Raw genomic sequence first — 57,226 nt, 5'->3', positions numbered from 1 at the left:
AGCCGCGATCATCAGGATCGCGCCGATCAGGGCGGCCCCCGTCACGTGATCGCGCGGTCGGGCAAATCCGATCCGGCGCGCCAGGTGCGGGGCCATCAGGCCGACGAAGCTGACCGGGCCAACCAGCACCGTCGCCGCCCCGGTGCCAAGTCCCGCAAGCACGATTAGTGCGGTCCGCGCCAGTTGCAGCGGCAGCCCCAGTCCGATCGCCACTTCGGCACCAAGCGGCAGTGCGCCAAGCCATCGATGCGCCATCATCGCCGCCGCAAGCAGGCCCACGGCCAGAATTCCCAGCACCGCGGCCTGCCCCGGCCCGACGGTGCTGGAGGAACCGCTGAGCCAGGCGAGCACCTGCCAGGATTCGGCGGATCCGGTGGCCATGACCGCCGACAGGACGGCCGCCGCCATCGCCGAGACCGAGATCCCGGCCAGCAGTACCCGCTCTGCCGGCATGTCGCGGCGGCGCGCATAGGTTCCGACAAGGGCCAGCGCCAACGCTCCACCAATCATGGTGCCAAGGGTGCGAATGCCCGTTCCCGGCATGGCGAATAAAAACAGCGTCGCCGCATAACCGATTGCCGCGCCACCCGACACGCCAAGCACCTCGGGCGAGGCGAGCGGGTTCGCGGTCAATCGCTGCAGGATCGCTCCGGCCATGGCGAGAAGCGCCCCTGCGGCGGCGGCGGCAACCAGCCTTGGCAGGCGCAGCGGCAAGAAGGCGCGGAAGCTTGCCCAATCGAGAACCGCCCAGCCATGCGGCAAGCGCCCGATCCAGACGAGTACAAGCGCAAGCACAACGGCCATGGACAGAAGGCCCCACAGCAGGGGTGCGGGGCAGAACAGCCGCGGCACGGGCCCTTCGGCTGTCTCGGTTCCCGGTGGGGTCGAGCCGCGCAACCGGGGAAGCAGCCAGATCAGCAGCGGCCCTCCGATCAGGCCGGTCAGGGCACCGGTCGGGAACATTTCACCGGTCGCGCCCGCCACCAGCAGAACAATCCCATCGCTGACGGACAGGATCAGCGCTCCGACCAGCGGAGCCAGGGCCAGCACCTGCCCCATGCTTCGCGCGCCCATGCTGCGTGCCAGCGCGGGCGCAGCCAGGCCCACAAATCCGACCAGGCCCAGTTCGGCCGAAACCGCCCCAGCCAGCAGCACCGCAAGCGCAAGGACGGCAAAGCGCACCAGCGCCACGTTCATGCCCAGTCCGCTTGCCCCCGCCGCGCCCAGCGACAGCACGCGCAGAGGGCGAACCAGGCAGGCAGCCCCTGCCCCGGCAACAGCCAGGACCATCGCAAGGGCGCGCACCCCGCTCCAATCCTGCTGGACGAGCGAGCCTCCGTTCCAAATGACCAGCGACAGCAGATATTCCCCACGCGACAGCGTGATCGCCGTCGCGATGGAGGATGCGGTCAGCGAGATCAGCATGCCCGCAATTACCATCGTCACGGGAGCAAACGCGCGCCGCGCGCCAATCGCCATGACCAAAGCGGCGGCCCCCGCCGCCCCGACCAATGCGGCGGGCCATCGGCCGTGATCGAGCAGGCCGGGTGCGTAGATGGTCGCGATCACGAGGCAAAGCTGCGCCCCGGACGAGATGCCCAAGGTTGTCGGATCGGCGACGGGGTTTCGCAGGACCGCTTGAAGCAGCGCCCCGGACAGGCCGAGCGCCGCACCCGCGATCAAGGCGATGACCCCGCGCGGCATCAGCCCGAAAGCCAGCAATATCTGGTCAAGCGACATTGCCTGCGGATCGAAGGGCCAGGCGGGCCAGCCAGTGGGCATCAGCCGAAACGCGACAAGGCCCCAGAGTGCCAGTGCCGCCAGCGCGGCTAGGCTCAGCGGAATTATGGGGCGTTTCATACTTGGCTTGGTCCCGTCTCAAACGCTTCGGCCAGCAACTCGGCAAAGCGCAGCGCCGCCGGCAGGCCACCGAAGGGGGTGACGCTTGGCAATTGATACACCCGCTCGCCCCGGACCTGAGGCAGTGCCCGCCACAGGACGCTGCGCCTGAGCGACTGGCGTGCCTCGACCGCGACATCCCCGACGATGACAAGCCGCGCCTCGGGCAGATCGACCAGACGTTCGAGTGGGATCGGCGCCCGGAAACTGAACCTTGTTCGACCTTCCCAGCCATTCTGAAGTCCAAGGCGCACAAGCACATCCCCGAACATGCTGTCAAAACCGAATGCTCGCAGGTGCCGCGCGTCACCGATATCCACCAAGCCGACGGGGCGATCCGCCATTCCGGCAAGGCGCGCCGCAGCGCGCTCAAATCCCACCTCGGCATCAGAGGCTGCCCGATATGCAGCTTCTGGCCGGTCAGTGGCGGCAGCCAACGCTTCAAGGGCCGCGAAGGCCTTCTGCAAGGGACGCTCGCCCGGAACATAGAATGGCAGCGACAGAACCGGGGCGATGCCTTCCAGCCGAGGCCGATGCTGTTCGTAAAATGGAGAGCTGAGGATCAGATCGGGCCGGGTCAGCTGGAGCAGTTCGAAATTCGGCGCACCGCGCAGGCCCAGGTCGACGACATCCGGGGGGATGACCGGTGTGACCGCTTGCGCCCGGTAGCCGATCAGCTCGCAGGCAGCGACCGGCATTTGCCCGAGCGCGACCGCAGTTTCCAGCATGGCCCAGTCGATCGCCGCAAGCCGCGGCCCCTGCCCCGCCCGCACCAAGGTCGGCGCGAAAAGCGAGCCCGTCGCCGCGAAAGCGGCGACGGAGCGAAGAAAGGCGCGCCGGCCCGTCTGGAAGGGGCCTGTCACCACTTGTAGGTCAACCACGCCTGAACCTCGCGCACCTCTGCGTAGTGGCAACCGAAGCTGCCGTAGCTTGCGATGTACTCCTCTTCGGTGATGCCGAAGCGGTTCACCGACGCCTCAAACGTGCCGCGCGTATAGCGGGCCGCCAGATCACCCAAGGTCACGGCATCAACCTTGAACAAAATGTTCAGGTCACCGTAACGCTCACCGATATAGCGCAGACCAGCACCCACGCGGAAACCGCTACCGAAGTCATCATTCGGCCACAGACTTACCTCGTTGTAGGACATGCGCAGGCCTTCCACGGCCTCGCCCTTCTGGCAGGCATCCGTGTAGGCACAGGCCGCGAGCATGTCCCAACCTTCGGACAGTTCCGCGGTCGCTTCAAGTTCGACGCCTTTCGAATGACCTTCGCCCACCTGCTCGGGGAAACCGTCGATGGTGCAAGCGACGTTGCTTGGCCTCGTGTAATAGACCGCGTCGGTGAACAGCGCATCGAAGGCGGGCGGCCGACACTCCTCGCCAGCTTCCCACTGCTTGCTCGCGGTCGGCCCGAAGATGCTACCAACCCAGTCGGTTCCGATTTCCGGCTCGGATGAGGCAGAATAGCTGATATAGGGCGCCACGCCGCTATTGAAGGCATACGACAGGCCGACACGCCCGGTGGTCGCCTCATCCCGCTGGTAGGCGTCGTTTGCGTTGCCTACCCTCAGGAATTTGGTGAGGACGTCTCTCGTCTGGCTGGACCAGTCATGGCGCAAGGCAAACGTCGCGCGCCAGCTGTTCCATGCGATTTCGTCCTGACCATAGATCCCGGTCTGTTCGATCGTCAGATTCTCAATTTTGGTATACCAAATGTTCCACGGAACGGCGACATAGTCCCAGTCAAATTCCTGGTAACACACGCCCTGCCGGAACTGCCGGCCATTGTCCGGGTCGCGTTTGCACCCGACCCCTTGGTTGAGCATCTTGCGGTCGCGGTTATCCGTATCAGGATAACCCGCATGGAGTTCACGCAGGTCGTCGGCATTCCCGATCTTGGTCAGCGCAAAGGGACTTCCTGCGGGCGAGAGCTGTGGATCCTTCGAGACCGGACCGCGAAGAACCTCGATCCGCTTGCGGCCATAGAGTTCATAGGCTGGCGCGCCGAATTTGCGGATCAGATCCAGGCCGTTCAGATATTGAGAGTCGGACGCATTGAACCCGTGCAGGATCGACAGATCAAAGCGAAGTTTGGCCCCGAACGGCTCGGCCGTGACGCCCGCCATATAGCGCAGAGCCTGAGACATGCTTTAAGCGCCCTGGTCACGGATCTGCTGGTTTGTGAGGACCGAAACCGATTGCTGTGTTTCAAGCACCTTTGCCTCGGTCTTGGTGGCAATCGGGGCGGTTGGAGCCACATAGACGTGTGTCGACGCTGTCGCGTTAAGCACGACTCCATCCAGAACGACGGTAGCCCCGGCCGCTGTCGCATCGGCTGCTGCGCCATTGCCCTGGGCCATCACCGGCAACGAGAGAGAAATGAGGCTCGTCCAGGTCAGCAACGAGAGTCGAAACGGTTTCATGGGCTCGCCTCTCTTTTGCGCGGCTTGGATCAAGGGCGTGGATGATCCGCCCCCAATCCTGATGCTTTTTGTTAATTTTCCAATTGCGACATTTGGGACGCGAGCGCAAGTGTTACTTGGACCAGTGCGCCCGGGCTTGGCGGGTCTGACCACACCTTGGGTCACCATCCGAAACAAACCCGGCAGAACCCGGCATCAGCAACGTAATCTGCCTGGAACGCGATTCTTCGGGTCAGCCAATCCCGTCGCCTTGTTCGCGCGAGACCTACAGCGACAAGAAGACGCGAACATGCGCTCCTGTATTCAGGTACCTTTCATCAGAGCTATTTCGACAGCTTGCATGATTGCCTCGAGCACCTCGTCATCAAGTGGCATACCTTCAATGCGGATGAAGTGTCCTTGAACATCGTGATCCAGCCGCAGGCGCACACCGTCGGAAAGGTATTTCACCTTCTGCGAAGGCGACGGAGCGGCAACACGGCGGGGACGTCCGCCCCGGCTGGTGTCGCGCGGAGCGTCTTCCCCTCTCTGGACCACCGGCTCCAGAAGCGCCCATTCCGCATCGCCGTCGCTTGGCTGGCCAGTGGCGAGTACGCGACGCAACTCGTCAGTCATCCCCGCGCGTAAAGCCCCCGCGAGGCGCAGACCTTGCCGTTCAGTAAGCACCTGCGGATAAATCAGCAGATCCCCTAATTCTTCATGGATCTGGGCGAATGACCGAAGCTTGGAACGCTTGGCCTTGGATCCCGAAGAGAAGAGTTGCTCGATCGCTTCCTCGACGGTTTCGAAGGCCCCGTTGTCAGATGCGACGACTGCCACCCTGCCCCGCTCGTATTGGCTGAGCCCCGCGCGGATCTCATTCTCCTCAACCATGGCGACGAAAGCAGCTGCCGCACCCTCGGGTTTTCGGATCAGTGCGCGGATCGTGGTGTATTCGCCGCGCCCTGTTTCACCCAGAAGCGTCTTGATGGCAGTCAAACGGCGGTAGCCGGAAATAAGACCATAGAGCTTGCCGCCCTCGGGTACGGCAAGCTCGTATAGCTCGATCGGTAGCCGCAACCCATGGCTCAGGATCGAGGATTTCAGCTCGGCCATTTCTTCGGGGTCAAGCGCCATCCTGTCCCGCATCATCTGATCGGTGACAATTTCGGACAAGGCAACGTCCCGAGCAATCATTCCGCGGGCTTCAGCTTCGCGAAACCGCTCGGCATCCTTGCGGTTGCGTGCAGCCTCTGTCCGTTCCTCGGTCGATTGAAGCGGGGCAAGGGCCGCCGCTTCTGCCGCGACAGTCGCAATCGGCACCGATATCCCGAACGGATCCAAGCGAGTTTCGCGCGCGAAACCATCCTCGATTTCCTTCAATTGTTCGCGGGTGGGTGCCTCGAGTTGCCTGCGCTTAGCCATGTTCCGCCTCTTTGTTCATTGCCATGTCCCGCCACCAGGACCCGATCAGGATCTCCTTTACCTCGGCATAGGTACGATCGAAGGTTTCGCGCCCCCGGACATAGGTTTCCCGATTGAAGTCGCGATAATCGGCCTCATAGATCCCGTTCACCTGTTCGCCCGCCTGACCGACCAGCGCCGTGAAATCCTGACGGTAGGTGGTCATGAAATCACCGAAGTAGGCTTGAATGACATTGGCCAGGTTTGTTTGCTGAGCAGCATCAAAACGGGTGATAATGGCACGGACGACATCCCATTCGAACTTCATCTCAGGCAAACCCTGGCGTCGCCTGACAGAGTTCTCGCCGTCCTCGATGCTCGCAAATGTCGAGTAGAGCATGTCAAAAAACCGACCCGTCGAGTCAAATTCCAGGAATGATGCCCCAAGCGGGACAAGCAAGATATCCGCCGCTGCCAGCGCATTGATCGTCAGGTACCCAAGTGCAGGAGGCGTATCGAGAAGGACAACATCATAGTTGGACAGCACCCCTTCCCGGTCCAGAAAACCTGTCAGCGCGTCCCAGAGCGGCCATCCACGCAATCCCATCCGCCAAACGGGAATCTGGAACTCGGCCCAATAAAGGTTCAGCTGCGCGCCGATCAGATCGATGTTCGGCCAATGCGTCTTCTGGATGACGTCGCTCGCCGAAATCTTCAGCGCTTCGGATAGAGTTTCATCAAAGGGCAGGGGGTCTTCGCCCTGTGCCGCCCGAACCTCGTTTTCCGCTTGCAACGCGAGTGCATAATCCTTGGCGAGCAATGGGAAGATGGTTTTCCATTCGTCCTCAACCTTCCCACCCATGATCGATGTCATCGAACCTTGGCTATCCAGATCGATCACCAGGACCCGGTATCCATCCAGCGCCGCAGACATTGCAAGATGTGCGGCGGTCGATGTCTTTCCGACGCCGCCTTTGAAATTCGCGACCGCAATGACCTTGGCGGGCAGGCCCTCTGGCCGGAAGGGTCGATATTCCTTGCTGCTCGCGCCTTCGACTGCGAAGTGGTCACGCAACTGGATTACCTCCTCCAGGGTGAACCACTTCGTCCCGCCTTCCCCGATACCTTGCGGCAGATCCGTGTTCTGCTTGAGCACCCGGCGCAAATGTGCGGGTGCCACCGGAATCAGGTACCTGCAGATTTCCCAGATCGAGAACTTGCGAAGGCGCTTCGCACCATCAGGCGCATAGCCTCGCTTGGCCAGATCTGAACGGCCTCGCGCTGCGAAAGCTGCCGCTTTCGCGAATCGTGCCGTATCGATAGGCTCCCCCAATCGGGCTGCGGCCTGCTGTGGATCAAGGCTCAGATACGGCGGAGTCGCTGATTCATTCTTCTTCGACATGTTGCTTCTGCCTGCATGATGTGTCGAGTTTTCTTGGTTATGAGAGGGAATATCGCACATACGCTACGGTATGGGAATCTCGAAGTGAGCAGGGCGCAGTTTCGCCGCGAAACCTTCCTTTTACGGCCAGGAACTCGCCTTGAAGGCACCATCAAGTTGAGAATCTTTAGAAGAACTTTAAGAGTCTTTGCTTCCATTAAGTATCTGTAGATAACACATAATTTTGGCGCGATGAACCTATTCACGGGAGCAATGGGACCCAAAGACAGGCTATAGAGCACCAGCTTTCAGGAACTCAGGTGCAGATTCGCGGTTTTTTGGGTCTCCGGAACCGGGATGGCCCGAATTTCCCATTGATTGTAAGGCTCCCACCCGCTGCCAGACCACGCCGTCCCGTAAACAGGCGCCTGAATACACCATAGGGTCAGCCTACGGCACCTGTTTACGGGATAGAAATGTCTCTTCCTTAAGGCACCTCCCGTGCACTTGCTGGAGGGTACTTTCTCTGCGATGATGAAATTAAGAATCTGGCAAACGGATCAAGGGCAGGAGATTGACGGGATGACGGATCAGGTCATTACCCTGACAGGGGCATTGCGGCGGGGCTCGGTCAAAAAGAACGTCGCTGCGATCCATGTATCGGGAAAGCTGACGCTACTGCAGCGGAAGTTGTCGAACGTGCTTTTGCTGAACGCATATGACCACCTGATGACGCGTCCCAGCCATCGCATCGATGCGCGCACGCTTTGCACCATGATCGGGTATAATTCGAACGACATGGACACGCTGAAGCAGGCATTGCGCAGTCTGGCCGAGACCCTGGCGGAATGGGACATGCTTGACGACAAGGGCCGCCAGGAATGGGGCGTGTCTGCGCTTCTGTCTTATGCCCGGTTGCGGGGCGGGGTCTGCGAATATGCCTATTCGCCCGCACTTGCGGAAAAGCTGCATGATCCCAAGGTCTTTGCGCTTATCAATCTGAACATCCAGAAGCGTTTCTCCAGCGGACATGCGCTGGCGCTTTATGAAAACTGCTATCGCTTCGTCAGGACCGGCAGCACGGGTTGGTGGCCGCTTGACCTTTTCCGCAGGTTGATGGGAGTTGACGGCAGCTCTTACTACGAAAACTACAAGCACCTGAATGCAAAGATCATCAAGCCCGCGGTGGCCGAGGTGAACAAGAACTCGAACATCATCATCACGCCCGAAAATCGGAAAGAGGGCAGGGTGGTCGCGCAGATCCGCTTTCGGATCAAGGATAATCCGCAATTGCCGATGTTCGAGATCGACGACCAAGAGGGTGTGCGCAAGTCCGGTACCTACGCACGCCTGATCGGACTTGGGGCAAGTGATCGCCTGGCACGGCAATGGATCGCGGATCACGGCGAGGATCATGTCGATCAGAAGCTTGCTTACGTCGCGGGGCAGAAAGGGGTCGAAAGCCCGGTCCGTTATCTGTCCGCCGCGCTCCGCGACGGGTTCGGTGCGAAACTGCCCGAGCCCGACCCGGCCACCGTCCTGATGTTGCGCCAGCGCGAGGAAGCCTTGGCATCCGAGCAGGCCCGCCTTCGCGCTGAACGCGATGCGGTGTCCGAGGAGCGTCGGGTCCGTACCGCCAGGATAGACCGGGTGCGAGAGATTGCGGATGCCCGCAACCCGACCCAAAGGGATGCGGATCGAAGGATGTTCCTGTCACGATTGGACGACGAACTCGATCGTGGCGATTTCGTGCGGCACGGCTGGAGCTCGGCCCTGAATCTTCGGGCTATCCTGGGGTTCTGGGAAGACATGGTCCCGGGGATTTTCGAAGACGTGGCCTGAGGCGCTCGTCAGGACTCGCATCGCGGGACCGGCGTCCATATGATGTCGTCGATGCGGGGCGCACCCGTGGCCAGCATCACCAGCCGGTCAAAACCAAGCGCGCAGCCCGATGCAGGTGGCATCAGGGCAAGGGCGGCTAGAAAGTCCTCATCCAGCGGATAGCACTCGCCATAGATGCGGTGCTTTTCTTCCATTTCCAGCACAAAGCGGTGGCGCTGTTCCTGGGGGTCTGTCAACTCGCCAAAGCCGTTGGCCAGTTCAACGCCGCAGGCATAGAATTCGAAGCGTTCGGCCTCGCTTGGGTTATCCGCAGAACGCCGCGCAAGCGCGGCTTCTGCAGTGGGATAGCGGTCCAGGATCAGCGGCCGTGATCTCCCCAGATGAGGCTCGACCTTCTCGACAAGCACGCGGGACATGATGTCGGACCAGGTATCGTCCCGTGCCAGCCGGATGCCTTTGGCCTCGGCCATCGCGCGCAACGCGCGGGTATCGGTTTCCGGTCCGTCGCAGGTCGCAAGCAGATCGATGTCGGCATATTCCAGAAACGCCTCCGCGACGGTCATGATGTCGGGCGGCGCATAGGGGTCGCAGGTCTGACCCCTATAATGTAGCTGGTCAGCGCCAGCGGCTTCTGCCGCCAGCCGCAGAAATGCCACGCAATCCTTGAACAGCTGACGATAGTCTTCTTCCACGCGATACCATTCCAGCATCGTGAATTCGGGGCTGTGCCGGTCCGTCCGTTCGCGATTGCGCCAGACATGTCCAAGCGAAAAGATGCGGCGCTCGCCCGCGGCCAGCAGTTTCTTCATCGCGAATTCGGGGCTGGTATGCAGATACATCCGGTGTGGTACACCGTCGTTCCCGATCAGATCGGTGGCAAAGCCGTGCAGATGCGCCTCGTTTCCGGGGCTGGTCGCCAGCGCGCAGGGATCGATCTCAAGAAAATCGGCCGAAGCCAGCCAGTCGCGGATGGCGGCCTGCGTGCGGTTCCGGGCAAGCAGTAGGGGGCGTCGTCCGGCATGGTATTCGGGTTGCCACCAGGATTGGGGGAGGGGCGCTTTCATCTGCCGGAATCCTTCATGAGCGCAAGGTGCCGCTTGCGACTGGCAATGCGACGCGGAAAACGCTAAGGGAAGCGTCATCTTTTGCCGGCCTTGTCTTGCCGGCTTCCCGGTATCTGAAATACACGCAAGGAACCAGCCTTGAAAGTCATCGCTTCAAGCCTTCGCAAAGGCAATGTCGTCGAAATCGACGGCCGTCTGCACGTCGTTCTGACGGCAACCAACTTCCACCCCGGCAAGGGCACGCCCACGACGCAGGTTGATCTGCGCCGCATTTCGGACGGCAACAAGGTGTCGGAACGCTGGAAGACCACCGAACAGGTCGAGCGCGCCCATGTCGATGAGCGCGCCTACAACTTCCTCTATGAGGACGCCGAGGGCTTCCACTTCATGGAGCCGGAAAGCTACGAACAAGTCACCGTTTCGCCCGACGTGGTGGGGGATGACAAGGTCTTCCTCGAGGATGGCATCAGCGTCTTCCTGCAGGTCCATAACGGCGTCGCCATCGCGATCGAGCTGCCGCAGAAGGTCACCGTCGAGGTCACCGAGACCGAGCCGGTGGTGAAGGGCCAGACGGCCTCGTCCAGCTACAAGCCAGCGATCGCCCATAATGGTGTACGCATCATGGTTCCTCCGCATATCGGGGTCGGGACGAAGGTGATCATCAACACCGCTGACCTCACCTATGTCGAGCGGGCGAAGTCCTGAACGGGATCAAGGGGCGCTTCGGCGCCCCTTTTCATTTCACGCGACACGGCGACCGGCGGACCAGACCCCGGTAACTCGCGCGGTCCGGTCCATGTCGTTAAGCCGGATCACGTCCGCCCGCAGGCCGACTTGCAGCCGTCCACGATCCTTCAGTCCGGTTGCCCGGGCAGGGGCGTCGGTCACGGTGCGAAACGCGCGCGGCAGATCCTGCCACAGCCGCGACAGGTGACAGGCCCCCAGCAGCAGGCTTGAAGGAATGTAATCGGACGAGATGATGTCGAGCAGGCCAGCCTGCGCCAGAGCCTCGGCCGCGACATTGCCTGAATGCGATCCCCCCCGGATCAGGTTCGGGCCGCCCATGATCGTGGCAATGCCGTGGTCATGGCAAGCCGCGGCGGCCTCTTCGGTGGTGGGGAATTCGGCCAGCCGGATGCCATGACCGGCGCTGGTCGTGACCTGCTCGGTCGTGGTGTCGTCGTGGCTGGCAAGGGTTGCGCCAAGCCTGCGGGCTGCGTCAACCGCACCGCGCTCATGCGCGTCGCCGAAGCGATCCCGCAGGTCCTTCAGCCGAGCGACATGGGCGGCGAATTCGTCATCGCTCAGCCCCTTCTTGCCCTGAACATATTGAGCCAGCTTTGCGATGTCGCGAAACTGGCGCTGGCCCGGCGTATGGTCCATCAGACTGACCAGCCCGACGCGGTCCTCGGCCCCGAATTCGGCCAGTTCGTCCAGCAGCGTCGCGCTGCAGATCTCGGCCCGGAGATGGATGAAGTGGCTGATCCGCATCCGGTTTGCAGCACTCAGTGCGTTGATCTCGGTGACGAGTGGGCGGGCGTATTTGGCGTAACCGGCGCCGTCATCGGGAATCGACCCGACGCGTACCGCATCGAACACGGTCGTGATGCCGGTCGCAGCCAGTTCGCCGTCATGGGCAAAGATCGCGGCAGAGTGGGGCCAGTCCACACCCGGTCGCGGCTGGATGTGTCGCTCCAGGTTGTCCGTGTGCAACTCGATCAGGCCGGGCGCAAGATGCGTTCCTCCACAATCCTCGGCCCCGGCCGGAACAGCATCGCCTTCGGTAATCGCGGCGATAAGCCCGTCTTCGATATGCAGCGCGCCCCGCATCACGCGGTCTTCCAGGATCAGTTGCGCATTCGCCAGAATCATGAATTCACCTTGTCCAGCGCCGCCAGAAACTGGTCAAGCGCAGCCTCGATCGTTGTGGAATTGTCGACAGGAAACACCCGCAGGCCATCGGGCAGGGGGCCGGTTTCGCGCGCGATACGCCTGGCAACCTCGGCCGCATCCTCGCGTCCCCGCGCGGCGAGCCGGCGGGCAAGGACATCGGGCCGGGCCGTGACGTGGATCACCTGCAGGTCGGGCAGGATCCGCTGCGCCTCGGCCAGCATTCGCCGGGACAGGTTGATCAGCCGGGGTCCCTCGCCAAAACCCTCCCGCGGCAGACCGTAGCGCAGGCCATGAGCATCCCAGTGCAGCAGGAACCGGCCTTCGGCCAGCATCCTGGCGAAAACCTCGGGGGTGACGCCCTCGAAGTCCTCGCCCCCCGCGTCCGAAGGGCGGGTGATGACGCGGCGGACGATGCCCAGTTCCGGGCGTCGGGCAAGCGCCGCCGCCATCAGCGTGTCTTTGCCCGCGCCCGAGGGACCGATGACCGCGAAATGTGTCATCGCCTGGTTTCCGGGGTGAAGCCCGAGACATCGACCACCCGGTCGCATAGTCGATTTCGCGCCAGCTCGTCATGGAAAATCCCCAGGATCGCGGCGCCGCGGGCCTTGGCTTCCTCGATCAGGTGGATCACCGTTTCGCGGTTGGCGGCATCAAGGCTTGCCGTCGGCTCGTCCAGCAGCATGGCCGGATAATCGTGAACGAAGCCCCGCGCGATGTTGACGCGCTGCTGCTCTCCACCCGAGAAGGTCGTGGGCGACAGGCTCCACAAATTCTCGCCAATCCGAAGGCGGGTCAGCAATGCGGCGGCGCGATCCTCTGCCTCGGCCATGTCGACGCCCAGCGACAGAAGCGGTTCGGCGACGACCCGCAATGTCGGGACACGCGGAACCACCCGCAGGAACTGACTGACATAGCCCAGCGTCCTGCGGCGCAAGGCGATGATCTCTCGCGGTTCGGCTGATGAAACTTCAAGCGATCCGACCGCGATGCGACCCGCGTCTGCGCGGTAATTGCCCCAGATCATCCGCATCAGGGTCGATTTTCCGGCGCCTGATGCCCCGGTCAGCGCAACGCATTCGCCCGGCGCGACGGCAAGGCTTGCGCCCTCCATCACCCGCAGGACCGTCCCGCCCTGATTGTGCAGGATGAATTCCTTGGCGACATTTTCGGCTTGGATCATGGGGTCACACCTGCAGGACGGAAGAGACGAGAAGTTGGGTGTATTCGTGCTGGGGATCGTCCAGCACCTGGTCGGTCAGACCGCTTTCGATGACGTGGCCGCCCTTCATGACCATCAGCCGGTCGGCCAGAAGACGCACGACGGCAAGGTCATGGGTGACCAGCACCACGGACAAGCCGATGTCGCGCACCAGTCCGCGAAGCAGGTCCAGAAGCCGGGCTTGTACGCTGACATCCAGCCCCCCGGTCGGCTCATCCATGAAGACCAGCCGTGGACCCGACACCAGGTTGCGCGCGATCTGCAACCGCTGCTGCATCCCGCCAGAGAACTGGCCGGGCCGGTCGTCGATGCGAGTGGGATCAATCTCGACCCGGGCCAGCCAATCCTGCGCGCGTGCTCGAATGTCGCCATAATGGCGCGCGCCGTTGGCCATCAGCCTTTCGCCGACATTGCCGCCGGCGCTGACGCCGGGCCGCAGTCCGTCGCGCGGGTTCTGGTGAACAAAGGCCCAATCCGTTCGGCCAAGATGGCGCCGTTCTGCCTCGGACATGTTCAGCGTGTCCTGCGGTCCCTGATCGCGCGTGTCGAACAGAACCTCGCCAGCATCGGGTCGCAATTGTCCGGACAGGCAGCCCAGAAGGGTCGACTTGCCCGAACCGCTTTCCCCGACGATGCCCAGAACTTCGCCCGGCCAAAGGTCGAAGCAGACCCCGGTGCAACCGATCCGCGTACCATAGCGCTTGCCGACATTGCGCACGGAAAGCAGCGGTCCGGGCGCAGTGTCCGCTTGTGCTTGCGTCATGTCGGCGACTGCCAGTTGCGTCATCATGCACCCCCTTCTGCACGCTGGGCGCAGTAATCCGTGTCCGAGCAGACGAACATCCGCCCGCCGCTGTCATCCGTAATCACTTCGTCCAGATAGCTCGCCTCTGATCCGCAGATGGCGCAGGCATGTTCCGCCTTCGACGCGACAAAGGGATAATCGTCGAAATCCAGGCTGCGCACCCGCGTATGGGGCGGCAGCGCATAGATCCGCTGTTCGCGCCCCGCGCCGAACAGTTGGATCGCCGGACAGTCGTCCAATTTCGGGTTGTCGAACTTCGGGATGGGCGAGGGGTCCATGACATAGCGCCCCGCAACCTCGACGGGATACGCATAGGAGGTGGCGATCTCGCCATGGCGCGCGATGTCTTCGTAAAGACGGACCTGCATCAACCCGTAATCCGCCAACGCGTGGATGCGTCGCGTCTCGGTCTCGCGCGGCTCCAGAAAGCGCATCGGTTCCGGGATCGGCACCTGATAGACTAGGATCTGGTTCTCGGTCAGGGGCATTTCAGGTATTCTGTGGCGGGTCTGGATGATCGTCGCATCGGTCGTGCGCTCGGTCACCTCGACCCCAGCAGTGCGCTGGAAGAACTTGCGGATGCTGACCGCGTTGGTGGTGTCGTCGGCACCTTGGTCGATCACTTTCAGCACATCCTCGGGGATCAGAGTCGCGGCCGTGACCTGGACCCCGCCCGTTCCCCAACCATAGGGCATCGGCATCTCGCGACTGGCGAAAGGTACCTGATAGCCGGGCACCGCGATCCCCTTCAGGATGGCGCGGCGGATCATGCGCTTGGTGTCCTCGTCCAGATAGGCGAAATTGTACTCGCTCATGCCGCGTCCTCCGCTCCGGCGCGCAGGCGTCGGACCAGTTCCAGCTCGGCCTGGAAATCGACGTAATGCGGCAGCTTGATATGTTCCAGGAACCCGGTCGCCTGGATATTGTCGCAATGGGACAGGACGAATTCCTGATCCTGCGCGGGTGCGCCCTGATTGTCCTCGCCCAATTCCTCCCAGCGCAGCGCACGGTCGACAAGGGCCATGCTCAGCGCCTTGCGCTCGGTCTGGCCAAATGTCAGGCCATAGCCGCGGGTGAATTGCGCGGGTTCGGATTTCGAGCCCTTGAACTGGTTCACCGTCTCGCATTCCGTCAGTTCGATCTCGGCGATCTCGATCGCGAAGCCAAGCTCGGGGATCTCCAGTTCGACCGGGACCATGCCGATGCGAAGCTCGCCCACGAAGGCGTGATTGCGGGCATATCCGCGTTGGGTCGAATAGGCCATTCCCAGCAGGAAACCTTCGTCTCCGCGCGCCAGAGCCTGCAGGCGCAAGGCGCGGTCGGCGGGCAGCTCCATCGGTTCACGGGTCAGGTCGGGCGGTGCGGCTCCGTCATCCTCGGCATCCTCGATCAGGCCGTCGCGGTTCAGGAAGCCCAGCACATGCGGAGCGTTCAGTGCGGCGCCTGTATCACGGGCTGCGGGTCCGACGGGCAATTCCCCGTCCGCGGCAAGCCGAAAATCCAGAAGCCGGTGTGTATAGTCAAAGGTCGGACCCAGGATCTGCCCGCCGGGAATATCCTTGAAGGTCGCAGAAACCCGGCGCTTCACCCGCATCTGCTCGGTATCGACGGGCTCCGATGCCCCCAGACGCGGCAGCGTGGTGCGATAGGCGCGGATCAGGAAAATCGCCTCGATCAGGTCGCCATGTGCCTGCTTGATCGCCAGTGCGGCCAGGTCTGGATCATAAAGCGAGCCTTCGGCCATCACCCGCGCCACGGCCAGTGCCATCTGATCGCGGATCTGCGCGGTGTCCAGCGCCGGCTGTTCCTGGGGGCCACGATGCGCGCGGCCCAGCCAGTCATGGGCGGCGTCGATGGCCCGCTCGCCTCCTTTGACGGCGACATACATCAGAAGACCTCCGTTGAGCGGGGCAGGGCGGCGACCCGGTTGCCTGAGGTCAGGATGGCGTCCCATCCCAAGGGGAAACACGCATGGTTGCGCGCGAAGGCCTCCGGATCGGGCAGGGCCAGTGCGGCCGTGTCGCGGATGCCGGGCCCTCGCAAGTTGGACTGGGGGCCTTGGAAGTCATGGTGATCGACGATCAAGGTCGCCGCGCGGTCCGGAAATTCAGCCGTCCCGATCTGGAACCGCGCGACCGGCAGCAGCGAGTACCAGTCGCCAAGCGCGAATTGCGCCTCTTCTGCCGCGACCAGCGGCGCCGCGCAGTGAAAGGCGATCCAGTCGCGCAGTTCGGGAGTATCGTGGGATACGGCCAGATGCAGCGGAGTCGTGCGGTCGCACAGCACCAGCAGCACCGTCGCCGCGGCGGCCGAGATCGGCGCAGGCCCGTGTCCGGCCTGAAGGTCAAGAACTGTTCCGGGGCGAGCCATTGCGTTCAGGATGGCGCGAAACCCGTGGGCACTGTCACGCGAGGGTTCGGCAAACCCACCGGAAAGCCGGGGCAGGGGGGCGCTCATTCGTCCTCTCCGCGAACAAGGGTGAAGAATTCGACGCGCGTCGCCGCAGCCTCGGCCGCAGTTTGCGCGCGGCGCTGCTGCTCTTCGCACCGCAGGGTTTCGAGGATCGACTGGGTTGCGCGGGGTTCTGCCTGGCCAAGGGCATCGATCGCCGCTGCACGCAGGGCATGACCCTTGTCCCGTCCTTGGACATAGCCGTGGCCAACGTGCCCCGAACCCAGCCGGATACTTGCCCGGGTCACGGTAATCTCGCCCAGGTTGAAGGCGCTGCCGGTTCCGCCAGCGCGTCCCCGGACCATGACGGTGCCGATTTCGGGCGCGCGCAGCGTTTCATGTGGGGGCAGGTCCGGCAGCAGTTGGACCAGACGCGCGGCGGGGGCGCGGGCGAGCAGGCCCAATGCCTCGCGCCGATCCTCGGGGACGGAAATCTCGGACATCTCATTTCACCGGTTGTCTATACAACTAGACTTCTTGTAGAGTGATCGTGAGCGGGCGACAACCCGAAAAGCATGAAATTTTGGTGACGGCATGAGTTTGTGGCAAAGCATCGCGGATCAGTTGCGCGGAGAGATCGCGCGGGGAAAATGGCCCCCCGGTACCCGTCTGCCGCCGGAAAGCGATCTGGCCGCGCGCTTTGGGGTCAATCGACACACGGTGCGGCATGCGACGCGCGTGCTTGCCGATGAAGGGCTGCTTTACTCGCGGCGCGGCGCAGGTGTCTTTGTCGCGGCCAGTCCCGTCGACTATCCGCTGAGCGAACGCGTGCGGTTTCACCGCAACATCGCACTGTCCGGCAAGGTGCCGGGCCGCATCATCGATACGGTCGTGACCCGTCCCAGCGGCGATGCCGAGGCTGCGGCGCTGAGGTTGGAGCCCGGTGCGCTGGTCCATGTCTGCGAAGGCGTCTCGCTGGTGGATTTCAAGCCGGTCGCGCTGTTCCGCTCGATCTATCCCGCCGACCTGCTGCCGGACCTGCCCGTGATGCTGCGGCGCGAAGAATCCGTGACCCGCGCCCTGGCCGCATCCGGGGTCGAGGATTATCAACGCCTGTCGACCCGGATCACCGCGCGGATCGCCGATGCCGTGCAGGCTGCAAAGCTTCAGATCGAGCCAGGCGACGCGCTTTTGCGGACCGAAGGGCTGAGCCGTTGGCAGGACCGGATGGTTGAACGCGCCTTGACCTGGTGGGCGGCCGAGCGCGTGACCCTGACCCTGCCTCATCCCGAGGTGTAGCGCTCCAGAAACTTTTCTGCGGACAGGCTGCGGAAATCGGGCAGGGCTTGGCGCAGACGGGCATGATCCCAATCCCACCACGCCAATTGTTCCAGCCGCCGCGCGATATCCGGGGCGAAGCGCCGTCTTAGCGGTCGCGCGGGACAGCCCGCGACAATCGTCCAGTCGGGCACGTCCTTGGTCACGACCGCACCCGCAGCGACGATGGCACCATGCCCGATCGTCACTTCGGGCTTGATGATCGCTCCATGCCCAACCCAGGTGTCATGCCCGATTACCGTGCGGCGCGCCGAACGCGCGGCGAAGAAGTCCGGATCGGGTTCAGCATCGTCCCAATAATATTCCGAGCGATACAGGAAGTGATGCAGGCTTGCCGTTGTCATCGGGTGATCGGTCGGCCCGATCCGGACCATGGCAGCGATGTTGGCGAACTTGCCGATGGTGGTATTGGCGATGTCGCAAAGCCGCTCGCAATAGCTGTAATCCCCGAACTCGGAATTCAGCACGCGGGCATCGTCCCCGACCTCGCAATAGCGGCCAAAGGTCGAGTTTGCGCAGTCCGCGCCCGGATGCAGCAGCGGTTGGTCGGGGGAAAGTTTCGGCATGGTCAACCTCGGATCAGGCGCGCGCGCAGGCGGCCGGACAGCCAGTCCATCGCCATGACCATCACGACGATTAGCAGAATGTAATAGGCGACATGTTCCCAGTCCTTCTGGGTCTGCATCGCCTGCATCAGCAATAGACCGATCCCGCCGCCAGTGATCGCCCCGATCACGGTCGCGCTGCGCGTGTTCGATTCGAAGTAATAAAGCAGTTGCGACAGGATCACCGGTGAAACCTGCGGCATCACCGCCCATCGGATGCGCTGGACCGGCCCCGCCCCGGTTGAACGCAGACCCTCGACCGGCTTTTCGTCGATATTCTCCAGCGCTTCCGAGAACAGCTTGCCGAAGGTTCCGGTCTCGGTCAGCAGGATCGCAAGGCTGCCGGTCAGCGGCCCCGGACCGAAGGCGCGCGACAGGATGATAGTCCAGATCAGGGCGTCGACGCCGCGAAGCAGGTCGAAGAAGCGCCGCGCCGCCTGCCGCATCAGCACGAGCGGCGCGAAGTTCGATGCCGCCATGAACGCCAGCGGCAAGGCCACCAACCCCGCGCCGAACGTGCCCAGAAAGGCCATCAGGATGGTTTCGAAGATGGCCCAGGCCACGTCGCCATGGTGCCAGATGCCGTTGTTCCAGAAATCGCGCCCCATCCCGGCAAGGTTCGAGTGTTCGGGATCCACGCGGTCGCCACTGACCGCCATGGCAGCCAGCTCCGCCCAGGACTTGCCGTAAAACGGGCTGGAAAGATCAAAGAAGAAAAGTTCCCACCCGGCCTGGCGGCGAAACACCTCGGACCGGGCCCGGGTGACCGTCAGGCGTGCGCCTTCGGGCAGATCGGCACTGAAGCGATTGTCCGAAACGCTGAAATTCGGTGGCGCGTCGGTGAAATCCGTCTGGATGCCGGATCCGGTCGGGCGGATGCGATAGCGTCCGTCGGGTGTGATAAGCGTCACCAGCCCGTCCGGGGCGAAATCGACCACATGGCCCTGTGGCAGCTCGACCCGCGCGAAGTTCTGGTTCCCCGAAATCCAATCCGGGCGGTTCCCGGCCGAGAATGTGGCGTTCCGCATCCCCTCGATCGCGCTGGAAATCTCGCCGCTGCGATTGTCGCGGGTGACATGGATCTTGTAGGACCAGAAGTCCCGCATCAGCAGCGCGCCATTGTCCAGCCGCGCCCGCCCCGCCAACCCGCCCAGGTCAAATGCGACCGCGACATAGACCAGATAGGCCAGGACGACGACTGGCAGCCCCAGCGAGATCATGCGCTTGCGCGACATCATCGCGTGGACGGGATGATTTGTGGTGTTGACGGCCATCAAATGCGCCCTCCCTTTTCGCCATGCTCTTGACCGCGCACCAGACGGTTGCGCGCGACCGAGGTCAGCTGATCGAACAGCACGATGGTCACGAACAGCATCAGGAAGATCGCCATCGCGGCGTCATAGCGGCCCTGGCCCCAGCTGATCGCGTTGCGCAGCTCATAACCGATACCGCCCGCGCCGACGAAGCCCAGGATGGCGCTGGCGCGGATGTTGATTTCAAAGCGCAGCATCATGTAGCTGGCCCAGTTCGGCGCGACCTGTGGGATTACCCCGAACCAGATCCGCTGTGGCCAGCTTGCGCCCACGGATTCAAGCCCTTCGACCGGCTTCAGGCTGGCATTCTCGGCCACTTCAGAGAACAGCTTGCCAAGCGCGCCGACCGTATGGAACGAGATCGCGATGACCGCGGGCACCGGTCCGCCGCCCAGGACAAAGATCAGGACCAGCGCAATGACCAGTTCCGGAATGGCCCGGGCGATGTCCAGCAGGCGGCGGAACAGCGGCACCAGCCGCGGCCAGGGCGCCAGTCCCGGCGTCGCCAACAGCGCCATGATCCCACCACCGATCGCGCCCAGCAGGGTCGATGCGGCGGCGATGTTCAGTGTCTCGACCAGCGAAGGCAGCGCCCGCCACATGTGACCGGGCAACGCACCAGCTTTTTGCCACGCCTCCGAGATCAGCGCATCCGGATAGTCAAGGACACTTGGCAACCCCTGCAGGAAGCCGCCGGCATTACGGCGGTTCGCCATGTCGAACCCGGCGACCAGAAGCGCCGCGAAGATTGCCCAAAGGACGGTGCCATAGGCGCGCCTGCGCGCGAGCTGCGCGTGATAGGTGGCAGCGATACGGTCGGCGGTCATGTCGGCCTCGTCGGAAAATGAAATGGCGCGGGCCGGGGGGCCCGCGCACAGGAGCGGCAGCGAAAATCAGCTGCCCTTGGCTTCTTCCAGCTTCCGGGCCTCGATGATGCTCAGATAGTTGTCGTGCTTCACCGGCGAGAAGCCCGCGGTTTCTCCGCCCGCTACGCCGTAGGTGCATTCCTTGTCGGTGTTGATCATGTTCGCCATCATTTCGGTGAACTTGGCCTTGGTCTCGGCGGGCAGGGCCTTGCGGACGACCAGCGGGCCTTCGGGGATCGGCTTCGAGCGCCAGATTTCCACCATGTCGTTCATGTCGACGATGCCCGCGTCCACGGCCTTGCGCAATGCGCCCGAATTGTAGCCGTCTTCCCAGTTGCCCAGCCCGTCGGCCCAGGTCACGCCGGCATCGACGTCGCCATTGTTGACGGCGACGATGGTCTGTTCATGCCCGCCCGTGAACTTCACGTCCTTGAAGAACTGGCCCGGCTCCATCGAATAGCCCGCGGCGGGCATCTCGACGGCGGGGATCAGATATCCGGAGGTCGAGTTCGGGTCGCCGAAGCCCAGCACCTTGCCCTTCAGATCGTCCATCGAGCGGACGCCGCTGTCCTTGCGGGCAAAGCCAACCGAAAAATAGTCCGAGGCCCCGTCAAGGTTCGTCTTGACCAGCACCGGCTCGACCGCCTCGGGATCGGTCAGATAGGCCTTGGCATAGCCCGAGGCGCCAAGGATCGCCGCATCCAGCGTCCCGCCCAGCAGGCCCTGGATCACGCCGTCATAATCGGCGGGGGTGAAGATGCGGACCGGAACGCCAAGCAGCTCCTCGGTGTGCTTGCGCAGGCATTCATTGTTGGTCATGCGCTCTTGGGCGTTCTCACCGCCCAGGACACCGATGCGGAATTCCTTGATCTCTTGCGCGGCGGCAAGCTGGGGCAGGGCCAGTGCGGTCGACAGCACCAGAAGGCTGAGGGTCTTGGTCATGGTTCTCTCCAAGGTCGGGGATCAATCCGCCAGCAGCCGGTCCGCATAGGCGCGATCGGCAGGGGCGGGGATTTCAATAGCGGTCGAGGTGGTGGCTTCGCTGAACCCGGCCCCTGCGCCATAGATGTCGCGGGCGACGCCAGTGGTCAGTTGTTCGGGCGTGCCGTCAAAGACGATGCGCCCCTTGCGCATCCCGATCACGCGGTCGCAATAGCGTCGCGCGGTATCCAGCGTATGCAGGTTCGCGATGACGGTGCGCCCATCTTCTTCGTGGATCCGGCGCAAAGCATCCATCACGATCTGGGCGTTCATCGGGTCCAGGCTGGCGATCGGTTCATCAGCCAGGATGATGCGCGGATCCTGCATCAGCGCGCGAGCAATGGCCGTGCGCTGTTGCTGGCCGCCAGACAGCGCCTCGGCCCGTTTGGTCGCCTGTTCGGCGATACCCAGCCGGTCAAGGATATGGACCGCGCGGTCGACGTCCTCGCGCGACCAGACGTTGAACAGCGTCGGCAGCAGGCCGCGCTTGTTCAGCAGTCCGTGCAGCACGTTGGAGGCCACGTCGAGGCGCGGCACCAGGTTGAACTGCTGGAAGATCATCGCGCAATCGGCCTGCCAGGCGCGCTTGTCGCGTCCGGTCAGGGCCAACACGTCGCGCCCGTCGACCAGCAGCCGTCCCGCGCTGGCATCCGTCAGGCGGTTCACCATGCGCAGCAGCGTGGATTTCCCGGCACCAGAACTGCCGATGATCCCAAGGACCATGGGCCGGTCGATGACGAAGCTGGCCGCATCCACCGCCTTGGCCGGGCCGAAAATCCGGGTGATCTGCTCTGCCTCGATACGCATGCTGGCCCCTGCCTTCAAATCTGGGCGCAGAAATGACGGCGGAAGGTGACGTTCTCTTGACGGTTAATGCGACAGTTTGTGAAGCTTTCGTTGGCGTCGCAGATTTCGATCTGGATCTGTGCACGTTGCGGATGCAGAGCGAAAAACCGCGCCGCGGGAATGCTCCCCGGCGCGGTCTGATCGCTGGCATGCGCCGCCCTTGGCGCGAAGATCCCCTTAGAACGGGCTGTCGGGGTAATAGAATTGCTTGGCGTTCTCGGGCGTGATCAGCTGCGAACCGATGATGAAGCGTCCCGTCATCGGCGCGTTCGAGACGAAATGCAGTGCCGTCATCTCGATCGCGGAGGAGATCAGCGCCGGCGGATAGGTGACGTTCACGGGCAGCTGCTTGTCGCCGTCCATGATGCGCTTGACGATCTCTTTCATCCCGGCGCCGCCGATGACCCACATCTCGTCATTGCGGTTCGCGGCGGAAATCGCTTCAAGGACGCCGATCGCCATGTCGTCATCCGCCGCCCAGACCGCGTCGATCTTGGGGTATTTCGACAGGTAATCCTGCATCACCGCGAATGCGTCGTCGCGGTTCCAGTTGCCGTGCTGCATGTCGAGAATTTCGACATCCGAGCCCTCAAGCGCCTTCTGGAAGGCCTCGACCCGTTCATTGTCCAGGGTCGTCGGGATGCCGCGCAGCACAACGATCTTGGAACCGGGTTTCAGATTGGCCTTGAAATACTCGCCCGCAACGCGGCCGAAGGCGGTATTGTCGCCCGCGACGTAAAGATCCTCGATCCCTTCCTCGCTAAGTCCGCGGTCGACGACAGTGACGAATTTACCCGCATCCTTCACTGCCTTGACCGGCGCGGTCAGGGGTTCGGATTCGAAGGGCAGGACCACAAGCCCGTCGATATTCCGGGTCGCCATCATGTCCTCGATATCGTTTACCTGCTTGGCGGCATCGCCCGCCGTCGCAAGAACGAATTCGAGATTGGGATAGGCCTTGCCCAGCCGTGCGATGGTGTCCTGCGCGTGCCAGTTCAGCCCGCCCATGAAGCCGTGCGTCGCCGACGGGATCGAGACGCCGATGATCTTCTTTTCCGCCTCCTGCGCGGTGGCCGCCCCTGCCGTCATGCCGAGGGTCGCGGCAAGGACCGCGCCCTTCATCAGGTTTCTGCGTTTCATTTCCTCTCCTCCCCTTACCGCTCGTCGGCGGTGCTTTTCTCCCGCTGCAAGACGACAGCAAGAACGATGATGACGCCCTGGATCGCCCCGTTCAGATAGGGGCTGACCAGATCGGCCAAATTCAGGATATTGTCGATCAATGACAGGATCAGCACGCCGACCACGGTGCCCCAGACCCGTCCGGTGCCGCCTTTCAACGCGGTGCCGCCGATGATGACCGCGGCGATCGCCTCAAGCTCCCACAGCACCCCGGTGGAGCCAGAAGCGGAACCAAGACGCGGCACGTAAAGCACGACCGCCAGCCCGACCAGAAGTCCAAGCAGGACATAGGTCATCAGCTTCACCCGGTTCACGTCGATGGCGGAATAGCGCGCCACGCGTTCGTTCGAGCCGATGGCCTCGACATGGCGTCCGAAGCGGGAATTCCGCATCATCCACTCACCCACGATGGCGACGATGGCAAAGGTGATGATCGGCCAGGTGATCCAGCCAAGGCCCCCGTAATAGACCGGGCGATACAATGTGCGCAGGCCGGACTGCAGGCTCAGCGTGCCGCCATCCGCCAGCCAGGTCACCAGCGAACGGAAGATGCCCATCGTCCCCAGAGTGACGATGAAGGGCTCGATCCGGGCCTTGGTGACAAGCGCGCCATTCAGATAGCCCGCGGCAACCCCGCCCAGCAGGGCAACCCCCATGCCCAGCAGGATCGTGCCCCAGTTCGCCCCCAGCGCGGGCAGTGCGGCATTCATGGCAATGATCGCGATTCCGGCCAGGAAAGCGGCCATCGAACCGACGGACAGGTCCAGTCCGCCCGCCGTGATCACGAAGGTCATGCCCACGGCGATCATTCCGATGAAGGCCGAACGCGCCAGCACGTTGGTGATGTTCGCTGGCGCCAGAAAGGACGAGTTCAGCATCGCGCCCAGCACGATCAGTGCGACCAGCGCGACGATGGGGCCAAGCGTATGCAGGTTCAGGCGTTTCATGCGGCCTCGCTGGTGACGCCCATTGCAAGGCGCACGATGTTTTCCTCGGTCATGGCAGCGCCGGACAACTCGCCCGCGATCCGTCCTTCGCGCATGACGAGAACGCGATCGGACAGGCCGATCACCTCGGTCATCTCGCTGCTGATGACGATGATGCTGCGGCCTTCATCCGCCAGCTTGCGGATGAAGGCATAGATCTGTCGCTTGGTCCCCACATCGATGCCGCGGGTCGGTTCGTCGATGATGATGATGCTGGGGTCGGGCAGCATGGTCTTGGCCAGCAGCAGCTTTTGCTGGTTGCCGCCCGACAGCTTGCCTGCCACGATGTCCCGGCGCGGGGCGCGGATGTCGAAATCCTGACGCGCCTGTTCAAATGCGGCTTCCTCGGCCGGTTTGTCCAGCCGCCAGCCGCCAAAGCGTTCCAGCACCGCCAGCGTCAGGTTTTCGGTCAGGCCCTTCTCCAGCAGCAGGCCGGCCTCCTTGCGATCCTCGGTCAGGTAAGCCAGTCCGGCGGCGAAGGCATCCCGCAGGCTGCCGATGTGCGTGGCCTTGCCCGCGATGCGGATCTCGGCGCGGGCCGGGCGCAGACCGACCAGTCCTTCGGCCAGTTCGGTTCGGCCCGATCCGACCAGACCGGCGATGCCCAACACTTCGCCCTTGTGCAGGGTCAGGCTGGCGTCGTGAACCGCGCCCGGAACGGTCAGGCCCCGAACCTCCAGCGCGGCTTCACCGATCGCGTGGCCCTTGGGCGGATAGAAGTCCTGCAACTCGCGCCCGACCATCGCCGCGGCCATGCCGTGTTCATCCAGCTCGCCCCGCAGGGCCTGCCGCACGACGCGGCCGTCGCGCAGGACGGTGATGCGGTCGGCAAGGTGGTCGACCTCTTCCAGCCGGTGCGAGCAGTAAAGCACAGCGACGCCACTGGCGCGCAGCCGGTCGATCTGTTCGTATAGCGCCCCGACCTCGCGATGGGTCAGGACGGCGCTGGGTTCGTCCATGATCAGGACGCGAGCATTGCGGGACAGCGCCTTCGCGATTTCGACCATCTGGCGGTCAGGGACCGAAAGGTCGCGGATCAGGGCATCCGGCTCGATGGGGCTGTGCAGGCGCTCCAGCAGGCTGGCAGTCTGGGCCCGCATGGCGCTGTGATCAAGCCGCCAGCCGCCGGGTTCGCGGCCCAGAAACACGTTGGCCGCGACGCTGAGGTCCGGGGCAAGGTTGAATTCCTGATGGATGACGACGATCCCCGCGGCTTCGGCATCCGGCCCGCTGGCGAAACGGCGCGGCGAGCCGTCCAGGACGACCTCTCCGCCGGTCGGGTCCAGGAATCCCCCAAGGATCTTCATGATGGTCGACTTGCCTGCGCCATTCTCGCCGATCAGGGCATGGACCTCGCCCGGCTCAAGCGCCAGATCGACCCCATGCAGGACCTGGATCGGTCCGAAGCTTTTCGAGACGTTGCGCAGGGCCAGCACGGTCATGTCGCGACCTCGACCCAGGCGCCGTCATGCGCGGACGAGGCCTGCGCAGCCGCGATGAAGGCCATGCCCGACAGCCCGGCGGCCAGCCCCGGCACCCGGTCGCGGCGCGAACTGTCCCCGCGGATGATGGCGGCGATGTCGTCATAGAGGTTCGCAAACCCCTCCAGATACCCTTCGGGATGCCCAGGCGGTGTGCGGAACGAAGCCGAGCGATCCTGCGCACGGGTCAGGATCTGGGCGGGTGCGTCCTTGGGTGACAGGATCAGCCGCTCGCTGTCCTGAAGACGCCATTCCAGCGCCCCTTTTTCACCGAAAACCCGCAAGGACAGGCCGTTTTCCTGGCCTACGGCGACCTGGCTGGCCCAGATCCCGCCCTTGGCGCCCGAAGAATAGCGCAATGCAATCCGTGCATCGTCGTCGATGGGTCGCCCCGGCACCATGCTGGACAGGTCGGCAGACAGATGACTTGGGGTCTGGCCCGTCACAAATTGCGCCAGTTGCCAGGCATGGGTGCCGATGTCACCCAAAGCACCGGCCCCGGCGCGGGCGGGATCGGTGCGCCAGTCCGCCTGCTTGCTATGGGCTTCTTCGGACAGCCAGCCCTGAAGATACTCGGCCTGAACCATTCGGATCGCGCCAAGAGCGCCCTCGGCGACCAGCGCCCGCGCCTCTCGCACCATCGGCAGGGCGGAATAGTTGTGGGTCAGGAAGAAATCGGCCTTGCTGCTCGCCGCAGCCGCAGCGATCTCGCCCGCCTGTTCGGCCGTCGCGGCAAGAGGTTTGTCGCAGATGACATGGATGCCCGCGTTCAGGAAGGCAACGGCAGGGGCCGCATGCATGTGGTTCGGAGTCACGATGGCGACGGCCTGAATCCCGTCTTCGCGTGCGGACTCGGCCTGGGCCATCTGGTGGAAGTCGTCATAGCTGCGCAGACCCAGCTCCGCCGCGCTGGCCGCAGCACGGGCGGGATCGCTGCTCAGCGCGCCCGCGACCAGCTGGAAGCCCCCGTCCATGCGGGCGGCGATGCGGTGGATCGCGCCGATGAAGGCGCCGCTGCCGCCCCCAACCATGCCCAGCCGGATTGGAGTCGTCTTCATAGTCCAAGCGCCCTTTCGATTGCGCCACGATCGATGGCGCTGGCGGCAAAATCGTCGAAGGCATGGGGTGTGACGCGGATAATGTGGTCCCGCACGAAGCGCGCGCCTTCGCGGGCCCCGTCCTCGGGGTGTTTCAACGCGCATTCCCATTCGACGACCGCCCAGCCGTCAAAGCCGTATTGCGTCAGCTTCGAGAATACCGCGCCGAAATCAACCTGCCCGTCGCCAAGGCTGCGGAAGCGCCCCGCACGATCGACCCAAGGTTGATACCCGCCATAGACGCCTTGCCGCCCGTTCGGCCGGAACTCGGCATCCTTGACATGGAACATGCGGATGCGGTCGTGATAGATGTCGATATTCTGCAGGTAGTCCAGCTGCTGCAGGACATAATGCGACGGGTCATACAGCATGTTGGCACGCGCATGACCGCCCACCCGGTCCAGGAACATCTCGAAGGTGACGCCGTCATGCAGATCCTCACCGGGATGGATCTCATAGCAGATGTCGATGCCTTGATCCTCGGCCAGGTCCAGCAGGGGCCGCCAGCGGTCCGCCAGCGCGTCAAAGGCGGCTTCGACCAGTCCCGGCGCGCGCTGCGGCCAAGGATAAAGATAGGGCCAGGCCAGCGCGCCCGAAAAGGTCGCCATAGCATTCAGGCCCAGAAGTCGGCTGGCGTGAATGGCCTTGCCGACCTGCTCGACCGCCCATTCCTGCCGCGCCTTGGGATTGCCGCGCAGCGGCGCGGGCGCGAAGGCGTCGAAGCCCGTATCGTAAGCCGGGTGCACGGCGACAAGCTGCCCCTGAAGATGGGTCGAAAGCTCTGTCACCTCGATCCCACTGGCGGCGGCGATCCCGAGAAATTCGTCCCGGTAGTCCTGCGATTCGACCGCGCGGTCCAGATCCAGGATCCGCGGATCGTTCGTTGGAACCTGTACGCCCGCATAGCCGCAATCGGCGGCCCAGCGGGTGATGCCCTGCCAGCTGTCGAAGGGCGCGCCGTCCCCGATGAACTGCGCCAGAAACAGCGCAGGTCCCTTGATTGTCCGCATGGTGTTCCTCTCTCCGCATCCTCAGGCTGCACTGGCCTGAAATCGATTGCAAGAATTTCTTTGCTCTCTTGCGGCAGGGGGCTGCGCTACCCTATCGTGCGGGGATGGAGAAACTCCCTCCCCGTATTAAACTGGCAGATGTGGCGCGGCTGGCAGGGGTCTCGGCCTCGACGGTCAGTCGTGTCCTGTCCAACCCCGGACTGGTGGCCGAGGCGACCCGGTCCGCAGTGATCGAGGCTGTCGAGGCCAGCGGCTACCGCATGAACCATGCCGCGCGAAACCTACGCAAGCAGCGCACGGGCAGCGTGGTGGCGCTGGTCCCGAACCTTGGGAACCCGTTCTTCGCCAAGATCCTTGACGGCATGGGGCGGGAACTGGCTTCGGCGGGATATGACCTTCTTGTTGCCGATACGATGGACGGGCAGGGGCGGCATATTGCGTTGCAGCGTTTCCTGGACCCGTCGCGGGCGGACGGGATCATCCTGCTGGACGGGCTTGTACCCGCGGGAGACCTGCTTGGCGGAATCGATATCCCCCCCGTCGTGACCGCCTGCGAATGGATCGAGGATGCGGATCTGCCCCGTGTCATGTTCGACAATCACAAAGGTGGCCGGATGGCCGTGCGGCACCTGCGGGATCTGGGTCACCGCCATGTTGGCCTGATCGGCGGCCCCGAGGAGAATGTCCTGCACAAGGCCCGGCTTGCGGGCGCGGGTGCCGCCGCCCCGGATGTCCGGCTGACCGTGTTTTCCGGCGACTTCACGCTTCAGGCGGGCCATGCCGCGGCCATGCAGTGGCAAGCCTTGCCGCCTGCAGAGCGTCCGGGCGCGATCTTTGCGTTTTCGGACGAGATGGCTTGCGCCTTCGTCGCGACGCTGCAACGGCACGGGTTCAGCGTGCCGCGCGATGTCTCGGTGGTCGGCTTCGACGATATCGAGCTTGTCTCGCATCTCAGCCCGGCGCTGACCACGATCCGCCAACCCAAGCGCGAGATCGGGCGGCAGGCGGCGCGCATCATCCTTGAGCGGATCGAAGGGCGCGACGTGCCGCCGATGACCCTGCTTGAGCCCCGGCTGATGCTGCGCGAGACGACGGCCCCGGCCTAAGCCTCGTCCGGTTCGCGAATGGCGCTGCCGGTGCCGGGCTGGCGGGCGATCAGGCGTGCCGCGTCAGCCAGTGGAAGCAGCGGCGGCAACGATGTCGGCGTCGCAAGATAATGCGGCGTCCAGATCGGGTCGAACTTGTCCTTGAAGGCGCGCAGGCCCTCGAACCGATAGAAGCTGCCGCCGTGCCGGAAGATCAGCGACCCGAAGCGGTCCCAGACCCGGCGCGAGCGGTTGGGGTCCAGCCCCGACAGCGGCGCAAGCCCCAACGAGAAGGCGCCATAGCCCTGCTGCTTCAACGCAAGCATCAGCGCGATGAACATGAACTCCATCGTACCGGCAGGGGCATCGCTGCAGTGGCGCATCAGATCGATCGTCGCGACCTCGTGCCGGTCGGTGGTCATGACATTTCCGAAGGCCACGATCTCGCCATTGACGCGCACCAGCGCAAGCGTCCAGTGCTCCAGCCATTCGGGGTCGAAGCGGCCGATCGAATAGCCCTTTTCACGGGACTTTTTGGCCGAAAGCCATTCGTCCGAGATCCCGCGCAGCTGCGCGATCAGGGCCGGGTCATGGGGTGGCGCGCTTAGATCCAGGGTCAAACCGTCGCGCCCTGCACGGGCATAGGTGGTGCGCAGGCGTTTGCGATCCGGACCGGACAGGTCGAAATTGCGCAGGTCGACGACCGCCTCCTCGCCCATCTTGTGGAGCGTCATCCCCAGGTCCAGCATCAGCGGCACATCGGCCGGCCCGACCTCATAGAAGATGGGGCGGGCGCCCGCGCGCCGCGCCGCGTCGACAAAGCTGTAGGCGACTTCCTCGCAGGCCTCTTCCTCTCCGACCGGGGGCCCATAGGCAAGCCAGGACGACCCCGCGACCCCGAACATCAAAAAGGCCGCGCCATTGTCCGAGAACATGATCGCCTTGTCGCCCGTCAGCACGAAACCCGCATCGGGATTGACCCCCTCCATCGCGATGTGGCCGGCGGCGGCCAGCGCGCGCGCATCGGGTGGCATCGGGCGAAAGCGCGGGATGCGCAGCAGCAGGAAAAGCGCCCCCAGCCCCACGGTCAGCCCGCCCAGCAGGGCCGAACGCAGGGCGCGCGGCGCGCGTTCATCGGTTGCGAACTGCCACCACAATTCGTTGGAATAGGGGGTTTCCTTATGCGCGAAGAACAGCACGAAACCAAAGCCCGCGATGGCCGCGACCATCAGTGCGATCCAGCCCGGCGTCAGCGCGGAATGTGTCAGCAACGAGCGGCGGTGGAACGCGCGGCGGAAGGGCATCAGGATCAGGACGCCGACGACCAGCGCCGAGGCCTGCTGCAGCTCGACCCCCTCGATCAGCGCGAAGACGGCGCCGATCAGCATCGCCGCCACGGTCAGCCAGAACGCCCCCAGGCTGCGGCGGACGACGCCCAGCGACAGCACGATCAGGCCCGCGCCAAGCGCGCTGGTCAGCAGGATCGACCCTTCGAGGAAGGCCAGCGGAAAGATCGATTCCGCGAACTCCGAGGTCTCGGTCATCGGAGGCAGCAGGGCCGAGACGCTCATCCACAGGCCGGAACCGAAAACCATCACCGCCAGCAGCAGCGGTGCCAGCGGGGACATGGCCCGCAGCGCCGGCTCGATGGCGGTCAGGGCGCGACCCAGCCCGGTGCGCGGATGGCTGCGGCCCAGAAGCCGCCACCCTTCGTAGACCGCAAGCAGGATCAGGGCGAGCGCGAAGGGGAAGAGATAATAGATCAGCCGGTACAGCAGCAGCGCAGCGGCCACGTTGTCGATCGGGACGCCATTGGGCATCGCGGCGATGATGACGCTTTCAAAAACTCCGACCCCGCCCGGAACGTGACTGACGACGCCCGCCATCAGCGCCGCGGCAAAGACCGCGAGGAAGGTCGGGAAGCTGACCCCGGCATCGGGCAGCAGGATATACAGCGTCAGGGCGGAAAAGACGATGTCGCCCATGCAGATGACAAGCTGCGCGCCCAGCACCGGCAGGCTGGGCGCGTGCAGGACAAAGCGGCCCAGCCGCAATTCCCGCCGCGTGATCGCCGCCCACAGCAGGGGCGCGGCCACCGCGCAGACGGCAGCGATGGCCAGCAGGCGAATGGTCGGCTCGGGCAAGGGCAGGATCGGACCCAGCGCCGACGGGTGGATCGCCAGCGCCGAAAACCCGATCAGCGAAGCCGCGATGCCGAAGGAGGCCGCGGTAAAGGTCGAGATCGCGGCGATGTCATAGCCGTCCAGCCCAAGCCCCGAATAGACGCGCCAGCGCACGGCGGCGCCGGAAATCGCCGAAAGTCCGATGGTATTGCCGAAGGCATAAGCCATCAGGCCCCCGGTCATCGCGACGGGCAAAGGCAATGGCTTGCCGATATGGCGCAGCGCCGACCAGTCATAGGCCGCAAGGAACAGATAGCCCGCGACGGTCGTCATCAGGGCGAGACCGGTCACATGCCAGGGCGTGCCGCGAATCTGGGCGGCGACCTCGCGGATGTCGACGGGTGCCAGCAGCTTGTTCAACGCGTAAAGCCCCGCCCCGAACAGCAGGAAAGCCGCGACATAGGGCAGGAATTGCCGCCACAAAGCGGGCGGCGCAAGGTCGTCGTCGGTCTGGGATGGCCCAGTTCGCATCAAGAAACTGCTCACCTAAGATCGTGCACAATCGGATTCGCCGGGCCTGACGGCCCAGGTCGGCGGGACTTTGATGCTGCATAGTGCAGCGTGAGGCCGTGCGAAAGATGCAGCCTCGCGTCACCTGCCGCGAGATTGCCCACCTGTGCCCACCGCCGGGACGTGCGCGAAATTCGTTGTCATCGCAAGACCCGGCACTACTGTGGTGCCGAATGGCATGGGGAAGGCCAAGGGGGGAACATGCAGATCGAAGGCCGGGTGTTCGTGATTTCCGGCGCGGGATCAGGCCTTGGGGCCGCCGTCGCGCGCATGGCTGCGGCTGGCGGGGCCAGAGTCGCGATCCTGGACGTGAATGCCGATGCGGGCGCGGCGATGGTCGCCGAGCTTGGGTCTTCGGCGCAGTTCTTTCGTGCCGATGTCACCGACGCAGCCGGGGGAGAGGTGGCGATCGCAGATGCCGTCCGCGCCTTCGGGCGGATCGACGTCGCGGTCAATTGCGCCGGTATCGCCCCCGGTGAACGCATTGTCGGTCGCGACGGCCCGCATGCGCTGGACAGTTTCGCGCGGGCCATCGGCATCAACCTGATCGGCACCTTCAACATCCTGCGCCTTGCCGCCGCCGCGATGACCCTGAACGATCCGGATGAGGGCGGGGAGCGGGGCGTGATCGTCAACACGGCCTCGGTCGCGGCCTTTGATGGACAGATCGGGCAGGCGGCCTATGCCGCGTCCAAGGGGGGTGTCGCCGCCCTGACCTTGCCCGCCGCGCGAGAATTGGCCCGACACGGGATCCGGGTCATGACCATTGCCCCCGGCATTTTCGCCACGCCGATGATGGCGGGCCTGCCGCAAGAGGTGCAGGACAGCCTTGGCGCGAACGTGCCTTTCCCGCCTCGGCTTGGCCAGCCTGCGGAATATGCCGCGCTGGTGCGCCACATTGTCGAGAACCAGATGCTGAATGGCGAGGTGATCCGTCTGGACGGCGCGCTTCGCATGGCCCCGAAATAGGACGGGACGGAAAGGACGGACATGGACCCGATCGTCATCATCGGCAGCGCCCGGACCGCGATGGGCGCCTTTCAGGGCGAACTTGCGGGGGCGGATGCCCCGACCCTTGGCGCGACCGCGATCGCCGGTGCGCTTAACCGCGCGGGGCTTGCGCCAGAGGCCATGCAGGAAATCATCATGGGCTGTGTCCTGCCAGCGGGGCAGGGGCAGGCCCCGGCGCGACAGGCGGCGATCCGGGCCGGGTTGCCGCTGGGCGCGGGGGCGACGACCGTCAACAAGATGTGCGGCTCGGGCATGAAGGCCGCGATGCTGGCCCATGACCTGATCCTTGCCGGTTCGGCTGGGATCGTCGTTGCGGGCGGCATGGAAAGCATGACGAATGCCCCCTATCTGCTGCCGAAGGCGCGGGACGGCTATCGCATGGGTCACGGGCAGGTCATCGACCACATGTTCCTGGACGGGCTTGAGGATGCCTATGACAAGGGCCGCCTGATGGGCACCTTTGCCGAGGATTGCGCCGAGGCCTATCAGTTCACGCGCGAGGCGCAGGATGCCTATGCCATCGCCTCGCTTTCGCGCGCGCAGCGGGCCATTGCCGGGGGACGCTTCGCGGCCGAAATCGTGCCGGTTCACCTTGCGTCCCGCGAGGGCGCGGTGGTTGTCGATACCGACGAACAGCCCGGCAAGGCGCGGCCGGAGAAGATCCCGACACTGCGGCCCGCCTTCCGCGAGGGCGGGACCGTGACCGCGGCGAACAGTTCCTCGATCTCGGACGGTGCCGCCGCGCTGGTCCTGATGCGCGCGTCCGAGGCGGAAAGGCGCGGGCTGAGGTCGCTGGCGCGCATCCTTGGTCATGCGACCCATGCCGACAAACCCAGCCTGTTCCCGACCGCGCCGGTGGGCGCGATCCGCCGCCTGATGGAACGCACCGGCCTGGCCCTGACCGATATCGACCTGTTCGAAGTGAACGAGGCCTTTGCCGTCGTCGCCATGGCCGCGATGCGCGACCTGGGCCTGTCCCATGACGTCGTGAATGTCGATGGGGGCGCCTGTGCCCTGGGACATCCGATCGGCGCGTCGGGAGCGCGGGTGATGGTGACGCTGCTGGCGGCGCTGGAGCATCGTGGGCTGCGCCGTGGCGTTGCCTCGCTTTGCATTGGCGGAGGAGAGGCGACCGCCATCGCCCTTGAGCGGATGGACTAGGGGCGCGCAGGGCGGGCTTTCCCGCCCACATGGAACATGGCGCGAACATCTGTTTGTGGTTCCGCGACACAGGCACTATCCCTGTGTCAACGAATCCAGAGATTTCCTGACTGAACTTCATGCAAGACCATCTGATGCCCCCGACCGTCGCCGCGCCCGTCAACCCCGAGGATGCGCCGACGCCCTGGCCGGTTGTGACACCAGAGGTGAGGGGAAAGGTCAATTTTGCCTGCTCGCAGAACGGGGTCTCGGTCCTGCGCAGCCTGCGCATTGCCAATCCGGGCAAAACCAGTTTGCGCGACGTGGTGCTGACACTGGGCGCGACGCCCGCCTTCCTGCGCGAAAAGCAGTGGCGCATCGACGAGATCTCGCCGGGCGCCGAAATCGAGTTGGGCGGCCTGGACACCACGCTTGATACCGCCTTCCTGGGCGGGCTGGACGAGGCCGAGATTGGCCAGCTTGAATTTCGCGTAACCGTTGGCGACGCTCCGGCAGGTGACAGCCGGGTTCAGGTCGAGCTTCTGGCCCGCGACGAATGGGGCGGACTGGGCGAGATGGACAACATCCTTGCCGCCTTCGTCTCGCCCAACCATCCGCAGGTGGCGCGGCTTCTGAAACAGGCGGCCGCCCTGCTTGAGGCAGCCGGACATTCCGCGGCGCTGGATGGCTATCAATCCGGCGATCCGCGCAAGGTCTGGATGGTGGCGGGCGCGATCTGGTCCGCGGCCACCGGTCTTGGGCTCAGCTATGCCGTACCACCCGCCTCGTTCGAAGAACGCGGACAGCGGATCCGCGACCCCGAGCGGATCGTTTCGGCTGGCCTTGCAACCTGCCTCGATTCGACGCTCCTGCTGGCCGCGGCTTATGAGGCGGCGGGGCTGAACGCTTCCGTCCTGTTTTCTCGCGGCCATGCCTGGCTTGGGGTCTGGCTTGTTCCGAAGGACTTCGGCCAGCTGGTCGAACCGGACGTGGTGGCAGTCCGCAAAGCCTCGGTCTCGCGCGAATTCGTCCCGGTCGAGACGACCCTGCTGACGCATCGTCCCGGCATCGGCTTCGAAGAAGCCGTGACTGCAGGCCGTGACCGCCTGGCCGAAGAGATGGAAACCGAATTCGTCCAGGCGGTGGACATCAACCGTGCCCGCGCTGCGCGCATCCGTCCGCTGGCCAGCCATCGCGACTTGCCCGCAGAGGAGGGCGAGCAGGATCCGACGGCGCCCGCCGCCCTGCCGCGCCCGCTGGATGCGGGTCTTTTGCCGGGCGAACTGGCCGAAGAGATCCCCTCGACCGCATTGGGCCGCATCGAAAGGTGGCAGCGCAAGCTGCTGGACCTGTCGCTTTCGAACAAGCTGCTGAACTATCGCGAGACGCGGACCAGCGTGCCCATGGTCTGCCCCGACCTTGCCGCGCTTGAGGATCAGCTGTCGCGCGGGCGGGCTTATCGCCTGCTTGCGCTCAAGGACGAAAAGGCGGGGTCAGGTCGCGAACTGCCCGCCGACGAATTGCGCCGGATCGAGGATGAACTGGCCCGCGACGCGCTGGACAAGGGCCAGATTGCCGTGCCCTTGGGCGCGACCGAGATGGCGGCGCGTCTGACCGAGCTGTTCCGCCGCGCCCGCAGCGACGTGCAGGAAGGGGGCACGAACACCCTGTTTCTTGCGGCGGGGTTCCTGCGCTGGCGTCGCGGAGACAGCGACACCCGCCATTTCCGCGCGCCGCTGGTCCTCATGCCCGTCCGGCTTGAGCGGCGCTCGGCCCAGTCAGAATTCCGGCTTGCCCAGATCGAGGACGAGGTGCGCATCAACGCGACCCTGCTCGAGATGCTCAAGCGGGATTTCGAGTTGCGCATCCCCGAGCTTGAGGAGGACTTGCCGCGTGACGAAAGTGGGCTGGACCTGTCCCGCATCTTCGCAATCGTGCGCCAGCGCGTCCGCGACGTGGCCGGTTTCGAACTGGTCGAGGAATGCGCGCTATCGACCTTCTCCTTTGCCAAGTATCTGATGTGGAAGGATCTTGTCGACCGTGCCGACAGCCTGCGCGAAAGCCCTCTGGTCCGGCATCTGCTTGACAGCCCGACCGAGGCCTTTGCCGGCGCGGCCGAGCCGATGCCGCATCCCTCGCGCATCGACAGCCAGCTTGCCCCCGCGGATCTGCTGGCGCCGCTGCCCGCCGACAGCTCGCAGCTTGCGGCCGTGCTTGCCGCGGCCGAAGGGCGGGATTTCGTCCTGATCGGCCCGCCCGGCACCGGAAAAAGCCAGACCATCGCGAATATCATCGCGGACCAGCTTGGCCGGGGCCGGACGGTGCTGTTTGTCGCCGAAAAGGCCGCGGCTCTGGACGTGGTGCAGCGCCGGCTGGAACGTCTGGGACTGGGCAGCGCCGTTCTGGAGCTGCATTCGAACAAGGCCGACCGCAAGGCGGTGCTGGGCCAGCTTGGCCGGTCCTGGGACCGAGCAAGCGAACCGGACGGCGGCCAGTGGGTCCGCGTGACCGACGATCTGCGCCTGTCCCGTGACCAGCTGAACGCCTATGTCACGGCGCTGCATCGGCCGGGAACCCAGGGTTTCAGCGTATTTCAGGCGATCGGGCGAGTCGTGGGCGGTCCAAAGCCGCTGCCGCTGCGCTTTGCGGGCAAGGATTGCCACGACGCCGACAGCTTTGCACGCCTGTCCGCGCTGGCCCGCGATCTGGGTACGCGCCATGCGGTTGTCGCCGATCTTGACCCGACCGGACCGCTGGCGCTGTTGCGGGCGACCGAATGGTCGTTCGGCTGGCAGGACGGGTTCATCGACGCTGCGCGGAACCTGCGGCTTGCGCTTGATGAACTGGGCGCCTCGCGCGTCGCTCTGGCGCGGGCGCTGGGTCATGCAGCACCGATTGCGGATGCGCCGGTGCTGATTTCCGCGCTTGACGCTCTACCCGCTGCCCGGCTGGGGCAAAAAGCGGTTGAACCCGCAGCGCTGTCCGGTCCCGCCGCGCTGCGACGGGCGGCGGCCATGCTGCGTGACACCATCGCCGCCTGTCGGCGGGCGCGTGGCGCACTGTCCGCAAGCTATGGCGATGACACCATCGCCCGCCTGCCGCTGGATGCGCTGGAGCTGCAGTGGCGCGAGGCGCAGACCAAGTTCTGGCCATTGGGCGCACTGGCGCAGTCGAAGTCGCGCAAGCTGCTTCAGACCTATGCCTCCGGCGGAATCGCCGATCCTGCGACCGACCTGCCTGCACTGCGCGACCTTCAGCCGCTGCTGGCGCAGATCGCGGCCTCGGACCTTGCCGGACTTTCGGGCTTCGCAGGCGAGGCGAGCGATCTTGCGGCAATCGATGCCGCGCTGGATGCCGCCGAGGCCCATCTCGCGCTTGAGGAGCGCCTGATCACAGCGGGCATCGCCGCGCCCCAAATGGTGCAGCATCGCCGCGAATTGAGCGGCGCTGATGGCGGCTCCCTTGCGCCGTTTCTGCGCCGCCTTGCCGCCGCATTGGATGACGTCCGGGCCGGTGTCGCGGCCTTCGCCGTTGCGGGCGGACAGGCCGATGCCGACCATCCGCAGATCCTGGCCCTGCTGGCCGAGGTCGAGGCGCTGGCTCCCCGGTTCGCGGACTGGATGAAATGGCTGGCCGCGCGCCGGCAGGCCGAAGCGGCGGGACTTGCCCCGCTGGTCGATGCGGTCCTGTCCGGAACGTGCCTTGAGGATAGCGCCACTGCGTTCGAACGTGGTTACATGGCTTGGTGGCTACGGTTGGCCATCGATGCCTCTGCCGAACTTCGCGGCTTTGCGCATTGGGAGCATGACGCGCTGATCGGGCATTTCCGCGCCCTTGACCAGTCGATGACCGACCTTGCCTCGGCCGAGGTGATGCGACGCCTGTCCAACGACCTTCCCGCGCGCGACAGCGTGCCGCGACGCTCTGAACTTGGGGTGCTGCGCCATCAGCTGGGCCTGCAGCGGCCCACCGCCAGCATCCGGGGCCTGATCGGGCAGATGCCGGACAGCTTCCCGAAGCTGGCGCCTTGCGTGCTGATGTCGCCCTTGTCGGTGGCGCAATACCTGCCCGCCGGTCAGGCGCAATTCGATCTGGTGATCTTCGACGAGGCCTCGCAGATCTCGACCTGGGACGCGATCGGGGCCGTGGCGCGCGGGCGTCAGGCGATCATAGTGGGGGATCCCAAGCAATTGCCGCCGACGAATTTCTTCGGGCGCGGCGACGATACCGAGGATCAGGTGGCCGAGATCGCCGAATATGAACGCGACATGCCCTCGATCCTGGACGAGGTTGGGGCGGCGGGGATTCCGACCCATCGCCTGAACTGGCATTACCGCAGCCGCGACGAGGCACTGATCGCCTTTTCCAACCACAATTACTATGACGGCAGGCTGGTCACTTTCCCCTCTCCCGAAGCGTCGGGACAGGCCGTGCGGCTGCATCCGGTCAAGGGTGTCTATCTGCGCGGACAGGGCCGCACCAATGCCGAAGAGGCCCGCGCCATCGTTTCCGCGATCCGCGAGCGCCTGACCGACTGGTTGGATCTGCCCGAGGCCGCGCGGCCGACGCTGGGCGTCATCACCTTCAACAGCCAGCAGCAGGGCCTGATCCTTGACCTGCTGGATGCCGAACGCAAGACCGCGCCCGAACTGGAGTGGTTCTTCTCTGACGAGCGGGAAGAGCCGGTGATCGTCAAGAATCTTGAGAACATCCAGGGCGACGAACGCGACGTGATGATGTTCTCGATTACCTTCGGCCCCGATCCCGCCGGCAAGATCTCGATGAGCTTCGGGGCGCTGAACAATGACGGCGGCGAAAGGCGGCTGAACGTCGCGGCGACGCGGGCAAGGGCTGAGCTGCATGTCTTCAGCTCGGTCGCGGCGGACCAGATCGATCTTGGCCGGACGCGGGCACGCGGGGTGCGCGACCTGAAGGCCTTCCTGGACTTTGCGCAGCGTGGCGCGGTTGCGCTTGCGGCGCAGGATCAGGGATCGCTGGGCGGCGTCGAGTCACCCTTTGAGGCTGGGGTTCGTGATGCCCTGGCCGCGAAGGGCTGGGAGGTTCACAGCCAGATCGGCGTGTCGGGTTTCCGCATCGACCTTGGCGTGCGCCATCCCGATCGGGCCGGGGCCTGGCTGGCCGGGATCGAATGCGACGGCGCGGCCTATCACAGCGCGGCGACGGCGCGGGATCGCGACCGTGTCCGACAGTCCGTGCTGGAGGGGCTGGGCTGGACCATTCTCCGCATCTGGTCGACCGACTGGTTCCGTCACCCGGTCGAGGCCGCGGCCCGCGTCGATGCCGCCCTGCGTCAGGCGCTGGAGGCGGATCGCGCGCGCCGGGCTGCCGCCGAACCCACGACCGACATTGCGGATGTGCCCTGCGACCAGCAGCCGCAGGAGGTCGGGCAGGATCCGGAATAGGGGACGAAATCGGGGCTTCACCCTTGCCCCGATCCGGGTCAACCTGCCGCCCGTAATCCAAGCACCGAAAGGATCTCTGCCGTGAGCGAGACGACGCAAGCCCCGACAACCGACCGGATCGACGCCGAGCTTCTGCGGCGCTGGTCCCGGATTCCGGTCCCAGTCATTGTCGACCTTGCGGCAGAATGCCAGATCGACATCGCTCTGCGGCCCCTGAAACCGGCGGGACAGCAGCCCGCGCTGTTCGGGCGCGCGGTGACGGCGCGCTGTGCACCCCCCGATTTCGGGGCGGTCCTGCGCGCCATCGGGACGATGCAGCGGGGCGATGTGCTGGTCATCGACGCGGGCGGAGAAGCCGCGTGGGCGATGATCGGCGATGTTCTGGGCGGCCATCTGCACCGTATCGGGGCGGCAGGGATCGTGTGCGACGGTGCGGTGCGCGATACGGGTGCGCTGGCGGCGATGGAGGGGCTGTCGGTCTATGCCCGCCACATCAACCCGCGCGGGCCGACCGGGGCTGCGACGACCGAAGTGAACGTGCCCGTCACCATCGGCGGTTGCCGTGTCTCGCCCGGCGACATCATCATCGGGGATGATGACGGGCTTGCCGCGCTGACGCCCGGGCACCTGCTTGACCTGATCGGCCCGGCCGAGGCGAAGCTGGTCCTTGAGGCGGAATGGACCCGTCGCCTTGCCGCCGACGAGCCCATTGCCAGGATTTTCAACCTGTCCTGACTGTCAGGACAGCAGTGGATTGATCCGCGACGTATGGGGCTGGACCATGTCATAGGCATGGCCCAGTTCCAGTATCGCGCGGTCGCCAAGATGCGGCCCCATGATCTGCAACCCGATGGGCAGGCCGCTGGCGCCAAAGCCCGCCGGGACCGCAAGGGCTGGAAGGCCCGCCATGCTGGCCGGGATCACGACCTCCATCCAGCGGTGATAGCTATCCATGGCGCGACCCGCGATCTCGGTCGGCCAATGCAGGTCAGAATCGAATGCGAAAAGCTGCGCGGTGGGCAGGACCAGCGCGTCGTAGTCCCGGTAAAGCCCGCGCAGGTGTCTGAACCAGGCGCTTCGCTCGACCGAAGCGGTGTGGACCTGCGTCGCGGTCAGGCTGCGACCTTGCTCGATTTCCCAGATTGCCTCGGGCTTAAGCAGGTCACGGGTGGCGGGATTGTCGTAAAGCGCCCCCAGCTTGCCCGCGACGAGCCAGTTCCGAAGCATGACCCAGGATGCCCACAGCCGCTCCATCGCGAAACCGATGCCGACCGGCTCGACCGTGCAGCCAAGCGTCTCGAACTGGGCAAGCGCGGTTTCGCAGGTCTCGATCAGGTGGGGTTCGGTCGCAAGATAGCCGTCCAGATCGCCCAGCCAGCCGATCCGCCTGCCTTTGACCTCGGCGTCCAGGGGCTGCGCGAATTCCTGCCCGTCGCCCGCAAGCGACAGGGGGTCGCGGGGATCATGTCCCGCCTGCGTCGCCAGCAGCATGGCAAGATCCGCGACGTTGCGCCCCATCGGCCCGTCGCAGGCCAGCTGGTTCAGGTAAAGGTCCGGCCCCCCGCCGGGCACCCTGCCGAATGACGGGCGGAAGCCATAGACGTTGTTCCACCCCGCCGGATTGCGCAGCGATCCCATCATGTCGCTGCCATCCGCGACCGGAAGCATCCCGGTGGCCAGCGCCACCGCTGCGCCGCCCGAGCTGCCGCCGGCACTGCGGGCCGTGTCCCATGCCCCAAGCGTGGTGCCGAAGACCGGGTTGTAGGTATGCGAGCCAAGACCGAATTCCGGTGTATTGGTCTTGCCGATCAGGATGGCGCCCGCGGCGCGGATGCGTTCGACCTGGATCGAATCCGCCGTCGGCACGCGCCCCTTCATCGCCGGAGAACCCATGACGGTCGCAATCCCGGCAGTGTCGCTGAGATCCTTGGGCGCTTGCGGCAACCCGTGCATCCATCCGCGCGAACGCCCGGCGGCAATCTCGTCATCCGCCAAGCGCGCCTCGGCCATCAGGTCGTCCCGCGGGCGCATCGAGATCAGGGCGTTGAAGCGGGGGTTCAGCCGCTCGATCCGGTCCAGATACGCGCCCATCACCTCGGTACAGGAAAATTCGCGCGCGTGGATCCCGCGGCTCAGTTCCAGCGCCGTCAGGGTGGTCAGGGAATCCGACGGGGGGATCACGGGGGCGGTCATGGCAAATCTCTCCGGCCTCAATTTCTGGTCGAAAGATCAGCAGAAATCCCCCCCGACCTCAAGCGGGGCTGTCGCGCGCCCTAACCCGCGGGCGGCGGGGTCGTGCCGAAGCGTCGGAAAAACGCGGTGAAGGCATAGGCAGACAGCACCAGCGCCAACCCGCCCAGCACATGCGCGCCGAATCCGTGTCCCTTGGTTCCCGCCTCGGCGGCCAGCAGGAAGCACATGTTGGCATCAAGGCCCAGGGGCGCGGTGCGCGGATGGGCGCGCAGGATTGCCCCCGCCGCGATGAAGGGCAGGGCCAGCGCCAGTGCCATTCCTGCCGGATCGGGCAGCAGGAAATCCAGCCCGCGATAGCCAAGCGCGGCCGCAACCCCGATCGCCGAGGCCGGTGGCATATAGGTCAGGATCGGGGCGGGATTGCGGTTGGACCCGATGATCAAACTGAAGATGCTGAGCGACAGGGCGGTGCCCACCCCGGCAGGTCCGCCGATGAGCAGTAATACCAGCGTGCCCGCCATCGCCGCGCCTGCCGCGATCAGTCCATGCCCGATCACCGCGCCGATCCTGGGGGCGCGGCGTGGAGGCAGTGGTTCCGGCCGGGGCGGGGTGAACAGGAAGGTGATGACAGTGACCGCGACGACTCCGATCATGGTGCACCAGATCCGGTCCAATGCCAGCGCCGCGGCATCCACCGGATGGTCCATCGCCGGCACCAGCACGACGGCGACCGTGATCGCGGCCAGAAGGACGCCATAGCTGTAGACAGAGCCGATCCAATAGGCGATCGCAGTTCCCAGCCCGACGGCCAGTCCCAGCACCAGGATTCTTGGCCCCGCATCGGGCAGCAGGGTCAGCGCCCACCACCCCAGAACCGCACCCAGGGCCGTTCCCGCCACCCGCAGGATCGCGCGCAGCAGAAGATCCTCGCGATGGGGCTGGGCCACGACCCAGACCGGCATTGCGGCCCAGAAAGGATTGTGCAGGCCAAGCTGCACGGCGATGACCAGCGAGATCGCGGCGGCGGCAAAGAGTTGCAGGGCGCGCAGGGCCCAGGAAAAGGCGGGGTTCATGGAACGGCGCTCGGATCTTGGTGCGGCTTGCTGTCCCCGTTGGTGCGACAGGGGGCAGCGGAATGCAACCGCTTGTTCAGATCCGGAGCCGTTCAGGCAAAGGCGGCACGGATGTCCTTGGCGTCGCAGCCATTCGCAAGCAGCGCGGCCAGCAGGATGCGTGCCTGCCCGGGACGCAGCAGCCTCGAATGGATGGCACCCGCCAGTGCCAGGTCGTGGCCGCCGCCCCCGCCGCCATAGGCCGGGGCAAGCCTGCCTTCCGGAACGCGGCTGCTGACGACGACCGGCACACCGCGCGCGCGGGCGCGGGTGACGGCTTCGACGATTTCCGGCGTCCCATTGCCCGACCCCAGGGCGGCAAGGACGATCCCACGCGCACCTGCCTCAAGGCTCGCGTCCAGATGCACCGCGTCGCCACCCGGATGCAGGGCGACGATGTCGACCCGCATCTCGGCGACCGGGCGCGGCAGGGGGGGCAGGTCGGGCGCGATCGCCGCGGCACCAGTCGCCGCCTGCGCAAAGGCATCGGCGCGGTCCGAGGCAAGCTTGTAAAGCCCCCAGGCCGGAAGCGCGCGACCGCCAAAGACCACGCGCACGCCGGTGCCATCCAAAGCGGACAGCAGGGCGTCATGCAGGTTCCGCGGTCCATCCGCATTCGGACTGTCGGCCGAGAATTGCGCGCCGGTCAGGATCACCGGCTTTCCCGCGCCATGACGCAGGTGCAGCAGCAGTGCGGTTTCCTCCATCGCGTCGGTGCCGTGCAGGACGACCACGCCGGAAACCGCAGGGTCGGCCAGTTCGGCCCCCACGCGGTCGCTGATCGCCTGCATGTCGGCCAGCGTCAGGCACGAGGAATCCTTGGCCAGCAGCTCGACCGCGCGTAGCTGCAGGGGCATCGGTGGCAGAATGTCCAGCAGGTCCTGCCCGCTGAGGCTGGGGCTGGCGGCACCGTCCCGGTCCTTGCGGCTGGCGATGGTGCCCCCGGTCGCGATGACCGCGACCAAGGGGGTATTCTCGGGCGACGTCACAGATGGAACTCCGTCTTTCCGGTCTTCGCCAGAGTATTGATGCGGTCACGGGCCAGATACCAGCCGACGATCAGCGCGGGAACGATGATGACCAGCAGCGCAACGGTCCAGGTGCCGATAGGGTAATCGAAGGCCATCAACACAACGACCCCCAGCAGGAAGGCCAGCGTCGCGATCCCGGTATAGGGTGCGCCGAACATGCGGAAGTCCGGGCGCGCGATCTTGCCATGCCGCGCCAGGTGCCACAGCTTCAATTGGCACAGCACGATCACACCCCAGGCGGTGATGATGCCAAGCGCCGCGACGTTCATCGCGATCTCGAACGCTTGCGAGGGCACGACCGCGTTCAGGATCACCCCAAGGACGGTGACGCCCGCCGTGACCATGATCCCCATATAGGGCACACCCTGCCGGTTCATCCGCGCCAGCGACCGGGGGGCCGAGCCGGCAACCGCCATCGAATGCAGGATGCGTCCGGTGGAATACAGGCCCGCGTTCAGCGACGACAGCACGGCGGTTAGGACCACCAGGTTCATGATGACATCCGCACCCTCGACCCCGATCGCACCGAAGAAGGTGACGAAGGGGCTCTCGCCCGATTTGTAGGCGGTATAGGGCAACAGCAGCGTCAGCAGCAGGACCGAGCCGACATAGAAGACGACAAGCCGGAAGACGACCGTGCGGATCGCGCGGGGCATGACCTCTCGCGGGTCTTCGGTTTCGCCCGCGGTGGTGCCGATCAACTCGATCGAGGCATAGGCGAAGACGACCCCCTGGATCACGACCAGCGCGGGCATGATGCCATGTGGAAACCAGCCGCCCTCTTGCGAGATCAGGTGCAGGCCGGGGGTATGGCCGCCAACCGGGGTGCCCGTCAGGACGAACCAGATGCCGATGGCCAGGAACAGGACCAGCGACAGGACCTTGATAAGGCTGAACCAGAACTCAAGCTCTCCGAAAACCTTGACCGACAGCATGTTCATCGCCAGCACGACGACCAGCGCGGCAAGGGCGAACATCCATTGGTCGATGCCTGCAAGCCAAGGCACATAGGCCTTGAAGAAGTTCATGTAGACGGCGACGGCGGTCACGTCCGCGACCGAGGTCATCGCCCAGTTCAGCCAGTACATCCAGCCCGCCGCGAAGGCCATCTTCTCGCCATAGAACTCGCGGGCATAGGACACGAAAGACCCCGAACTGGGTCGGTGCATGATCAGCTCGCCCAGGGCGCGCAGGACCAGAAAGGCGAAAAAGCCGCAAAGGGCATAGATCAGCACTAGCGAGGGCCCGGCAACGGCAAGCCGTCCGCCCGCGCCCAGGAACAGTCCCGTGCCGATGGCGCCACCAATGGCGATCATCTGGATCTGCCGCGGCTTCAGCGCCTTGTGAAAGCCCGCCTCTTCCGCGGCAAAGACCTGCCCCTCGGCAGGCGTCGAATTCTCTTGAAGTGCCATGTGATCTCCGTCCCGTCGCGTTTCGCTGGGCAGGCAGGTCCGGCCGGGCCTGCCCTCTTCGGGGTGCAATGCTGACAAGCTGTCTGACAGATCTGGCGTTTACTCGCGGCGAAACTTCGTCGTCAAGAAAAAAACATGCCGCGGCCCGAAGCTCGGACCGCGGCAGTATAATACCAATCCACCGCCCGGCAAAGGCGGTGGAAACGGGGATCAGACGCGTTCCAGCGCGATGGCGATGCCTTGGCCCACGCCGATGCACATGGTGGAAAGCGAGCGTTTCCCACCGGTTAGCTGCAATTCCAGCGCGGCTGTCCCGGTGATGCGGGCACCCGACATGCCCAGCGGATGGCCCAGTGCGATAGCGCCACCATTGGGGTTCACGCGCGGATCACCATCGGCGATCCCAAGGTCGCGCAATGTTGCCAGACCCTGCGCCGCGAAGGCCTCGTTCAGCTCGATCACGTCGAAATCGGACTGCACCAGGCCAAGCCGGGACATCAGTTTCTTCGATGCGGGCGCGGGACCGATTCCCATGATGCGCGGGGGAACGCCCGCAGTCGCACCGCCCAGGACGCGCGCGATCGGGGTCAGCCCGTATTTCCGCGCCGCCGCCTCCGAGGCCAGGATCAGCGCCGCCGCCCCGTCGTTCACACCCGAGGCATTGCCCGCCGTGACAGAGCCGTTTTCGAACAGCGGGCGCAGCTTGGCCAGTGCCTCGGCCGTGGTGGCGCGGGGATGTTCGTCGCGATCTACCACGACCGGATCGCCCTTGCGCTGGGGGATGGTCACCGAGGTGATCTCGCGCGCCAGACGGCCATTGGCCTGCGCGTCAGCGGCCTTGACCTGCGAGGCCAGCGCCATGGCATCCTGCGCCTCGCGCGAGATGCCGAAATCATCGGCGACGTTCTGGCCGGTCTGCGGCATGGAATCCACGCCATATTGCTTTTTCATCAAGGGGTTGATGAAGCGCCAGCCAATCGTGGTGTCATGGATTTCGGCCGCGCGCGAAAACGCGGTCTCGGCCTTGGGCATGACGAAGGGGGCGCGCGACATTGACTCGACCCCGCCCGCGATCATCAACTCGGCCTCGCCGGCCATGATCTGGCGCGCGGCGGCAAGGACCGCATCCATGCCCGATCCGCAGAGCCGGTTGATCGTGGTGCCCGTCACCTCGACCGGCAGCCCGGCCAGCAAGGCGGACATGCGGGCGACGTTGCGGTTGTCCTCTCCGGCCTGGTTGGCGCAGCCATAGATCACGTCATCGACGGCCGCCCAGTCGACGCCCTGATTGCGCTCCATCAGCGCGCGCAGTGGGACCGCGCCCAGATCGTCGGCACGCACGGCAGACAAAGCGCCGCCGAAGCGCCCGATGGGGGTGCGGATATAGTCGCAGATATAAACTTCGGTCATCTCACAGCTCCGGAACGATCAGGTCGGCGACATCGCCATCCAGATGCAGGGTTGCCCCGGTCAGGGATTGCAGCTCGTCGAAGGACATCGAGGGCAGCTTTTCGATCAGGACGAAGCGGCCGTCCCGGACATCGACCACGGCGAGCGAGGTATAGACGCGGGTGACGCAACCAACGCCGGTCAGCGGCAGCGCGCATTTCTGGACCAGCTTCGGCTTGCCGTCCTTGGTCACATGCTCGGTGATGACGGCCACGCGCTTCGCGCCATGGACCAGATCCATCGCTCCGCCGACGGCGGGGACACCCTTGGGGCCGGTCGACCAATTCGCCAGATCGCCGGTCTCGGCGACCTCATAGGCGCCAAGGATCGCGACATCCAGATGCCCGCCGCGCACCATGGCGAAGCTGTCGGCGTGATGGAAAAACGCGGTGCCGGGCTTGATCGTCACGGCCTTCTTGCCCGCGTTGATCAGATCCCAGTCCTCTTCGCCGGGGGCGGGAGCCTCGCCAAAGCCAAGGATGCCGTTTTCGGTGTGAAAGATTGCCTGACGGCCGGGGGGCTGGAATTTTGCCACCATTTCGGGGAAGCCGATGCCCAGGTTGACATAGGCGCCGTCGGCAATGTCCTGGGCCGCGCGCCATGCGATTTGGGTCGAGGTGAGTTTCGTGGTCATTCTGCGACCTCCGGATAGACGGCATTGGCGCGGTTAAGGGCTTCTTCCTGCGCGGGGTTCGCGACCTCGACCACGCCTTGCACGAAGATGCCGGGAGTGATGACGGTTTCGGGATCGATGGCGCCCGGTTCGACCAGCTCTCCGACCTGCACGATGGCGGTGCGGGCGGCCATGCACATCAGCGGCCCGAAGTTCCGCGCCGCCATGCGATAGGTCAGGTTGCCAAGCTTGTCGCCCTTGTCGGCCTTGACCAGCGCGTAATCGGCCTTCAGCCAGCGTTCCTGAACATAGGGACGCCCTTCAAATTCCTCAACCGGTTTGCCCTTGGCCAGATCGGTGCCAAAGCTGGTGGGGGTATAGAAGGCCGGGATGCCTGCCCCGCCCGCGCGGATGCGTTCGGCCAGGGTGCCCTGCGGGACCAGTTCCAGTTCGATCTTTCCGGCCAGGTAAAGCTCGGTGAAGACGCGGGGGTCGGCGGACCGCGGGAAGGAACAGATCAGCTTCGCGACCATGCCCTGTTCGATCAGCGCCGCCAGCCCGACATGACCGTTGCCGGCGTTGTTGTTAACAACCGTCAGGTTCCTGGGGCTACCCGTCGCCAGGAAGCGGTCGATCAGCGCGTGGATCAGTTCGATCGGTGCGCCCGAGCCGCCGAAGCCGCCGATCATCACCGTCATTCCGTCTTCGATCCCCGCCACGGCGGCGGCAAGATCGGGAAGGGTCTTGTCCATGGGTCCTCCTGTGCGGGCCAAGGCCGCGGGTCTGCACGGATGGCCTACACAACCGGGATGGCTTCCGTCCATGCAGTTTGTGCGATATGCTGTCGTTTGTTCGCATATCGCACAACGGGGCCGGGATGAGCATCAACGACCGCGATCTGATGGGCGGCCTTGCCAAGGGGCTGCGCGTGATCGAGACCTTCACCGCCGAACATCCCCGCCAGTCCATCGTCGAGGTCGCGGCGGCCTCGGGGCTGGACCGGGCCACGGCGCGGCGCTGCCTGCTGACGCTGGCACAGGGTGGCTATGCCGATTACGACGGCAAGTTCTTCACCCTGACGCCGCGGGTGCTGCGGCTGGGGACAGCCTGCCTTGCGACGATGCCGCTGCCCCAGATCGTCCAGCCAAACCTTGATCGGCTGTCCGAGGAGATCGGCGAAAGCTCGTCAGTATCGATCCTCGACGGGGCCGAGATCGTCTATGTCGCCCGCGCGGCGCAGCGCCGGGTCATGTCCATTGCCTTGATGCCCGGCTCGCGGCTGCCTGCATGGTGCACCTCGATGGGGCGGGTGATGCTGGCGGCGCTGTCCGAGGCGGAATTGCAGCCGCTGCTGGCGATGGCGCCCTTTCCGGCGCGCACGCCCCTGACTCTGACCGATGCCGGCCAGCTGCTTGAGGAGTTGGCCCGGGTGCGTCGCGACGGGCACGCGGTCATCGATCAGGAGGTCGAGATGGGTCTGCGTTCCATCGCGGTGCCGCTGCTGAACGGGCGGGGCAGGGTGGTGGCGGCGGTCAATGTCGGCCTGCCGGCGGCCCATGCGACGGTCGAGGATCTGCGCACTCGCTTCCTGCCGCATCTGATGCGGTTGCAGGCCGATCTGCGGGGGCTCTTGCGCTAGCTTGACGGTTCGCTGGTCCCGCCGCGCGGGGCCGATGAGGTCGCGATCCAGGTCATGGCGCGCTCGACTTCGCCCAGATGGTCACGCATGGCGTCGACTGCGCCGGACTCGTCGCCGCGCGAAATCGCCTCGGCAATCCGGCGGTGTTCCCGGTTCGAGGCGATGCGCCGATCCGCCATCAGGTTCACCAGTTCGGATTGCTGCATCAGCGCCTCGCGCGATTCCTGCACGACACGCGCGAAAAGCGCGTTCTGCGAGGCTTCGGCAATCTGGCAGTGGAAATCGGAGTCCAGCCGGACCCAGGTCAGGGAATCCGTCTCGCGCTCCATCCCGTCGCACAGGTCAAGAAGCCGCGCGACCTGCGCATCGGTGCGGCGCAGCGCGGCCCAGCCGGCGGCCGGGATCTCGATATGCGGGCGGGCCTCGACCAGATCGCGGGCCGAGATCGCCCCGTAATCCAGTTCGCTGCGCTGGGTGGCCGAGATGACGAAGCTGCCGCTGCCGCTGCGGCTGCGGGTCAGTCCCAGCGTTTGCAGCGAGCGCATGGCTTCACGGATGATCGGGCGGCTGACGCCATAAGCCTCGGCCAGACGCGACTCGGAAGGCAGTCGACTTCCGACCGCGACGCGGCCTCCCAGGATCGCGCCGCGCAGATCCTCGAACACGACCTCTGCCGCGTTCTTGCGACTGATCGGGGCTTTTTCTGTCAACCAGTCCGACAAGCTCATCTCGACTTTCATGCTTTGAAGCGCCCCAGTCTGGCCGATAGAATGACAAGGGGCAATGGCTTGGGCGTCACTCTGCCATGGCAATGACGCGGCGGGTTGACGGGTGTAAAGGATTTATTTACGAACGGTCGTATTGAAAAAATGGCTGGAGCCGATGGGACGCAAGCGCACGATCGATCGCGAAGAGCTGATGAAGGCCGTCGAGGCTGTCGCACGTCGCGACGGCATCAGCGGGCTGAGCATCGATGCCGTCGCCAAGGAAGCGGGCGTCAGCAAGTCCAGCGTCGTCTATGATTGCGAGACCAAGGCCGGACTGCTGGCCGCATTCACCCGCCATCAGCTTGCCCAGCATCGTGAAAAGTTCGACGCCGCGCGCGCGCGTTTCGAAGGCCAGCCGAACTCCTGCCTGAAAGCCCTGATCGAGGAATTCCGCTCCGCGCCCACCGAAGAGGACATCGCGATGGCGCTGCTTCTCAGCGTCGGGATGGGGGCGAATGCGGAGTGCCGCGACATCATGCGGGCGGAAATGCGCCGCGACGCGGACAATATCCGCACCGAGGCGGCCGAGCCCTACAAGATGTTGCGCACGCTACTGACCCTGCATGGGTTGGCATTTCTTGAGTTCTACGATCTTCACCGCTTCGACCAGATCACCCGCAACGAGATCCTTGATGACCTGATGGCCATCGCCGAAAGCGACAAAGGTGCGCCGCCCTCTTCAGACTGACTCCGACCTCTCCCTTCGCTCCTCCCCCTCCTGATCTGAAGGTCAGACATATGTGCTTCGATAAAACGCCTGGCAGGCTTTCCTGCCTGATGGCCGGTCTTTTGCTGCTCGCGGCGCCGGTCCATGCCCAGCAGATGCCGCCTGCCATCGTCAGCGTGCAGACCCTGAAACCCGGACCGCTTCCGGTCGTGAACGAATTGCCGGGCCGCGTCGCGGCGACCCGCATGGCCGAGGTGCGTCCGCGCGTCGGCGGCATCGTCGTCAGCCGCATCTTCGAACAGGGCAGCCAGATCAAGGAAGGCGATGTCCTTTACAAGATCGATCCGGCGCCCTTCGCCGTGCGTGTCGCCAGCGCCGAGGCGACGCTGGCCCGCGCCGAGGCCGCCCGCCAGAACGCGGAAGACCAGATGCACCGCGCCGCCGCCCTGCGCGAACGCAAGGTGACTGCCGGCGTCGACCTTGAAAACGCGACGACGACCCTGGCCCAGGCCGAGGCGGATGTCTCGATTGCCCGCGCCGCGCTGCAGGAAGCGCAACTGAACTTGGGCTATACCGACGTCACCGCCCCGATCTCGGGCGTTGTCGGTCGTGCGCTGGTGACGGAAGGCGCACTGGTCAACGCGCAGAACGATATCATGGCGACCATCCATCAGCTGGATCCCGTCTATGTCGACGTGACGCAATCCTCGTCGGATCTGTTCGCACTGCGCCGCGCGCGCGATGCGGGCACGCTGGTCATGGCCACGCCGGACGAGGCGCGCGTCGAGCTGGTCTTTGACGATGGCAGCGAATACGCCCATTCGGGCAAGCTGCTTTTCTCGGAAGCCAGCGTGGACAGCACCACGGGGCAGATCACGCTGCGGGCCGAATTCCCGAACCCCGATGGCGACCTGTTGCCCGGTCTTTACGTCCGCGCGCGGATCGAACAGGCGGTGCGCCAGAACGCGCTGACCATTCCGCAGATGGCGGTGCAGCGTGACCAGGCGGGCCGGGCCTATGTCTATGTCATGAAGGATGCAGACACGGTCGAACGTCGCGATGTCCGGCTGGGCCAGACCAGCGACAACAGCTGGCTGGTCGAGGATGGCCTGCAGGCGGGCGACAAGGTCGTCGTTGCGGGTGCGCAGAAGCTTCACCCGGATGCCAAGGTCGTGGCCGAACCGGTCGAGGCTGCCTCGGCCAAGGCCGAGGCGGGTGCCGACGCCGGAAACGGCGCGGAAGCCGCCGCCGATGCGCCTGCTGCCAAAGCCGACGAGGCAGCGGCCAACCCGGCCCCCGCATCGGACAAGGCCAAGGCCGCGCAACAGGGATAAGGGACCATGGCACAATTCTTCATCACCAGGCCCGTGCTGGCCTGGGTGATCTCGATTTTCATCGTGATTGCCGGGCTGATCTCGCTGCCGGCGATGCCGGTCGCGCAATATCCGCAGGTCGCCTGGCCGCAGATCACCATCTCGACCTCCTATACCGGTGCCGCGCCGGGCGAGATCAACCAGTCCGTCGCCCAGCCCATCGAGGATGAGCTGAACGGCGTCGAGGGCCTTGCCTATTACGAATCCGTTTCGGACAGCTCGGGCGCGATGTCGATCACCGCGACGTTCGAGCCGGGCACCGATGTCGCGCGCGCCCAGGTGGACGTGCAGAACGCCGTCGCCCGCGTTGAACCCCTGCTGCCGCAAAGTGTGGTTGACCAGGGCGTCCTGGTTGAAGAGGCCGGCTCGGGCTTCCTGATGATGGTCGCGCTGACCTCGCAGGATGGCAGCTTCAACGACATCGCGCTTGGCGACTATATCAACCGCAACGTCGCGGGCGAGATCCGCCGGATCGAGGGCGTTGGCCGGGCGCAGGTCTTTGCACCGGAACGCGCGCTTCGCATCTGGATCGATCCCGACAAGATGACCGGCCTGAACCTGTCGACCGACGAGGTCGTGGCCGCCATCCGTGCCCAGAACGCGCAGGTCGCGGCGGGCAAGGTCGGCGCGGACCCGAATCCGATGGGGCAGCAGCTGACCGCGACCGTCCTGATGAAGGGGCAGCTGGACGACCCCGAGGAATTCGGCAAGATCGTTCTGCGCGCCAATGCCGACGGTTCTGCCGTTCTGCTGCGCGACGTCGCCCGGATCGAGATCGGGGCCGAAACCTACAGCTTCGCCTCGAACATCAATGGCAAGCCGGCTGCCGCCATCGGCATCCAGCTTTCGACGACCGGCAACGCGCTGAACACATCCGAGGCGGTGCACCAGAAGATGGAAGAGCTGTCGCGCTTCTTCCCGCAGGGCATGAGCTATTCGATCCCCTATGACACCACCCCCTTTGTCGAGGCCTCGATCGAGAAGGTGCTGCATACGCTGGTCGAGGCCGTGGCGCTGGTCTTCGTCGTGATGTTCCTGTTCCTGCAGAACTTCCGCTATACCCTGATCCCGACCATCGTTGTGCCGATCGCGCTGATGGGAACGATCTCGGTCATGCTGGTCGCGGGCTTCTCGATCAACGTGCTGACCATGTTCGCAATGGTGCTGGCCATCGGCATCCTTGTCGATGACGCCATCGTCGTGATCGAGAACGTGGAAAGGATCATGGCGACCGAGGGCCTGCCCCCGCGAGAAGCGACGCAGAAGGCAATGGGCCAGATTTCGGGCGCCATCGTCGGGATCACGCTGGTCCTTGCGGCGGTGTTCATCCCCATGGCCTTTTTCCCCGGTTCGTCCGGCATCATCTATCGTCAGTTCGCGTTGACGATGGTGGTCGCGATCCTGTTCTCGGCCTTCCTGGCGCTGACGCTGACCCCGGCGCTTTGCGCGACCTTCCTGAAGCCGGTTACGGGGCATCATGAACGGAAAGGATTCTTCGGCTGGTTCAACCGCAATTTCGACCGCCTGACCCGTCGCTATGCCGGCAGTGTCAGCATGGTGACGCGGCGGCGGCTGGTGATGATGGCCTTTTACCTGGTCCTGGTCGGGGTGACGGCCGCAGGCTTTGTCCGCCTGCCGACCAGCTTCCTGCCGAACGAGGATCAGGGTTTCATCATCACCGACGTCCAGACGCCGCCCACCGCCAGTTCGAACCGGACCGACGAGGTGCTGTCTTCGGCGACGCAGATGTATCTGAGGAATGACGCGATCGAGAACGTCGTCGCCATCCGTGGCTTCAGCTTCTCGGGGCAGGGTCCGAATGCCGGCCTGATCTTCGTCACCTTCAAGGACTGGGCCGACCGCACGCAATCCGCGCAAGATATCGCGGGCGGCGCGAACATGGAGCTGTTCACCTATAAGGATGCGCAGGCTTTCGCGCTGTCGCCGCCGCCCATTCCGGGTTTCGGCACCACGGGCGGCTTCAGCTTCCGGTTGCAAGATCGTGGCGGGCAGGGGCAAGAAGCCCTGAAGGCCGCGGCCCAGCAGATGATCGCCGAGGCGCAGAAAGGCGGCATCGTCACCGGTCTGCGGATCGAGGGGCTGCCGGATGCGGCGCAGGTCTTCGTCACCATCGACCGTGAAAAGGCGAATGCCTTTGGCGTGACCTTTGCCGATATCTCGGCGACGATCTCGCAATACCTCGGCTCGGCCTATGTCAACGACTTCCCGAATGCGGGCAAGATGCAGCGTGTGATGGTGCAGGCCGATGAAGGTTCCCGGATGCAGGCCGAGGATATCCTGAAGCTGACCGCGCGCAATTCGCAGGGTGGCATGGTGCCGTTTTCCTCCTTCGCCAGCGTGAACTGGGAACAGGGCGCGTCGCAGGTGGTGGGCTATAACGGCTATCCGTCGATCCGCATCGCAGGCTCTGCCGCGCCGGGCTTCAGCTCGGGCGCCGCGATGGCCGAGATGGAGCGTCTGGCGCAGGCACTGCCGCAGGGCTTCGGCTATGAATGGACTGGCCAGTCGCTGGAAGAGATCCAGTCCGGCTCGCAATCGACGCTGCTGTTCGCGATGAGCGTGCTGTTCGTCTTCCTGCTGCTCTCGGGGCTTTACGAAAGCTGGTCCATCCCGCTTTCGGTGATGCTGGTGGTGCCGCTGGGCGTGCTGGGCTGCGTGGCTGCCGTGATGCTGCGCGGAATGCCCAACGACATCTACTTCAAGGTGGGTCTGATCGCGATCATCGGGCTTTCGGCCAAGAACGCCATCCTGATCGTCGAATTCGCCAAGGAATTGCGCGAGGAAGGCAAGACCCTGATCGAGGCGGCGGTCGAGGCGGCGCGCCTGCGCTTCCGTCCGATCCTGATGACCTCGCTGGCCTTCACGCTGGGCGTGGTCCCCTTGGCCATTGCGACCGGCCCGTCCGCGGCCAGCCAGAACGCCATCGGCACTGGCGTGATCGGGGGGATGATTGCCGCCACCATCCTTGCGGTGTTCTTCGTCCCGGTATTCTTCGTCTTCGTGCTGGACCTTTTCAGCCGTCTGACACGGCGGGGCAGGGATGAAGCCCGGCAAGCCGGTTCCGCGGGCTGACAGCCTGCCCTGACACTGCGCGGGCGGCCCCTTTCCGGGTGCCGCCCGTGCCCTTTCCAAAGTGCCCCGAGGGGGCGCACCAACTCTTCGAGTGACCCGAATGACCCAAGCCTACAATCCGTCCCGCCGCCTGCTTCTGGGGGGGCTCGTCTCGGCCCTTGCGCTGGCGGCATGTTCGCCCGTCGCCTATACCGCGCCGGAGCCCGATCTGCCTGCGCGTTTCGCGGCGGATTCCCCGGCCCGCCGCGCAGGGTCCAATGCATGGTGGTCCGCCTTCCGCGACAGCCAGCTTGACAGCCTGGTCCAGGCCGGGCTTGCGCGAAACCTTGACGTGCAGACCGCCGTCGCGGTGATCCGTGAAGCCCAGGCAAACGCCCGCCTGGTCGGCGCAAACGACCTGCCGCAGGTCCAGCTTGAGGGCGCGGCGAACCGGGGCATCAGCGACAGCGGCGTTTCGATCGCCGAGTCGTCCTCGGCGACGCTGGGCGTCTCGTGGATGATCGACATCTTCGGGGCGAACCGTGCCGCGCGCGAAGGCGCGGCCGCACAGGTCGACGCCGCCTATCTGTCCGCCGAGGTGGCCCGTCTGACGGTGGCCAGCGCCATTGCCACGGCCTATGTCGACGCACGCTTCTATCAGCAGGCGGTGTCACTGACGCGGCAAAGCCTTGACAGCCGCAAGCGCACGCTGGCCCTGACCCGCGAACAGGACGTTCTGGGCAGCGTCAGCCGGGTCGAGGTGCTGCAGGCCGAACAGCTGGTGACGCAGGCCGAAGCTGCACTTCCCGCGCTGGAAATGGGTTTCGACCAGTCGGTCAACCGGCTTGCGACCCTGACCGCGGGCCACAGCGCCGACCTGGCCGCGCGACTGCGTAAGGGTGGCAGCCAGCCCCGCGCCCGTTACAAGGCCAGCGTGGGCGTCCCCGCCGATGTCGTCCGTGTCCGTCCCGACGTTCGTGTCGCCGAACGCAACCTGTCCGCGGCCGTGTCCGCGGTGGGCGAGGCCGAGGCGGCCTTCTATCCCAAGCTGACGCTTTCCGGTTCGGTCACGCCGATCGACCTGGCGGGGGGCGGCAGCCTCAAGACCTGGGGTTTCGGGCCGCAAATCTCGGTTCCGCTGTTCACGGGCGGTGCGAACAAGGCGCGGCTTTCGGCAGCGCAGGCCCGGGCCGAACAGTCACGACTGGCCTGGCAGGCCTCGGTCCTCAAGGCCGTGGAGGAAGTCGAGAATGCGTTGGCCGGCTACAACCGCGACGCACGCGCCGTTTCGGCGCAAAGCCGGCTGGTCGACAATGCCAGCGAATCCGTGGATCTGGCCCGCACGTCCTATGAATTGGGCGAGGCCGGTTTCTTCCCGGTGCTCGACGCCGAACGGACCCTTTTGTCGGCGCGTCAGGATCTGGCCGACGCGGTGCGCCAGCAGGCGCTGCACTTCGTCCAGCTGAGCGCAGCCTCGGCCGGGGGCGTCGGCGTTTCCGCGAAATGAACCGCGCGGGCCGTCTGGCCCGCGCTCAGGCGACCTGCGCCGCCGTGATCGCGGTCGCAGCGATGATATCCTCGGTCGAGCAGCCCCGCGACAGATCATTCGCGGGGCGCGCCAGCCCCTGAAGGATCGGTCCGATGGCGGTCAGCCCACCCAGACGCTGCGCGATCTTGTAGCCGATATTGCCCGAGGCGAGATCCGGAAAGATGAACACGTTCGGGCGTCCCGTCAGGCAGCTTCCCGGCGCCTTCTTGGCCCGGACGGCGTCGTCAAGGGCGGCGTCAAATTGCAGTTCTCCGTCGACTTCCAGCGTCGGGTCGGACTCGCGGATGCGTGCCAGCGCCTCTCGGATGCGCCCAAGGCTCGGGTGATCGGCCGAACCCGCGGTCGAAAAGGACAGCAGCGCCACCCGCGGCTCTTCGGCCAGGATGCGGCGGCAGCTTGCCGCGGCGGACAGCGCGATGGCCGCAAGCTCGGCCGCGTCGGGCGCGATCACCAGCCCGCAATCGGCAAAGATCATGCCGCCCTTGATCGGGGCTTCGGGACCGCAGGAAAGCATCAGGAAAAAGCTCGACACGATCCCGGCCTCGGGCGCGCGCCCGATGATCTGCAGCGCGGCGCGCACGGTTTCGGCCGTGGTCGCGACGGCGCCGCCCAGGGTTCCGTCCGCCTGACCCAGCCGGACTCGCATCGCCGCCTGCCGGATTGGGTCGCGCATTTCCTCAAGCGCGCGGTCGGGGCACAGGCCGCGATGGGCGCGCATCTGGTACCAGTGATCCGCCAGCTCCGGCAGGTCGGGCGCGTCAGCGGGCCTGATCGTTTCGACCCCGTTCAGCGCCGGACCGTTCATCAGCGTCACGCGTGCCAGCCCCTGGTCGACCAGCCGGGCCGCCGCCTCGGCCACACGGGGATCCTCGCCTTCGGGCAGAATGATGTGGCGCGGGCGGGCGCGGGCGGCTTCATAGATGCGTTCAAGCGGTTTCATGGCAGGACTTTCCGAAAGTATTGCGGTGCGCGATGCGGTGTTTTCACCCGATT

At 65.1% G+C, this 57,226-nt stretch carries 48 protein-coding genes (1 of these 48 cut by a window edge); 13 read left to right on the top strand and 35 right to left on the bottom strand.

Going from position 1 to position 57,226, the window contains the following annotated elements:
* The 6 genes from fhuB to ACO2Q4_RS08885 form a co-directional block, all read right to left on the bottom strand.
* Positions 1–1,860 carry the 5' portion of a Fe(3+)-hydroxamate ABC transporter permease FhuB gene (fhuB, locus tag ACO2Q4_RS08910; protein WP_423318732.1) on the bottom strand. 111 nt of this gene lie to the left of the window's left edge, so the window shows 1,860 of its 1,971 coding nt (coding positions 1–1,860); the start codon lies at positions 1,858–1,860; its stop codon lies beyond the left edge, outside the window.
* A complete protein-coding gene (locus ACO2Q4_RS08905) occupies positions 1,857–2,762 on the bottom strand; it encodes an iron-siderophore ABC transporter substrate-binding protein (RefSeq protein ID WP_423318989.1) in 906 nt (301 codons plus the stop codon). Before ACO2Q4_RS08905 ends, fhuB begins: the two co-directional genes overlap by 4 nt.
* Positions 2,759–4,048 carry a TonB-dependent receptor domain-containing protein gene (locus ACO2Q4_RS08900; protein ID WP_423318730.1) on the bottom strand — a complete coding sequence of 430 codons (1,290 nt, stop codon included), beginning with the start codon at positions 4,046–4,048 and terminating at the stop codon, positions 2,759–2,761. The genes ACO2Q4_RS08905 and ACO2Q4_RS08900 overlap by 4 nt, the downstream gene beginning before the upstream one ends.
* Positions 4,049–4,051: 3 nt before the next feature.
* Positions 4,052–4,324 carry a hypothetical protein gene (locus ACO2Q4_RS08895; protein ID WP_423318728.1) on the bottom strand — a complete coding sequence of 91 codons (273 nt, stop codon included), beginning with the start codon at positions 4,322–4,324 and terminating at the stop codon, positions 4,052–4,054.
* Between the two features lie 303 nt (positions 4,325–4,627).
* Positions 4,628–5,728 carry a ParB/RepB/Spo0J family partition protein gene (locus tag ACO2Q4_RS08890; protein WP_423318726.1) on the bottom strand — a complete coding sequence of 367 codons (1,101 nt, stop codon included), beginning with the start codon at positions 5,726–5,728 and terminating at the stop codon, positions 4,628–4,630.
* Positions 5,721–7,109, bottom strand: coding sequence for an AAA family ATPase (locus tag ACO2Q4_RS08885; RefSeq protein ID WP_395133056.1), 1,389 nt, complete (start codon positions 7,107–7,109; stop codon positions 5,721–5,723). Before ACO2Q4_RS08885 ends, ACO2Q4_RS08890 begins: the two co-directional genes overlap by 8 nt.
* Before the next feature lie 561 nt (positions 7,110–7,670).
* On the opposite strand from ACO2Q4_RS08885, the gene ACO2Q4_RS08880 reads away from it, so the two are divergent.
* On the top strand, positions 7,671–8,930 hold the full coding sequence (locus tag ACO2Q4_RS08880) for a replication initiation protein (protein WP_423318724.1): 1,260 nt from the start codon (positions 7,671–7,673) through the stop codon (positions 8,928–8,930).
* Positions 8,931–8,938: 8 nt separating this feature from the next.
* Here ACO2Q4_RS08880 and epmA read toward each other — a convergent pair whose 3' ends face one another.
* Entirely contained in the window at positions 8,939–9,994 is a 1,056-nt protein-coding gene (epmA, locus tag ACO2Q4_RS08875) for an EF-P lysine aminoacylase EpmA (protein ID WP_423318722.1), read from the bottom strand.
* A gap of 138 nt (positions 9,995–10,132) precedes the next feature.
* Between epmA and efp the strand changes: the two genes are divergently transcribed.
* Complete coding sequence (gene efp, locus ACO2Q4_RS08870) at positions 10,133–10,699, top strand: elongation factor P (RefSeq protein ID WP_311759249.1); 567 nt, start codon at positions 10,133–10,135, stop codon at positions 10,697–10,699.
* Positions 10,700–10,735: 36 nt separating this feature from the next.
* Here efp and ACO2Q4_RS08865 read toward each other — a convergent pair whose 3' ends face one another.
* Genes ACO2Q4_RS08865 through phnG form a run of 8 tightly spaced genes read right to left on the bottom strand, consistent with a single transcriptional unit; the run spans position 10,736 to position 16,805 of the window.
* Positions 10,736–11,866, bottom strand: a complete 1,131-nt coding sequence (locus ACO2Q4_RS08865; RefSeq protein WP_311759250.1) for an alpha-D-ribose 1-methylphosphonate 5-triphosphate diphosphatase — start codon at positions 11,864–11,866, stop codon at positions 10,736–10,738.
* On the bottom strand, positions 11,863–12,387 hold the full coding sequence (locus ACO2Q4_RS08860) for a phosphonate metabolism protein/1,5-bisphosphokinase (PRPP-forming) PhnN (protein ID WP_311759251.1): 525 nt from the start codon (positions 12,385–12,387) through the stop codon (positions 11,863–11,865). Before ACO2Q4_RS08860 ends, ACO2Q4_RS08865 begins: the two co-directional genes overlap by 4 nt.
* Entirely contained in the window at positions 12,384–13,067 is a 684-nt protein-coding gene (phnL, locus tag ACO2Q4_RS08855; RefSeq protein ID WP_423318719.1) for a phosphonate C-P lyase system protein PhnL, read from the bottom strand. The genes ACO2Q4_RS08860 and phnL overlap by 4 nt, the downstream gene beginning before the upstream one ends.
* Before the next feature lie 4 nt (positions 13,068–13,071).
* Positions 13,072–13,869: a phosphonate C-P lyase system protein PhnK gene (gene phnK, locus ACO2Q4_RS08850; protein WP_423318987.1), complete on the bottom strand. Its 798-nt coding sequence runs from the start codon at positions 13,867–13,869 to the stop codon at positions 13,072–13,074.
* Between the two features lie 23 nt (positions 13,870–13,892).
* Positions 13,893–14,726: an alpha-D-ribose 1-methylphosphonate 5-phosphate C-P-lyase PhnJ gene (locus tag ACO2Q4_RS08845; RefSeq protein WP_395133049.1), complete on the bottom strand. Its 834-nt coding sequence runs from the start codon at positions 14,724–14,726 to the stop codon at positions 13,893–13,895.
* On the bottom strand, positions 14,723–15,799 hold the full coding sequence (locus tag ACO2Q4_RS08840) for a carbon-phosphorus lyase complex subunit PhnI (RefSeq protein ID WP_423318717.1): 1,077 nt from the start codon (positions 15,797–15,799) through the stop codon (positions 14,723–14,725). The genes ACO2Q4_RS08845 and ACO2Q4_RS08840 overlap by 4 nt, the downstream gene beginning before the upstream one ends.
* On the bottom strand, positions 15,799–16,368 hold the full coding sequence (gene phnH, locus ACO2Q4_RS08835; protein ID WP_423318714.1) for a phosphonate C-P lyase system protein PhnH: 570 nt from the start codon (positions 16,366–16,368) through the stop codon (positions 15,799–15,801). Before phnH ends, ACO2Q4_RS08840 begins: the two co-directional genes overlap by 1 nt.
* Complete coding sequence (gene phnG, locus ACO2Q4_RS08830; RefSeq protein ID WP_311759257.1) at positions 16,365–16,805, bottom strand: phosphonate C-P lyase system protein PhnG; 441 nt, start codon at positions 16,803–16,805, stop codon at positions 16,365–16,367. The genes phnH and phnG overlap by 4 nt, the downstream gene beginning before the upstream one ends.
* A gap of 91 nt (positions 16,806–16,896) precedes the next feature.
* Between phnG and phnF the strand changes: the two genes are divergently transcribed.
* Positions 16,897–17,601, top strand: coding sequence for a phosphonate metabolism transcriptional regulator PhnF (phnF, locus tag ACO2Q4_RS08825; protein WP_311759258.1), 705 nt, complete (start codon positions 16,897–16,899; stop codon positions 17,599–17,601).
* Here phnF and ACO2Q4_RS08820 read toward each other — a convergent pair.
* The 10 genes from ACO2Q4_RS08820 to ACO2Q4_RS08775 form a co-directional block, all read right to left on the bottom strand.
* A complete protein-coding gene (locus ACO2Q4_RS08820) occupies positions 17,586–18,206 on the bottom strand; it encodes a chloramphenicol acetyltransferase (protein ID WP_423318712.1) in 621 nt (206 codons plus the stop codon). The genes phnF and ACO2Q4_RS08820 overlap by 16 nt on opposite strands.
* A gap of 2 nt (positions 18,207–18,208) precedes the next feature.
* Positions 18,209–19,519, bottom strand: a complete 1,311-nt coding sequence (phnE, locus tag ACO2Q4_RS08815; RefSeq protein WP_423318710.1) for a phosphonate ABC transporter, permease protein PhnE — start codon at positions 19,517–19,519, stop codon at positions 18,209–18,211.
* Entirely contained in the window at positions 19,519–20,385 is an 867-nt protein-coding gene (phnE, locus tag ACO2Q4_RS08810) for a phosphonate ABC transporter, permease protein PhnE (RefSeq protein WP_311759261.1), read from the bottom strand. Before phnE (ACO2Q4_RS08810) ends, phnE (ACO2Q4_RS08815) begins: the two co-directional genes overlap by 1 nt.
* A gap of 66 nt (positions 20,386–20,451) precedes the next feature.
* Entirely contained in the window at positions 20,452–21,366 is a 915-nt protein-coding gene (phnD, locus tag ACO2Q4_RS08805; RefSeq protein ID WP_423318708.1) for a phosphonate ABC transporter substrate-binding protein, read from the bottom strand.
* 21 nt (positions 21,367–21,387) lie between these two features.
* Complete coding sequence (gene phnC, locus ACO2Q4_RS08800) at positions 21,388–22,212, bottom strand: phosphonate ABC transporter ATP-binding protein (protein ID WP_423318706.1); 825 nt, start codon at positions 22,210–22,212, stop codon at positions 21,388–21,390.
* Positions 22,213–22,428: 216 nt separating this feature from the next.
* Positions 22,429–23,391 carry an ABC transporter substrate-binding protein gene (locus ACO2Q4_RS08795; protein ID WP_311759264.1) on the bottom strand — a complete coding sequence of 321 codons (963 nt, stop codon included), beginning with the start codon at positions 23,389–23,391 and terminating at the stop codon, positions 22,429–22,431.
* A gap of 14 nt (positions 23,392–23,405) precedes the next feature.
* A complete protein-coding gene (locus tag ACO2Q4_RS08790) occupies positions 23,406–24,377 on the bottom strand; it encodes an ABC transporter permease (protein WP_311759265.1) in 972 nt (323 codons plus the stop codon).
* Positions 24,374–25,858, bottom strand: coding sequence for a sugar ABC transporter ATP-binding protein (locus ACO2Q4_RS08785; RefSeq protein ID WP_423318704.1), 1,485 nt, complete (start codon positions 25,856–25,858; stop codon positions 24,374–24,376). The genes ACO2Q4_RS08790 and ACO2Q4_RS08785 overlap by 4 nt, the downstream gene beginning before the upstream one ends.
* On the bottom strand, positions 25,855–26,955 hold the full coding sequence (locus ACO2Q4_RS08780) for a Gfo/Idh/MocA family protein (protein WP_423318702.1): 1,101 nt from the start codon (positions 26,953–26,955) through the stop codon (positions 25,855–25,857). Before ACO2Q4_RS08780 ends, ACO2Q4_RS08785 begins: the two co-directional genes overlap by 4 nt.
* Positions 26,952–28,004: a sugar phosphate isomerase/epimerase family protein gene (locus ACO2Q4_RS08775; RefSeq protein ID WP_423318700.1), complete on the bottom strand. Its 1,053-nt coding sequence runs from the start codon at positions 28,002–28,004 to the stop codon at positions 26,952–26,954. The genes ACO2Q4_RS08780 and ACO2Q4_RS08775 overlap by 4 nt, the downstream gene beginning before the upstream one ends.
* A gap of 104 nt (positions 28,005–28,108) precedes the next feature.
* On the opposite strand from ACO2Q4_RS08775, the gene ACO2Q4_RS08770 reads away from it, so the two are divergent.
* Entirely contained in the window at positions 28,109–29,110 is a 1,002-nt protein-coding gene (locus ACO2Q4_RS08770; protein ID WP_423318698.1) for a LacI family DNA-binding transcriptional regulator, read from the top strand.
* Here the strand turns inward: ACO2Q4_RS08770 and mprF are convergent.
* A complete protein-coding gene (gene mprF / locus ACO2Q4_RS08765) occupies positions 29,107–31,743 on the bottom strand; it encodes a bifunctional lysylphosphatidylglycerol flippase/synthetase MprF (RefSeq protein WP_311759270.1) in 2,637 nt (878 codons plus the stop codon). The two genes, ACO2Q4_RS08770 and mprF, sit on opposite strands and share 4 nt — an antisense overlap.
* Before the next feature lie 240 nt (positions 31,744–31,983).
* Here mprF and ACO2Q4_RS08760 point away from each other — a divergent pair, with 240 nt between their 5' ends.
* From ACO2Q4_RS08760 to ACO2Q4_RS08745, 4 genes are all read left to right on the top strand, one after another.
* Positions 31,984–32,751 carry an SDR family NAD(P)-dependent oxidoreductase gene (locus ACO2Q4_RS08760; protein ID WP_311759271.1) on the top strand — a complete coding sequence of 256 codons (768 nt, stop codon included), beginning with the start codon at positions 31,984–31,986 and terminating at the stop codon, positions 32,749–32,751.
* Positions 32,752–32,772: 21 nt separating this feature from the next.
* Entirely contained in the window at positions 32,773–33,954 is a 1,182-nt protein-coding gene (locus ACO2Q4_RS08755; RefSeq protein WP_423318695.1) for an acetyl-CoA C-acyltransferase, read from the top strand.
* Between the two features lie 134 nt (positions 33,955–34,088).
* Positions 34,089–39,356 carry a DUF4011 domain-containing protein gene (locus tag ACO2Q4_RS08750; protein ID WP_423318694.1) on the top strand — a complete coding sequence of 1,756 codons (5,268 nt, stop codon included), beginning with the start codon at positions 34,089–34,091 and terminating at the stop codon, positions 39,354–39,356.
* Between the two features lie 81 nt (positions 39,357–39,437).
* Positions 39,438–40,091 carry an RraA family protein gene (locus ACO2Q4_RS08745; RefSeq protein ID WP_423318692.1) on the top strand — a complete coding sequence of 218 codons (654 nt, stop codon included), beginning with the start codon at positions 39,438–39,440 and terminating at the stop codon, positions 40,089–40,091.
* Between the two features lie 3 nt (positions 40,092–40,094).
* Here ACO2Q4_RS08745 and ACO2Q4_RS08740 read toward each other — a convergent pair whose 3' ends face one another.
* From ACO2Q4_RS08740 to ACO2Q4_RS08710, 7 genes are all read right to left on the bottom strand, one after another.
* Entirely contained in the window at positions 40,095–41,549 is a 1,455-nt protein-coding gene (locus tag ACO2Q4_RS08740; protein WP_423318690.1) for an amidase, read from the bottom strand.
* Between the two features lie 80 nt (positions 41,550–41,629).
* Entirely contained in the window at positions 41,630–42,622 is a 993-nt protein-coding gene (locus ACO2Q4_RS08735; protein WP_423318688.1) for an FUSC family protein, read from the bottom strand.
* Positions 42,623–42,714: 92 nt separating this feature from the next.
* The gene (locus tag ACO2Q4_RS08730) at positions 42,715–43,650 is read right to left on the bottom strand and encodes an asparaginase (RefSeq protein WP_423318686.1); all 936 of its coding nucleotides are present in this window, start codon (positions 43,648–43,650) and stop codon (positions 42,715–42,717) included.
* Positions 43,647–45,104, bottom strand: a complete 1,458-nt coding sequence (locus ACO2Q4_RS08725) for an amino acid permease (protein WP_311759278.1) — start codon at positions 45,102–45,104, stop codon at positions 43,647–43,649. The genes ACO2Q4_RS08730 and ACO2Q4_RS08725 overlap by 4 nt, the downstream gene beginning before the upstream one ends.
* Positions 45,105–45,314: 210 nt before the next feature.
* On the bottom strand, positions 45,315–46,514 hold the full coding sequence (gene pcaF / locus ACO2Q4_RS08720; RefSeq protein WP_423318683.1) for a 3-oxoadipyl-CoA thiolase: 1,200 nt from the start codon (positions 46,512–46,514) through the stop codon (positions 45,315–45,317).
* Position 46,515: 1 nt separating this feature from the next.
* Entirely contained in the window at positions 46,516–47,187 is a 672-nt protein-coding gene (locus ACO2Q4_RS08715) for a 3-oxoacid CoA-transferase subunit B (RefSeq protein WP_311759280.1), read from the bottom strand.
* On the bottom strand, positions 47,184–47,918 hold the full coding sequence (locus ACO2Q4_RS08710) for a 3-oxoacid CoA-transferase subunit A (protein ID WP_395133013.1): 735 nt from the start codon (positions 47,916–47,918) through the stop codon (positions 47,184–47,186). The genes ACO2Q4_RS08715 and ACO2Q4_RS08710 overlap by 4 nt, the downstream gene beginning before the upstream one ends.
* A gap of 125 nt (positions 47,919–48,043) precedes the next feature.
* Here ACO2Q4_RS08710 and ACO2Q4_RS08705 point away from each other — a divergent pair, with 125 nt between their 5' ends.
* Positions 48,044–48,805: an IclR family transcriptional regulator domain-containing protein gene (locus tag ACO2Q4_RS08705; RefSeq protein ID WP_311759282.1), complete on the top strand. Its 762-nt coding sequence runs from the start codon at positions 48,044–48,046 to the stop codon at positions 48,803–48,805.
* Here ACO2Q4_RS08705 and ACO2Q4_RS08700 read toward each other — a convergent pair.
* Complete coding sequence (locus ACO2Q4_RS08700; RefSeq protein ID WP_423318680.1) at positions 48,802–49,533, bottom strand: FadR/GntR family transcriptional regulator; 732 nt, start codon at positions 49,531–49,533, stop codon at positions 48,802–48,804. The two genes, ACO2Q4_RS08705 and ACO2Q4_RS08700, sit on opposite strands and share 4 nt — an antisense overlap.
* A 154-nt stretch (positions 49,534–49,687) precedes the next feature.
* Between ACO2Q4_RS08700 and ACO2Q4_RS08695 the strand changes: the two genes are divergently transcribed.
* The 4 genes from ACO2Q4_RS08695 (at position 49,688) to ACO2Q4_RS08680 (ending at position 56,191) form a co-directional block, all read left to right on the top strand.
* Positions 49,688–50,260 carry a TetR/AcrR family transcriptional regulator gene (locus ACO2Q4_RS08695; RefSeq protein ID WP_423318679.1) on the top strand — a complete coding sequence of 191 codons (573 nt, stop codon included), beginning with the start codon at positions 49,688–49,690 and terminating at the stop codon, positions 50,258–50,260.
* Positions 50,261–50,349: 89 nt separating this feature from the next.
* Complete coding sequence (locus ACO2Q4_RS08690) at positions 50,350–51,573, top strand: efflux RND transporter periplasmic adaptor subunit (RefSeq protein ID WP_423318677.1); 1,224 nt, start codon at positions 50,350–50,352, stop codon at positions 51,571–51,573.
* A gap of 6 nt (positions 51,574–51,579) precedes the next feature.
* Positions 51,580–54,705, top strand: coding sequence for a multidrug efflux RND transporter permease subunit (locus ACO2Q4_RS08685; RefSeq protein WP_423318675.1), 3,126 nt, complete (start codon positions 51,580–51,582; stop codon positions 54,703–54,705).
* A gap of 100 nt (positions 54,706–54,805) precedes the next feature.
* Positions 54,806–56,191, top strand: coding sequence for an efflux transporter outer membrane subunit (locus ACO2Q4_RS08680; RefSeq protein WP_423318673.1), 1,386 nt, complete (start codon positions 54,806–54,808; stop codon positions 56,189–56,191).
* Positions 56,192–56,216: 25 nt separating this feature from the next.
* Here the strand turns inward: ACO2Q4_RS08680 and ACO2Q4_RS08675 are convergent, their stop codons facing one another.
* A complete protein-coding gene (locus ACO2Q4_RS08675) occupies positions 56,217–57,173 on the bottom strand; it encodes a phosphate acetyltransferase (protein ID WP_423318985.1) in 957 nt (318 codons plus the stop codon).
* Positions 57,174–57,226 lie beyond the last annotated feature (53 nt).

Source organism: Paracoccus sp. KR1-242 (genome assembly GCF_049446195.1).
GTDB lineage: Bacteria > Pseudomonadota > Alphaproteobacteria > Rhodobacterales > Rhodobacteraceae > Paracoccus > Paracoccus broussonetiae.
Note: the sequence above shows the minus strand (reverse complement) of the source record. Positions and strands in the feature narration are given on the sequence as shown.

Coding starts and splice junctions, on each gene's coding strand:
- ACO2Q4_RS08900 (WP_423318730.1), bottom strand. CDS start 4,048: ATGTCTCAGGCTCTGCGCTATATGGCGGGCGTCACGGCCGAGCCGTTC.
- ACO2Q4_RS08895 (WP_423318728.1), bottom strand. CDS start 4,324: ATGAAACCGTTTCGACTCTCGTTGCTGACCTGGACGAGCCTCATTTCT.
- ACO2Q4_RS08890 (WP_423318726.1), bottom strand. CDS start 5,728: ATGGCTAAGCGCAGGCAACTCGAGGCACCCACCCGCGAACAATTGAAG.
- ACO2Q4_RS08885 (WP_395133056.1), bottom strand. CDS start 7,109: ATGTCGAAGAAGAATGAATCAGCGACTCCGCCGTATCTGAGCCTTGAT.
- ACO2Q4_RS08880 (WP_423318724.1), top strand. CDS start 7,671: ATGACGGATCAGGTCATTACCCTGACAGGGGCATTGCGGCGGGGCTCG.
- epmA (WP_423318722.1), bottom strand. CDS start 9,994: ATGAAAGCGCCCCTCCCCCAATCCTGGTGGCAACCCGAATACCATGCC.
- ACO2Q4_RS08865 (WP_311759250.1), bottom strand. CDS start 11,866: ATGATTCTGGCGAATGCGCAACTGATCCTGGAAGACCGCGTGATGCGG.
- ACO2Q4_RS08860 (WP_311759251.1), bottom strand. CDS start 12,387: ATGACACATTTCGCGGTCATCGGTCCCTCGGGCGCGGGCAAAGACACG.
- phnL (WP_423318719.1), bottom strand. CDS start 13,067: ATGATCCAAGCCGAAAATGTCGCCAAGGAATTCATCCTGCACAATCAG.
- phnK (WP_423318987.1), bottom strand. CDS start 13,869: ATGACGCAAGCACAAGCGGACACTGCGCCCGGACCGCTGCTTTCCGTG.
- ACO2Q4_RS08845 (WP_395133049.1), bottom strand. CDS start 14,726: ATGAGCGAGTACAATTTCGCCTATCTGGACGAGGACACCAAGCGCATG.
- ACO2Q4_RS08840 (WP_423318717.1), bottom strand. CDS start 15,799: ATGTATGTCGCCGTCAAAGGAGGCGAGCGGGCCATCGACGCCGCCCAT.
- phnH (WP_423318714.1), bottom strand. CDS start 16,368: ATGAGCGCCCCCCTGCCCCGGCTTTCCGGTGGGTTTGCCGAACCCTCG.
- phnG (WP_311759257.1), bottom strand. CDS start 16,805: ATGTCCGAGATTTCCGTCCCCGAGGATCGGCGCGAGGCATTGGGCCTG.
- phnF (WP_311759258.1), top strand. CDS start 16,897: ATGAGTTTGTGGCAAAGCATCGCGGATCAGTTGCGCGGAGAGATCGCG.
- ACO2Q4_RS08820 (WP_423318712.1), bottom strand. CDS start 18,206: ATGCCGAAACTTTCCCCCGACCAACCGCTGCTGCATCCGGGCGCGGAC.
- phnE (WP_423318710.1), bottom strand. CDS start 19,519: ATGGCCGTCAACACCACAAATCATCCCGTCCACGCGATGATGTCGCGC.
- phnE (WP_311759261.1), bottom strand. CDS start 20,385: ATGACCGCCGACCGTATCGCTGCCACCTATCACGCGCAGCTCGCGCGC.
- phnD (WP_423318708.1), bottom strand. CDS start 21,366: ATGACCAAGACCCTCAGCCTTCTGGTGCTGTCGACCGCACTGGCCCTG.
- phnC (WP_423318706.1), bottom strand. CDS start 22,212: ATGCGTATCGAGGCAGAGCAGATCACCCGGATTTTCGGCCCGGCCAAG.
- ACO2Q4_RS08795 (WP_311759264.1), bottom strand. CDS start 23,391: ATGAAACGCAGAAACCTGATGAAGGGCGCGGTCCTTGCCGCGACCCTC.
- ACO2Q4_RS08790 (WP_311759265.1), bottom strand. CDS start 24,377: ATGAAACGCCTGAACCTGCATACGCTTGGCCCCATCGTCGCGCTGGTC.
- ACO2Q4_RS08785 (WP_423318704.1), bottom strand. CDS start 25,858: ATGACCGTGCTGGCCCTGCGCAACGTCTCGAAAAGCTTCGGACCGATC.
- ACO2Q4_RS08780 (WP_423318702.1), bottom strand. CDS start 26,955: ATGAAGACGACTCCAATCCGGCTGGGCATGGTTGGGGGCGGCAGCGGC.
- ACO2Q4_RS08775 (WP_423318700.1), bottom strand. CDS start 28,004: ATGCGGACAATCAAGGGACCTGCGCTGTTTCTGGCGCAGTTCATCGGG.
- ACO2Q4_RS08770 (WP_423318698.1), top strand. CDS start 28,109: ATGGAGAAACTCCCTCCCCGTATTAAACTGGCAGATGTGGCGCGGCTG.
- mprF (WP_311759270.1), bottom strand. CDS start 31,743: ATGCGAACTGGGCCATCCCAGACCGACGACGACCTTGCGCCGCCCGCT.
- ACO2Q4_RS08760 (WP_311759271.1), top strand. CDS start 31,984: ATGCAGATCGAAGGCCGGGTGTTCGTGATTTCCGGCGCGGGATCAGGC.
- ACO2Q4_RS08755 (WP_423318695.1), top strand. CDS start 32,773: ATGGACCCGATCGTCATCATCGGCAGCGCCCGGACCGCGATGGGCGCC.
- ACO2Q4_RS08750 (WP_423318694.1), top strand. CDS start 34,089: ATGCCCCCGACCGTCGCCGCGCCCGTCAACCCCGAGGATGCGCCGACG.
- ACO2Q4_RS08740 (WP_423318690.1), bottom strand. CDS start 41,549: ATGACCGCCCCCGTGATCCCCCCGTCGGATTCCCTGACCACCCTGACG.
- ACO2Q4_RS08735 (WP_423318688.1), bottom strand. CDS start 42,622: ATGAACCCCGCCTTTTCCTGGGCCCTGCGCGCCCTGCAACTCTTTGCC.
- ACO2Q4_RS08725 (WP_311759278.1), bottom strand. CDS start 45,104: ATGGCACTTCAAGAGAATTCGACGCCTGCCGAGGGGCAGGTCTTTGCC.
- pcaF (WP_423318683.1), bottom strand. CDS start 46,514: ATGACCGAAGTTTATATCTGCGACTATATCCGCACCCCCATCGGGCGC.
- ACO2Q4_RS08715 (WP_311759280.1), bottom strand. CDS start 47,187: ATGACCACGAAACTCACCTCGACCCAAATCGCATGGCGCGCGGCCCAG.
- ACO2Q4_RS08710 (WP_395133013.1), bottom strand. CDS start 47,918: ATGGACAAGACCCTTCCCGATCTTGCCGCCGCCGTGGCGGGGATCGAA.
- ACO2Q4_RS08705 (WP_311759282.1), top strand. CDS start 48,044: ATGAGCATCAACGACCGCGATCTGATGGGCGGCCTTGCCAAGGGGCTG.
- ACO2Q4_RS08700 (WP_423318680.1), bottom strand. CDS start 49,533: ATGAGCTTGTCGGACTGGTTGACAGAAAAAGCCCCGATCAGTCGCAAG.
- ACO2Q4_RS08695 (WP_423318679.1), top strand. CDS start 49,688: ATGGGACGCAAGCGCACGATCGATCGCGAAGAGCTGATGAAGGCCGTC.
- ACO2Q4_RS08690 (WP_423318677.1), top strand. CDS start 50,350: ATGGCCGGTCTTTTGCTGCTCGCGGCGCCGGTCCATGCCCAGCAGATG.
- ACO2Q4_RS08685 (WP_423318675.1), top strand. CDS start 51,580: ATGGCACAATTCTTCATCACCAGGCCCGTGCTGGCCTGGGTGATCTCG.
- ACO2Q4_RS08680 (WP_423318673.1), top strand. CDS start 54,806: ATGACCCAAGCCTACAATCCGTCCCGCCGCCTGCTTCTGGGGGGGCTC.
- ACO2Q4_RS08675 (WP_423318985.1), bottom strand. CDS start 57,173: ATGAAACCGCTTGAACGCATCTATGAAGCCGCCCGCGCCCGCCCGCGC.